The organism is Mycobacteroides franklinii (assembly GCF_001853795.1).
Taxonomy (GTDB): domain Bacteria; phylum Actinomycetota; class Actinomycetes; order Mycobacteriales; family Mycobacteriaceae; genus Mycobacterium; species Mycobacterium franklinii.
In genome coordinates this window covers 227,293-284,539 of the sequence record NZ_MLIK01000019.1, presented here as the reverse complement: position 1 = coordinate 284,539, position 57,247 = coordinate 227,293, and the positions used below count along the sequence as shown (strand labels likewise).

The 57,247-nt window shown below is 64.0% G+C and carries 54 protein-coding genes and 1 tRNA gene (2 of these 55 running past the window's edge); 24 read left to right on the top strand and 31 right to left on the bottom strand.

What is annotated here, in order from left to right; translation table 11 throughout:
• Positions 1–1,436: the 3' portion of a glycerol kinase GlpK gene (gene glpK, locus BKG76_RS09190; protein ID WP_070937383.1), read on the top strand. Its footprint begins 82 nt before the window's first position; the window shows 1,436 of its 1,518 coding nt (coding positions 83–1,518); the start codon falls outside the window, past its left edge; the stop codon is at positions 1,434–1,436.
• Between the two features lie 48 nt (positions 1,437–1,484).
• Here glpK and BKG76_RS09185 read toward each other — a convergent pair whose 3' ends face one another.
• The gene (locus BKG76_RS09185) at positions 1,485–2,222 is read right to left on the bottom strand and encodes a PadR family transcriptional regulator (protein WP_070937382.1); all 738 of its coding nucleotides are present in this window, start codon (positions 2,220–2,222) and stop codon (positions 1,485–1,487) included.
• Between the two features lie 151 nt (positions 2,223–2,373).
• On the opposite strand from BKG76_RS09185, the gene BKG76_RS09180 reads away from it, so the two are divergent.
• Positions 2,374–2,748, top strand: coding sequence for a hypothetical protein (locus BKG76_RS09180; protein ID WP_070939077.1), 375 nt, complete (start codon positions 2,374–2,376; stop codon positions 2,746–2,748).
• 4 nt (positions 2,749–2,752) lie between these two features.
• A complete protein-coding gene (locus tag BKG76_RS09175) occupies positions 2,753–3,988 on the top strand; it encodes a cation:proton antiporter (protein WP_070937381.1) in 1,236 nt (411 codons plus the stop codon).
• Here BKG76_RS09175 and BKG76_RS09170 read toward each other — a convergent pair.
• Positions 3,892–4,668, bottom strand: a complete 777-nt coding sequence (locus tag BKG76_RS09170; RefSeq protein WP_236737552.1) for an RDD family protein — start codon at positions 4,666–4,668, stop codon at positions 3,892–3,894. The two genes, BKG76_RS09175 and BKG76_RS09170, sit on opposite strands and share 97 nt — an antisense overlap.
• Before the next feature lie 86 nt (positions 4,669–4,754).
• On the opposite strand from BKG76_RS09170, the gene BKG76_RS09165 reads away from it, so the two are divergent.
• Positions 4,755–5,747 carry a stage II sporulation protein M gene (locus BKG76_RS09165; RefSeq protein ID WP_070937379.1) on the top strand — a complete coding sequence of 331 codons (993 nt, stop codon included), beginning with the start codon at positions 4,755–4,757 and terminating at the stop codon, positions 5,745–5,747.
• Positions 5,748–5,750: 3 nt separating this feature from the next.
• Here the strand turns inward: BKG76_RS09165 and BKG76_RS09160 are convergent, their stop codons facing one another.
• The 5 genes from BKG76_RS09160 to BKG76_RS09140 are packed head-to-tail and all read right to left on the bottom strand — an operon-like array spanning position 5,751 to position 10,885.
• Positions 5,751–7,100: a DUF58 domain-containing protein gene (locus tag BKG76_RS09160; protein ID WP_070937378.1), complete on the bottom strand. Its 1,350-nt coding sequence runs from the start codon at positions 7,098–7,100 to the stop codon at positions 5,751–5,753.
• Entirely contained in the window at positions 7,100–8,074 is a 975-nt protein-coding gene (locus BKG76_RS09155) for an AAA family ATPase (protein WP_070937377.1), read from the bottom strand. The genes BKG76_RS09160 and BKG76_RS09155 overlap by 1 nt, the downstream gene beginning before the upstream one ends.
• Complete coding sequence (locus BKG76_RS09150) at positions 8,071–9,210, bottom strand: DUF4350 domain-containing protein (RefSeq protein WP_070937376.1); 1,140 nt, start codon at positions 9,208–9,210, stop codon at positions 8,071–8,073. The genes BKG76_RS09155 and BKG76_RS09150 overlap by 4 nt, the downstream gene beginning before the upstream one ends.
• Positions 9,207–9,854: a DUF4129 domain-containing protein gene (locus BKG76_RS09145; RefSeq protein WP_070937375.1), complete on the bottom strand. Its 648-nt coding sequence runs from the start codon at positions 9,852–9,854 to the stop codon at positions 9,207–9,209. The genes BKG76_RS09150 and BKG76_RS09145 overlap by 4 nt, the downstream gene beginning before the upstream one ends.
• On the bottom strand, positions 9,854–10,885 hold the full coding sequence (locus tag BKG76_RS09140) for a glycerophosphoryl diester phosphodiesterase membrane domain-containing protein (protein ID WP_070937374.1): 1,032 nt from the start codon (positions 10,883–10,885) through the stop codon (positions 9,854–9,856). Before BKG76_RS09140 ends, BKG76_RS09145 begins: the two co-directional genes overlap by 1 nt.
• Positions 10,886–11,160: 275 nt before the next feature.
• On the opposite strand from BKG76_RS09140, the gene BKG76_RS09135 reads away from it, so the two are divergent.
• Positions 11,161–11,859 (top strand): class I SAM-dependent methyltransferase, encoded by a 699-nt coding sequence (locus BKG76_RS09135; RefSeq protein ID WP_070937373.1) that lies wholly within the window; start codon positions 11,161–11,163, stop codon positions 11,857–11,859.
• Here BKG76_RS09135 and BKG76_RS09130 read toward each other — a convergent pair.
• The 6 genes from BKG76_RS09130 to BKG76_RS09100 form a co-directional block, all read right to left on the bottom strand.
• Positions 11,856–12,680 (bottom strand): DNA-3-methyladenine glycosylase family protein, encoded by an 825-nt coding sequence (locus BKG76_RS09130; RefSeq protein ID WP_070937372.1) that lies wholly within the window; start codon positions 12,678–12,680, stop codon positions 11,856–11,858. The two genes, BKG76_RS09135 and BKG76_RS09130, sit on opposite strands and share 4 nt — an antisense overlap.
• A 38-nt stretch (positions 12,681–12,718) precedes the next feature.
• On the bottom strand, positions 12,719–13,330 hold the full coding sequence (locus BKG76_RS09125; RefSeq protein ID WP_070937371.1) for a hypothetical protein: 612 nt from the start codon (positions 13,328–13,330) through the stop codon (positions 12,719–12,721).
• A 370-nt stretch (positions 13,331–13,700) separates the two neighbouring features.
• On the bottom strand, positions 13,701–16,652 hold the full coding sequence (locus tag BKG76_RS09120) for a Z1 domain-containing protein (protein ID WP_070937370.1): 2,952 nt from the start codon (positions 16,650–16,652) through the stop codon (positions 13,701–13,703).
• 15 nt (positions 16,653–16,667) lie between these two features.
• A complete protein-coding gene (locus tag BKG76_RS09115) occupies positions 16,668–17,642 on the bottom strand; it encodes a PD-(D/E)XK motif protein (protein ID WP_236737551.1) in 975 nt (324 codons plus the stop codon).
• 12 nt (positions 17,643–17,654) lie between these two features.
• Entirely contained in the window at positions 17,655–19,157 is a 1,503-nt protein-coding gene (locus BKG76_RS09110) for an ATP-binding protein (RefSeq protein WP_070937368.1), read from the bottom strand.
• Positions 19,158–19,566: 409 nt separating this feature from the next.
• Entirely contained in the window at positions 19,567–19,989 is a 423-nt protein-coding gene (locus BKG76_RS09100; RefSeq protein ID WP_269085934.1) for a very short patch repair endonuclease, read from the bottom strand.
• A gap of 526 nt (positions 19,990–20,515) precedes the next feature.
• Here BKG76_RS09100 and BKG76_RS09095 point away from each other — a divergent pair.
• Positions 20,516–21,622, top strand: a complete 1,107-nt coding sequence (locus BKG76_RS09095) for a DNA cytosine methyltransferase (RefSeq protein WP_070937365.1) — start codon at positions 20,516–20,518, stop codon at positions 21,620–21,622.
• A 222-nt stretch (positions 21,623–21,844) separates the two neighbouring features.
• On the opposite strand, the gene recD is transcribed toward BKG76_RS09095, so the two are convergent.
• From recD to recC, 3 genes are read right to left on the bottom strand one after another with little or no spacing between them, the layout of a single operon-like run.
• The gene (recD, locus tag BKG76_RS09090; RefSeq protein WP_070937364.1) at positions 21,845–23,497 is read right to left on the bottom strand and encodes an exodeoxyribonuclease V subunit alpha; all 1,653 of its coding nucleotides are present in this window, start codon (positions 23,495–23,497) and stop codon (positions 21,845–21,847) included.
• Positions 23,494–26,739 (bottom strand): exodeoxyribonuclease V subunit beta, encoded by a 3,246-nt coding sequence (gene recB / locus BKG76_RS09085; protein WP_070939076.1) that lies wholly within the window; start codon positions 26,737–26,739, stop codon positions 23,494–23,496. Before recB ends, recD begins: the two co-directional genes overlap by 4 nt.
• On the bottom strand, positions 26,736–29,969 hold the full coding sequence (recC, locus tag BKG76_RS09080) for an exodeoxyribonuclease V subunit gamma (RefSeq protein ID WP_070937363.1): 3,234 nt from the start codon (positions 29,967–29,969) through the stop codon (positions 26,736–26,738). The genes recB and recC overlap by 4 nt, the downstream gene beginning before the upstream one ends.
• A 159-nt stretch (positions 29,970–30,128) precedes the next feature.
• On the opposite strand from recC, the gene BKG76_RS09075 reads away from it, so the two are divergent.
• Both BKG76_RS09075 and BKG76_RS09070 read left to right on the top strand, forming a co-directional pair.
• Positions 30,129–31,373 carry an acyltransferase family protein gene (locus BKG76_RS09075; RefSeq protein ID WP_070937362.1) on the top strand — a complete coding sequence of 415 codons (1,245 nt, stop codon included), beginning with the start codon at positions 30,129–30,131 and terminating at the stop codon, positions 31,371–31,373.
• Positions 31,374–31,445: 72 nt separating this feature from the next.
• On the top strand, positions 31,446–32,150 hold the full coding sequence (locus tag BKG76_RS09070; RefSeq protein ID WP_070939075.1) for an Rv0518 family GDSL lipase: 705 nt from the start codon (positions 31,446–31,448) through the stop codon (positions 32,148–32,150).
• Here the strand turns inward: BKG76_RS09070 and BKG76_RS09065 are convergent.
• The 3 genes from BKG76_RS09065 to BKG76_RS25125 all read right to left on the bottom strand — a co-directional run bounded on the left by BKG76_RS09065 (position 32,147) and on the right by BKG76_RS25125 (position 33,818).
• Complete coding sequence (locus BKG76_RS09065; RefSeq protein ID WP_070937361.1) at positions 32,147–32,863, bottom strand: GNAT family N-acetyltransferase; 717 nt, start codon at positions 32,861–32,863, stop codon at positions 32,147–32,149. The genes BKG76_RS09070 and BKG76_RS09065 overlap by 4 nt on opposite strands.
• 157 nt (positions 32,864–33,020) lie before the next feature.
• Positions 33,021–33,605: a hypothetical protein gene (locus BKG76_RS09060; protein WP_070937360.1), complete on the bottom strand. Its 585-nt coding sequence runs from the start codon at positions 33,603–33,605 to the stop codon at positions 33,021–33,023.
• 69 nt (positions 33,606–33,674) lie between these two features.
• Positions 33,675–33,818 (bottom strand): hypothetical protein, encoded by a 144-nt coding sequence (locus tag BKG76_RS25125; protein ID WP_164909393.1) that lies wholly within the window; start codon positions 33,816–33,818, stop codon positions 33,675–33,677.
• Between the two features lie 446 nt (positions 33,819–34,264).
• Here BKG76_RS25125 and BKG76_RS25290 point away from each other — a divergent pair, with 446 nt between their 5' ends.
• The 5 genes from BKG76_RS25290 to BKG76_RS09035 all read left to right on the top strand — a co-directional run bounded on the left by BKG76_RS25290 (position 34,265) and on the right by BKG76_RS09035 (position 38,161).
• Positions 34,265–35,458: a hypothetical protein gene (locus BKG76_RS25290; protein ID WP_236737587.1), complete on the top strand. Its 1,194-nt coding sequence runs from the start codon at positions 34,265–34,267 to the stop codon at positions 35,456–35,458.
• On the top strand, positions 35,449–35,907 hold the full coding sequence (locus BKG76_RS25005; RefSeq protein WP_131815807.1) for an Rv0361 family membrane protein: 459 nt from the start codon (positions 35,449–35,451) through the stop codon (positions 35,905–35,907). Before BKG76_RS25290 ends, BKG76_RS25005 begins: the two co-directional genes overlap by 10 nt.
• A gap of 376 nt (positions 35,908–36,283) precedes the next feature.
• Positions 36,284–36,712, top strand: a complete 429-nt coding sequence (locus BKG76_RS25585; protein ID WP_083337984.1) for an LppU/SCO3897 family protein — start codon at positions 36,284–36,286, stop codon at positions 36,710–36,712.
• Between the two features lie 27 nt (positions 36,713–36,739).
• The gene (locus BKG76_RS25285; protein WP_236737550.1) at positions 36,740–37,354 is read left to right on the top strand and encodes an LppU/SCO3897 family protein; all 615 of its coding nucleotides are present in this window, start codon (positions 36,740–36,742) and stop codon (positions 37,352–37,354) included.
• A gap of 282 nt (positions 37,355–37,636) precedes the next feature.
• A complete protein-coding gene (locus BKG76_RS09035; RefSeq protein ID WP_131815806.1) occupies positions 37,637–38,161 on the top strand; it encodes a tyrosine-type recombinase/integrase in 525 nt (174 codons plus the stop codon).
• Between the two features lie 81 nt (positions 38,162–38,242).
• Here BKG76_RS09035 and BKG76_RS09030 read toward each other — a convergent pair.
• From BKG76_RS09030 to ponA2, 7 genes are all read right to left on the bottom strand, one after another.
• Positions 38,243–38,316, bottom strand: a tRNA-Pro gene (locus BKG76_RS09030).
• 86 nt (positions 38,317–38,402) lie between these two features.
• Entirely contained in the window at positions 38,403–38,666 is a 264-nt protein-coding gene (locus BKG76_RS09025; RefSeq protein ID WP_070937355.1) for an SHOCT domain-containing protein, read from the bottom strand.
• Positions 38,667–38,744: 78 nt separating this feature from the next.
• Entirely contained in the window at positions 38,745–39,410 is a 666-nt protein-coding gene (locus BKG76_RS09020) for a response regulator transcription factor (RefSeq protein WP_070937354.1), read from the bottom strand.
• A complete protein-coding gene (locus BKG76_RS09015) occupies positions 39,407–40,558 on the bottom strand; it encodes a sensor histidine kinase (protein ID WP_070937353.1) in 1,152 nt (383 codons plus the stop codon). The genes BKG76_RS09020 and BKG76_RS09015 overlap by 4 nt, the downstream gene beginning before the upstream one ends.
• Positions 40,559–40,630: 72 nt before the next feature.
• Positions 40,631–41,701, bottom strand: coding sequence for an L-cysteine desulfhydrase Cds1 (cds1, locus tag BKG76_RS09010; RefSeq protein ID WP_070937352.1), 1,071 nt, complete (start codon positions 41,699–41,701; stop codon positions 40,631–40,633).
• A gap of 1 nt (position 41,702) precedes the next feature.
• Positions 41,703–42,665, bottom strand: coding sequence for a metallophosphoesterase (locus BKG76_RS09005; RefSeq protein WP_070939073.1), 963 nt, complete (start codon positions 42,663–42,665; stop codon positions 41,703–41,705).
• A gap of 105 nt (positions 42,666–42,770) precedes the next feature.
• The gene (gene ponA2 / locus BKG76_RS09000; protein WP_070937351.1) at positions 42,771–45,206 is read right to left on the bottom strand and encodes a transglycosylase/D,D-transpeptidase PonA2; all 2,436 of its coding nucleotides are present in this window, start codon (positions 45,204–45,206) and stop codon (positions 42,771–42,773) included.
• 259 nt (positions 45,207–45,465) lie between these two features.
• Here ponA2 and BKG76_RS08995 point away from each other — a divergent pair, with 259 nt between their 5' ends.
• Positions 45,466–45,783, top strand: coding sequence for a WhiB family transcriptional regulator (locus tag BKG76_RS08995; protein ID WP_070937350.1), 318 nt, complete (start codon positions 45,466–45,468; stop codon positions 45,781–45,783).
• A gap of 100 nt (positions 45,784–45,883) precedes the next feature.
• Here the strand turns inward: BKG76_RS08995 and BKG76_RS08990 are convergent, their stop codons facing one another.
• Both BKG76_RS08990 and BKG76_RS08985 read right to left on the bottom strand, forming a co-directional pair.
• Positions 45,884–47,005: an ArsA family ATPase gene (locus tag BKG76_RS08990; RefSeq protein ID WP_070937349.1), complete on the bottom strand. Its 1,122-nt coding sequence runs from the start codon at positions 47,003–47,005 to the stop codon at positions 45,884–45,886.
• Positions 47,002–48,045 carry an ArsA family ATPase gene (locus BKG76_RS08985; RefSeq protein WP_109420669.1) on the bottom strand — a complete coding sequence of 348 codons (1,044 nt, stop codon included), beginning with the start codon at positions 48,043–48,045 and terminating at the stop codon, positions 47,002–47,004. Before BKG76_RS08985 ends, BKG76_RS08990 begins: the two co-directional genes overlap by 4 nt.
• A 58-nt stretch (positions 48,046–48,103) precedes the next feature.
• Between BKG76_RS08985 and BKG76_RS24810 the strand changes: the two genes are divergently transcribed.
• The 3 genes from BKG76_RS24810 to BKG76_RS08975 are packed head-to-tail and all read left to right on the top strand — an operon-like array spanning position 48,104 to position 49,529.
• Positions 48,104–48,265: a DUF4177 domain-containing protein gene (locus BKG76_RS24810; RefSeq protein WP_005063257.1), complete on the top strand. Its 162-nt coding sequence runs from the start codon at positions 48,104–48,106 to the stop codon at positions 48,263–48,265.
• On the top strand, positions 48,262–48,735 hold the full coding sequence (locus BKG76_RS08980; RefSeq protein WP_070937348.1) for a RidA family protein: 474 nt from the start codon (positions 48,262–48,264) through the stop codon (positions 48,733–48,735). The genes BKG76_RS24810 and BKG76_RS08980 overlap by 4 nt, the downstream gene beginning before the upstream one ends.
• On the top strand, positions 48,735–49,529 hold the full coding sequence (locus tag BKG76_RS08975) for an MBL fold metallo-hydrolase (protein WP_070937347.1): 795 nt from the start codon (positions 48,735–48,737) through the stop codon (positions 49,527–49,529). The genes BKG76_RS08980 and BKG76_RS08975 overlap by 1 nt, the downstream gene beginning before the upstream one ends.
• Here BKG76_RS08975 and pdxR read toward each other — a convergent pair.
• Positions 49,464–50,897 (bottom strand): MocR-like pyridoxine biosynthesis transcription factor PdxR, encoded by a 1,434-nt coding sequence (pdxR, locus tag BKG76_RS08970; protein WP_070937346.1) that lies wholly within the window; start codon positions 50,895–50,897, stop codon positions 49,464–49,466. The two genes, BKG76_RS08975 and pdxR, sit on opposite strands and share 66 nt — an antisense overlap.
• A 74-nt stretch (positions 50,898–50,971) precedes the next feature.
• On the opposite strand from pdxR, the gene BKG76_RS08965 reads away from it, so the two are divergent.
• From BKG76_RS08965 to BKG76_RS08955, 3 genes are read left to right on the top strand one after another with little or no spacing between them, the layout of a single operon-like run.
• Entirely contained in the window at positions 50,972–51,397 is a 426-nt protein-coding gene (locus BKG76_RS08965; RefSeq protein ID WP_070937345.1) for a cupin domain-containing protein, read from the top strand.
• A complete protein-coding gene (locus tag BKG76_RS08960) occupies positions 51,397–51,822 on the top strand; it encodes a MauE/DoxX family redox-associated membrane protein (protein ID WP_070937344.1) in 426 nt (141 codons plus the stop codon). Before BKG76_RS08965 ends, BKG76_RS08960 begins: the two co-directional genes overlap by 1 nt.
• Positions 51,823–51,846: 24 nt before the next feature.
• Complete coding sequence (locus BKG76_RS08955; protein WP_070937343.1) at positions 51,847–52,692, top strand: DMT family transporter; 846 nt, start codon at positions 51,847–51,849, stop codon at positions 52,690–52,692.
• A gap of 10 nt (positions 52,693–52,702) precedes the next feature.
• Here BKG76_RS08955 and crp read toward each other — a convergent pair whose 3' ends face one another.
• Entirely contained in the window at positions 52,703–53,377 is a 675-nt protein-coding gene (crp, locus tag BKG76_RS08950) for a cAMP-activated global transcriptional regulator CRP (protein ID WP_005063269.1), read from the bottom strand.
• Between the two features lie 96 nt (positions 53,378–53,473).
• Positions 53,474–53,836: a hypothetical protein gene (locus BKG76_RS08945; RefSeq protein ID WP_070937342.1), complete on the bottom strand. Its 363-nt coding sequence runs from the start codon at positions 53,834–53,836 to the stop codon at positions 53,474–53,476.
• A gap of 218 nt (positions 53,837–54,054) precedes the next feature.
• Here BKG76_RS08945 and nth point away from each other — a divergent pair, with 218 nt between their 5' ends.
• The 4 genes in view from nth to marP are tightly spaced (at most 3 nt apart) and all read left to right on the top strand, a layout consistent with a single transcriptional unit that may run on beyond the window.
• Positions 54,055–54,789, top strand: a complete 735-nt coding sequence (nth, locus tag BKG76_RS08940; RefSeq protein ID WP_236737586.1) for an endonuclease III — start codon at positions 54,055–54,057, stop codon at positions 54,787–54,789.
• A 1-nt stretch (position 54,790) separates the two neighbouring features.
• Positions 54,791–55,444 (top strand): TlpA family protein disulfide reductase, encoded by a 654-nt coding sequence (locus tag BKG76_RS08935; protein ID WP_070937340.1) that lies wholly within the window; start codon positions 54,791–54,793, stop codon positions 55,442–55,444.
• Positions 55,445–55,447: 3 nt separating this feature from the next.
• A complete protein-coding gene (locus BKG76_RS08930; RefSeq protein WP_070937339.1) occupies positions 55,448–56,179 on the top strand; it encodes an NUDIX hydrolase in 732 nt (243 codons plus the stop codon).
• Positions 56,176–57,247 carry the 5' portion of an acid resistance serine protease MarP gene (marP, locus tag BKG76_RS08925; RefSeq protein ID WP_070937338.1) on the top strand. The gene runs 194 nt beyond the window's last position, so 1,072 of the gene's 1,266 nt are visible here — the first part of the coding sequence; its start codon is at positions 56,176–56,178; its stop codon lies off the right edge, out of view. Before BKG76_RS08930 ends, marP begins: the two co-directional genes overlap by 4 nt.

Here is a 57,247-nt window from a genome sequence, read left to right as displayed (position 1 = left end):
GACGGCACCAGCTGGAGCATCAGCAGTTGCTGCCACGGGCAGGCTGGGTGGAACACAACCCGGTGGAGATCTGGGAGCGCACCTGGTCGGTGCTGGCCACGTCGCTGAACGTGACGGGGCTGTCGGCCGGGGATCTGGCGGCCGTTGGGGTGACCAATCAACGCGAGACCACACTGGTGTGGAACCGCCACACCGGCAGGCCGTACTGCAATGCCATCGTGTGGCAGGACACCCGCACCGACAAGATCGCGTCGGCGCTGGACCGGGACGGGCGCGGTGACGTCATACGGCAGAAGGCTGGATTGCCGCCTGCCACTTACTTTTCCGGTGGAAAGCTGCAGTGGATTCTGGAGAACATCGAGGGTGTGCGCCGCGACGCGGAGAACGGCGATGCCCTCTTCGGTACCCCTGACAGCTGGGTGATCTGGAATCTCACCGGCGGTATCCGGGGCGGGGTGCATGTCACCGACGTGACCAATGCCAGTCGCACCATGTTGATGAACCTGGAGACCTTGGACTGGGATGACGAGCTGCTGTCGTTCTTTTCCATTCCGCGCCAAATGCTTCCGCCGATCAAGGCGTCGTCACCCGTTGAGCCGTTCGGATTCACGACGCATATGGGGCCGCTCGGTGGCGAGGTACCCATCGCCGGGGACCTCGGTGATCAGCAGGCGGCGATGGTGGGGCAGGTGTGCCTGAGTCCCGGCGAGGCCAAGAACACCTATGGCACCGGAAACTTCTTGCTACTCAACACCGGTGAAGAACTGGTTCACTCGCGCAACGGGCTGTTGACCACCGTCTGCTACCAATTCGGCGACAACAAGCCGGTCTACGCGCTCGAGGGTTCCATCGCGGTGACCGGCTCGGCGGTGCAGTGGCTGCGCGATCAGCTGGGCATTATCAGCGGCGCCGCGCAGAGCGAGGACCTGGCCCGCCAGGTCGAGGACAACGGCGGAGTCTATTTTGTGCCGGCCTTCTCGGGTCTGTTCGCGCCGTACTGGCGCTCGGATGCGCGGGGCGCGATAGTGGGCCTTTCCCGGTTCAACACCAACGCACATTTGGCGCGGGCAACGCTCGAGGCGATCTGCTACCAGAGCCGCGAAGTGGTGGAGGCCATGGAGGCGGACTCGGGTGTGCATCTGGAGGTGCTCAAGGTCGATGGCGGTATCACCGCCAACAAGCTCTGCATGCAGATCCAGGCCGACACGTTGGGTGTGGACGTCGTCAAACCCGTTGTCGCCGAGACGACCGCGCTGGGCGCGGCGTATGCGGCGGGACTGGCCGTCGGATTCTGGAAGGACGTCGAGGACCTGCGGCGGAACTGGCTGGAAGACCAGCGCTGGAGCTCGTCGATCACCGAACAGCAGCGCGCCGAAGGCTTCGCGGGCTGGAAGAAGGCCGTACAGCGCACGCTGGACTGGGTCGACGTGCACTAGACCCCCGCCAGCGCGGCGGGGGCCTAGTGGTGGAACCTATGAACGGTCTCAGTCGGTTTCGCCCAAGATGCCGTAGACCTGCTTGCGGGCGGCGTTAACGATCTCGATGATTCGTTGCTGCTGCTCCGGTGAGGCGGCGTGCGCCGACTGCGCAACAGCGCCCATCAGCTGGCCGAGCGCCGAGCGAAGATCGAGCACCGACGGGTCGGCGTCTTCGTTGATCTTGTCCCAGGGTGGGGTGTCCAGCTTGTCCGCGGCTTCACGGCCCTCGGCCGTGAGCTCGAACTGCTTGCGGCTGCCGCCGTCCCCGGACTGCGCTTGCTCGGCGATGAGTCCCTCATCGACGAGCAGTTGCAGTGTCGGGTAGACCGAGCCGGGGCTGGGCCGCCAGATGTTGTTACTGCGTTCGGCGATCTCGCGGATCATCTCGTAGCCGTGCATCGAGCGTTCGGCGAGCAGCGCCAGGATGGCGGCCCGGACGTCGCCGCGCTGGCCACGTCCCCGTCCGCGTCCGCGCGGCTGGTCACCGAAGCCGAACCCGAATCCGGGGCCGCCGAATCCACGTCCGAACCCGGGCCCGAAGCCACGATCCATGAAGGCGCCGGGGCCGCGACGGCCCGCCCATGCCTGCTCGTGGAATTCACCGCGGGGATCGCATTCCTGCTGACGGCCGCCGTGGCGGCGTCCTCGAAAGCCTGGTCCGCGACGGGTGGGGTCGAAACCGAAGCCGAAACCAAATGGTGTGTCGGGCCGAAACTGGTCGGCCCTTTCTTCGTGGGAAGTCATGTGTCTCTCCTTGAGTATTTAGGGAGGGGCTGTATCGCCTCTCGATAGATAACGATATATCGGAATCGATCGTGATGCAACGAGAACTTTGGGGCGGCGATTCGCGGGCATTCCGGGGCTCCTCCCAGCTAGCCGCCGTAGGGTGACCGCCATGACGGTGAACTGGCTAAATGAGCCCGAAGATCACGACTACGCGGCCGCTGTGGACTACCTGACGCTGGTTGGTGAGGCGGATCTGGTGAAGCGGACCGTGAAGTCACTGCGCAATGCAACGGTGGAGTTCCGCAAGGCCAAGGACATCCTGCGGGCCGCGCACCTGGACATGCTGCCCAAGACCAACGCCCATGTGGCCCGCGACCTGGCGAAGATCGCCAAGGACAAGGCGCTGTCGCCCATCCTGTTGGTGCGCGGCGATGCGCGTAACGGGGCGCGCCTGGAAATCGCGGACGGCTATCACCGGGTGTGTGCGAGCTATCTGACCGACGAGAACACCGATATCCCATGCCATCTGGTCTCCTGGGCATAGCTTCATGAGCGGATTTGGATTCCCGACCCTGGCGATCATCGTCGTCGTCGGACTCATCGGACCGCTGCTGGCGCTCAACACCCGACTACGGATTCCCGTCGTCATCGGTGAACTTCTTGCCGGGATCGTCATCGGGCGCACCGGATTCGGTTGGATCGACGCTTTCGACCCGACATTCAAGATGTTCGCCGATGTGGGCTTCGCGCTGGTCATGTTCGTGGCGGGCACCCATGTTCCGGTGCGTGACAAGACCATGAGGGCGTCGCTCCCCAAGGCGGTGCTGCGCGCCATCGTGGTCGGCGCGGTGGCCGCCGCGCTGGGCGTCCTGTTGGCCAACGTGTTCCACACCGGACACGCACCGCTGTACGCGGTGCTCATTGCCTCTTCGTCTGCGGCGTTGGTGCTGCCGGTCATCGACTCGCTGGGCCTGGCCGGCCCCAAGGTGCTCATCACCACCGCGCAGGTGGCCATCGCCGACACCGCGTCGATTGTCTTGTTGCCCTTGGTTATCGACCTCAAGCACGCACCCCGCGCGGCCGTCGGCGCGGTCGCCGTGGCCGCGTGTGCGGGCATCGTCTTCGTGATCTTGCGTGCACTCGATCAGTCCGGACAGCTAGATCGTTTCCATCACTATTCGAAGCAACGCCGAGTGGCGATGGAACTGCGGATCAGCCTGGCCATCGTTTTCGGGCTCGCCGCGCTGGCGGTGGAAACCCACGTGTCGATCATGCTGGCGGGATTCGCGCTGGGCCTCGTCGTCGCGGGTATCGGGGAGCCACGCCGGCTTGCCAAGCAGCTCTTCGGATTCACCGAAGGCTTCTTCTCGCCGCTGTTCTTCGTGTGGCTGGGGGCCTCACTGCACGTGCGCGAGCTCGGCGAGAATCCCAAGCTCATCCTGCTGGGACTGGGCCTGGGTGCCGCGGCCGTGCTGGCCCATCTGGTTATCCGGATCTTCGGTCAACCGCTGCCACTGGGCGCGTTGGCTGCGGCACAGCTGGGGGTGCCCATCGCGGCGGCGGCGATCGGTGAACAGCAGCAGTCGCTCATTCACGGTGAGGCTTCCGCGCTCATCCTCGGGGCATTGGTCACGATCGCCGCGGCGACAATCGGGGGCTCGCTGTATGCGCGGACGTCCCCCGGGAATCAGCCAGGCGTGGCGAAACCCGAAGTTCCGCTGGGCGACTCAGAAGGCTCCGGCGGCGCGGGTGGACCGGCCGAGGCCACCGGCGCTACCGGGTAGGCCGGTTGCATCTGCTCCAACGCGCGGCGATGACGTTCGGCCAACACCGCGGCGAGCATGAACTGGGGCGGAGTGCCCGGCGGCGGCGGTGGCGCGATGCTGGCGAGCACATCGGTGGAAATCTGGTAGAGCATCTGGTCCCGGGTGTGCGGCGCCAACTGCCCTGCGCGGTTGAGGAACTGGCGCGCCAGATTGGCCTGATCGGTGGTGAGCCCGGACAGCTGCAGCGACTGTGCCCACACGGACAGCTGCGGCGGCATCACCGGTGGCGGCGGGAGCTTGGGTCCGCGCTCACTGATCACCATGGTGCCCGCGAAGATATCGCCGAGGCGTTTGCCTTTCGACGAGACCATGCTGGTGATCACTGCGGGCGCGCCCATGAACATGAAGATCTCCACCACGGCCGCCAACGCACGGATGATGGCCTGCCGCAGCCGTTCCGGGCCGCCATCGTCGGATACCACGCGCAGCCCCATGGCCATCTTGCCCAGGGAGCGCCCACGGGTAGACATCTCCCAGATGACCGGATAGCCCACCAAGGCCAGCACGGAGTAGATGATGCTGAGCGCTCCCACCAGCGCCTCGTCGAACTGCGAGAGCGAGAACGCGACGACGAAGATGCCGGCGTACAGCACGATCACCTGGACGAAGATGTCGATGAATGCGGACACCACCCGCACCGGAAGCTGGGCCACCTTGACGTCCAAGACAACCGCGTCACCCGTCACCAACTCGGACATCACACGAGACTACTAGTATTTGCCAGATGGACGTGGACGCATTCGTCGCCACCCATCGGGGGACATGGGACCGGCTGGAAGCGCTGCTCAAGCGCAGGCAGCGGCTGAACGGGCCCGAGATCGATGAGCTGGTCGAGCTGTACCAGAAGGTGTCTACCCATTTGTCCACCGTGCGCTCGGCCTCGGGCGATCCCGCGTTGGTGGGGCGGCTGTCGACATTGATTGCCCGTGCGCGTTCAGCAGTCACTGGGGAACACGCCCCGCTGTGGCGCCACTTCATCCGTTTCTGGACGGTGTCCTTTCCGGTGGTGGCCTATCGCAGCTGGCGTTGGTGGCTGGGCGCGACGGTCGCATCGATGGTGATAGCGGTCGCCGTCGGCGTGTGGGTGGTGCATTCACCCGAGCTGCAATCGGTGATCGGAACACCCGACGAGATTGCGCATCTGGTCAACGAGGACTTCGAGAACTACTACAGCGAGCATCCGGCCGCAGCCTTCGCGCTACATGTGTGGATCAACAACTCCTGGGTAGCGGCGCAGTGCATCATCTTCGCCGTGCTGCTGGGCCTTCCGATCCCGTACGTGTTGTTCATGAACGCGGCGAATGTCGGCCTGGCAGGCGGCCTGATGTTCGCGGCGGGCCGCGGTGACGTGTTCTTCGGGCTGATCCTTCCGCACGGACTACTGGAGCTGACGGCGGTGTTCCTGGCCGCGGGCGTCGGAATGCGCTTGGGATGGAAGGTGATTGACCCGGGCGACCGGCCACGTGCACAGGTGCTCGCCGAGCAGGGCCGCGCCGTCATGGCGGTGGCCGGTGGGCTGGTGGCGGTGCTGCTGGTGAGCGGTCTCATCGAGGCACTGGTCACGCCGTCGCCGCTACCGACATGGGCCCGCATCGGAATCGGGGTGATCGCGGAGGCGCTGTTCCTGGCGTATGTGGTGGTCCTGGGCCGGCGCGGGGTGGCCGCCAATGAATCCGGTGACATCGAGAACGCCGCGGACTACGCGCCGGCTGCCTGAGCGTCAGAGGCGGCCGGACGCCTTCAGTGACAAGTATCGGTCGGCGAGAGCCGGGGCGATCTCGTCGGGCGGCGCGTCGACCACTTCGACACCCTGGCGCCGCAGCAGCGTGACGATGCGGCGGCGCCCACCGCGGGTTCGTTCGGCTGCGGCGGCGTCATACACCTGCTCGACATCCAGAGACCTGACATTTCCCGGCCCTGTGGAGTTCTGGGGCATCACCATGTCCTCGACGCGTGGATCGCTGACTGCCGCCACCAGCAGGTGGTGATGGGTGGTCAGCTGAGGAAGCAGCGGCAGTAGACCCTCCTCCAACGCCGCTGGGTTCAGATCGGTGAGCAGCACGATAAATGAGCGATGTCGGGATCTGCGACGGATGGTGGCCACCAGATCGCGGGCATCGGACTCGACGAGCGACGGTTCCAAGGGGGCCATCGCGTTGACGACCAAGGACAGTAGTTCGTTGCGCGATGCTCCGGATACCTGGGCGCGGACCGCGCGATCGTGAGCCAAGAAGTCCACCCGGTCACCCGCGCGAGATGCCAAGGCCACCAACAACAATGTGGCATCCATCGCCCAATCAAGCCGGGGCCATCCCGACGGATCACCCGACGTCGGGTCGACGCCGATCCGCCCGGCAGAGGTACGGCCGGTGTCCAGCACCACAAGAATGCGACGGTCGCGTTCCGGGCGCCAGGTACGCACCACCACGTCGTTGCGCCGCGCGGTGGCGCGCCAGTCGATGGACCGGACATCGTCTCCAACCACATACTCACGCAGAGAGTCGAATTCAGTGCCCTGGCCGCGAATCAGGACCGGGATGGCGCCCTCGAGTTCGCGCAGTCTGGCCAGCCGGGACGGCAGATGCTTGCGACTCAGGAACGGCGGCAGCACGCGCAGCTGCCACGGCACATCGTGGCGTCCCTGCCGTCCGGCGAACCCGAGCGGCCCGACCGTGCGCACCGTGACGGTCGCGGGTTTGTGGTCGCCACGGCGCAAGGGCCGCACGGCGGTAACGACTTGGGTGCGTTCGCCGGAGCGCAGACTCACGCGGTGCGCGCGCGGCGTGGCACGCATGCTCGGTGCCCAACTGTCGCGTACCCAACCGTGCACCCGGCGGCCGGGATTCTGGATCAGCAATGCGATATCCGCGGATTCGCCGAGCCGGATGGAGTCGGGGCCCGACCGGGTGAAGGTGAGCCGGCGCGGGCTGGCAGCGGCCACGATGTCGACGACGATCGCGAGCGTAAGAGCCAGGAGCAGCAGCCAGAACAACCTAACCGGCCACGGCGACACCAGGATCAGCAGCGCGCCGAGCAGCGCCGCCAATCCCGCGCGTCCGGTCAGAATCACTAGCGCGGTACCGGAACGGTGACGAGGATGCCGTCCAGAACCCGATCGGAGGTCGCCCCCTCCAACTCGGCCTCGGGGCGCAGGCCGATGCGATGGCGCAAGGTGGGGCGGGCCATGGCCTTGACATCGTCCGGGGTGACGTAGTTGCGGCCGGAAAGCCATGCCCAGGCGCGCGATGTCGCCAGCAGTGCGGTGGCCGCACGCGGGGACGCGCCGAGCTGCAGGGAGGGTGACTGGCGGGTCGCACGGATCACGTCGACCACATAAGCCAGTACCTCCGGAGCCACCAGCACCCGGCCCACCGCGGCCCGACCCGCCTCCAGATCTGCGGCGGAGGCCACCGGAGTCACATGGGAGAGGTTGCGGGGGTCGAAGCCAAGGGCGTGCCGCTCCAGGATGGCGATCTCCTGATCACGTTCGGGTAGAGAGACATTGAGCTTCATCAGGAAGCGGTCCAGCTGGGCCTCTGGCAGCTGGTAGGTGCCCTCGTACTCGATGGGGTTCTGGGTGGCGGCGACGATGAACGGATCCGGGAGCGGGCGCGCAGTGCCGTCGACGGTGACCTGACGCTCCTCCATGGCTTCGAGCAGCGCCGCCTGCGTTTTCGGTGGGGTGCGGTTGATCTCGTCGGCAAGAAGCAGACTGGTGAAGACGGGGCCGGCGCGGAATTCGAAGGCCGCGGTGCGTGCGTCGTAGACCAGGGACCCGGTGACATCACCGGGCATCAGGTCCGGGGTGAACTGCACACGCTTGAATTCCAGGGACAGTGCCGCCGAGAGTGTGCGCACCAAAAGGGTTTTCGCGACACCTGGTACGCCTTCTAGCAGCACGTGTCCGCGGCACAGCAGCGCGACAACCAAGCCGCTGACCACCGAGTCCTGCCCGACGACCACGGTGGCGATTTGTTCACGTAACGCCGCGAGCGCGTTGCGCGCGGCGTCCTCGGAATTCCCGGTGATGGTTGCCTGTGTCACGATTCGCGGACCTGCCTTTCGATGATGTCCAGCTGTTGCGTCAGGTTGGTGAGCTGCTGGTCGTCCGAGGGGACGGGGCCGAACAGCACATGGTGGATATCCGTGGCGTTGCGCCCAATTCGGTGCGCCACGGCGGTGGTGATTACCTGTGACGTCTCGTCGACCGGGAGGCCAAGCCGGCGCACGATTCGGTAGCGGGCGGCTTCCCGCAGCGATTCGGAGGCGAGGTCGCGAGCGCGGCGGGACCGGTAGAGCCGACCGCGTCCCTCGGTGGTTTCCGAGGCGCGCACGACGACCGGAAGCTTCTCGGCGACAATGGGGCCCAGGCGGCGGCCGCGCCACATGGCGAGCAGCAGCACCACGAGGCAGAGCTGCCAGATGGCCATGCTCACCTGATCGGGTATCAGGTCGCTCATCGATTTCGGTTTGGCGCTGGTGCCGACCTTTGGCCGCTCGGGGACGTACCAGACCAGCTGGGAGCTTCGTCCGGCCAGGTTCATGGCGAGCGCCGCATTGCCTTGCTTGGTCAGTTGTTTGTTGGAGAGCAGGGTGTCATCGCCGAGTACGGTGATGGTGCGGTTACCGTCCTGGTAGCGCACCAGCGTGCCGCCGTAGCAGCTGATCTGCCCCGGGGCGGGGTTGTTGAAGGTATAGGTAGGGCCGATATATGTCTGAATCGCGCCGGCCTGCTTGGCTTCCCGCAGATCACAGTCCGGCTCGACAAGCTCATCGCTTTGATACGAGCTGACGCGCGCCTGCGAGGCCAGCCGCTCACGGGTGTCGGAGTACGGCGCCAGCATCAGGCGATCCCCTGGCAGTGTGACCAGGGTATCCAGGATGGCATCGGAGAGGTTCCCGTTATCCAGCACCATGAGCTGGCTGTCGGCGTGCATGGCGTCACGCACTTCGTCGATGGTGGTGGCGCGTGTGACGGTGACGCCGCGGTCACGCAGGAGTTGGGCCAATGCGTGCCCGCCGCGGAGGTTGACGGCCTCCGGGTCTAAATAACCTTCGGGCCGCGGCGATTTGGTCATGAGCAGCCCGGTGGCAACGATGGCGACCGCCGCGGCCAGGACCCACGCCCAGGTACGCCAACGGTCCCGCAGGCGCGGTGATCTCGCGGTGTTGGTCGTCACCGCACGGCCTCCCAACCCGTCGTTGTTCCGGGTTTCGCGGATGACACGAGGACCGGAGCATCGCGGATGTGATCATCCAGATCGGCGATTTTGCGGTACGACTGCTCGGTGCCGGGTCTGTCGCCGTAGCTGACGTCGTTGAAGATTTCCGCGCTGGATCGGAATTCCGGTGCCAGTGAGGGCAGTTCACGTCCCGCATCGGTGGCCAGTTCGTTGGCGGTACGGCCCGGCACGGGGGTGAGGATCATGCGTTCTTCGAGCTGGCGTGCCACGGCACGCAGCCGATGCCGGATCGCCGATGCCCAATCACCGTGGGATGCAGCGAGTTCGGCGGCTGCCCGATGTTCGGCCGCGGTGAGCTCACCGGATTCGAAGAGCCCGAAGTCGGCGCCGCCCTTGGTCCGGACCGCACGGCGGGCGATGCGAACCAGCAGCACCACGGCGGCGATCACGATGAGTGTGGTCACGAGGATGGTGAACCAGCCCCCGGGCAGCTCGCTGGCCCGGAACTCCAGGTAGTGCAGATGCTCGACGAGCCAATTGATCAGACGGTCGGGCGGCGAGGGGTGCTCGTAGATCGGTTTGGCCAGTTCGCGTTGAGCGGCCTCGGCCGCCGAGTCGCGGTCGATGTCGACGGTTGGCATTACACCTGGACCGGGGGACGCGCGGGCAGCCACAGGGAATCGGGGTCGATACCTGGCTGGCCGAGGCGTTCTCGCGTTCTGGTCTCCGTCTGTAGCACCAGGTCCAGTGCCTCGGTGCGCATCCGCTGATCGGTGTACAGCAGCACGTTCACCGCTGCCTTGAACGGCAGGGAGATGATCTGGGCGATAACGGCACCGACTGCGGCCAGCGCGAAGATGATCAGCATCTCGGGGCCAAGGTTGCTTGGGTCGCCGCCGGCGAAGGCCGCGACCTCCCCGACGAGGATGAACGGCATGCCGATGATCATCGACACAAACCCCACGATGACGCCGGTGAGCAGCAGGATGCCCAGTAGCCGCCAAAAGCCCTTGCGTACCAGGGAAACCGAGCGGCCGATCGCGCCGAACACGCTCTGGTGTTCCAGGATCAGAATGGACGGGACGAGACTGAACACAGGCATCAAATACAGATAGAACGCGAGATAGCCGAGGGCCAACAGGAATCCGGCGGGGATGGCTCCCGCGGGGCCGACGGTCAGCGCGAGGCCGACCACCACGGCCACCCCGAACCCGAGAACGACCGCGAAAAGCAGCAGCTCGACAAGGGCCACACCCAGCAGGGCCCAGATACGAGGTTTCGCGCGCTGCCAGGCTTCCTTGATGGTGGTGCGTTCACCGAAGACGGAGCGGCCGATGGTGACGGTCAACATTCCGCTCAGGATGATGGTGACCAGTGAGGTGACCACCGCACCGACCAACTGTCCCCCGACGTAGCCGAGGCCGAAGGCCGCGCCGAATGAGTCCTGGGTGTTCTTGTCGAAGGAGGCCGCACCCGTCAGGATGGCCGTCGTCGGTGCCGCCTGGATTCCGAAGATCAACAATTGACTGACGATGACCACGATGGCCGTGAGGCCGATGGTGGTCTTGGGATTGGCGCGGATTGCTGCGATGGCGCCGTTGTAGAGCGATGAGAGATCGAGCGGCCGCAGTGGGATGACTCCCGGCTTCAGGGCCGGCGCCTCCGGCGTCACCCAATAGGGAACCGCAGGCGGATGCGGGTATCCGGGCGGCGGGGGCTGATATCCGAACCCCGGCGGTGGGTACCCAGCTGCGCCCGCCGGGGGGTAGCCAGGGGCAGGAGGAGGGTAGGCGGGCGCGGGTCCCGGGGGTAGCGGAGCCGGCGTGACGCCCCCCTCGTCGTTGCTCATTTCTCCATTTTGGCGGTTGAGGACGTTTCTGGCAATTGCCTCCCGATTTTAATGTCAACACCCTTGACATATGTCAGGCGAATTGACATTCTGGAGTCATGACTGAGAAGAGCGCTACCGAGGAATTCGATCTTGCGTTTGAGGCCGCGTACCGCGGCGAGACCCCCGAAGGTCTGGGTGTCCGGCCGCCGTGGAGCATTGGTGAACCGCAGCCCGAGATCGCGACACTGATCGCCGAGGGCAAGGTGCACGGTGAAGTGCTCGACGCCGGGTGTGGCGAGGCGGCGACCTCGCTGCATCTGGCCGAGACGGGGCACACCACCGTCGGGCTGGACTCGGCGCCCAAGGCCATCGAGTTGGCGAAAGGTTATGCGGCCGAGCGTGGTTTGACCAATGCCAGTTTCGCGGTAGCCGACATCTCGGCGTTCACCGGGTACGACGGACGCTTCGACACCATCATCGATTCGACGCTGTTCCATTCGATGCCCGTCGAACTGCGTGAGGGCTACCAGCGTTCGATTGTCCGGGCCGCCGCGTCTGGGGCGCGTTACTACGTGCTGGTTTTCGATCGTGCGGCGTTCCCGGCGGAGTCTCCCGTCAACGCCGTCACCGAAAACGAACTGCGGGATGTGGTGTCGAAGTACTGGTCCATTGACGAGATCCGCCCGGCAAAGATCTACGCGAACTTCAACGGATTCGAACGCGGTGTTGCGCAGGGCTTCGCGCGGCATCAGATCGAGCCGGATGGGCGGGCATCTATTGCCGCGTGGCTGCTGTCGGCGCACCTGGCCGGCTAGAAGCCACGGTAGTCGCGCACCGGCATTCGTGATCCGCGCCGGGCGGGTTTCGGAGCGACGAGCTCGATAAGCCTGATAATTCGATAGCGTTGCCCGGCATAGGGTTCCAAGAGATCCAACATGCCGGCATCATCGGTTCTGTGGCCGGTGAGTGCGAAACCCACCTGTGCGGGGATGTGATAGTCGCCGACGGGAACGGCATCGGGGTCGCCGAGAGCGCGTATCCGTATCTCGGCCTCGGTCCATGGTCCGATGCCGTGGATCGAGGTCAGGTGTTCGGGTTTCGTTTCCACGTCAGCGGTGGCGGCGGCGCGGATGGTGCGCATGCGGACCGGTTCCGCACCGGACTTGTGCCACTCCCATGACGGGATGTCGAGCCATTCCCGTTGCGGTGGTGGGATCTTGGCGCCGCCGAGATCGGCGCCGACGTGATTGAGCAGATACCGCCAGGCCCGCCAGGCTTCGGCGCCGGGCACCTTCTGTTCGAGCACGGCGGGTACGAGGGCCTCCCAGACGCGATCGGTGGCGCCGAGGCGGACGCCCTTGGCGCCCTGGATCAATCGGGTGACCGCGTCGTGTTTGGGTGTGAGCGCTTCGGGCTCGTCGTCGGCACCGAGGAGGCGTGGCAGGCGGTCGAGTAGCCATTCGGCACCGTCACCGTATGCGCGGCCGACGACGGTCTTGTCTTTGCGTGAGATCGTCAGCACTCCGGGGCCGTCGGGGGTGTAGGAGCCCCGGGTAATGGATCCGCCCGGAGACACTCGGTACGTCGGGTCGCCCGCGCCGCGGCGGTGGATGCCGAGCGTTCGGGCAATGTCCAACGGCCACGGTGGAATCCACTCGCGGGTGAGCGGGGCTGCTAGGCCTTCGGGCAGAACTTCCAGCCGCCGGTCTCCTTCTTGAACTCGATATCGTGCTTGCCCTTGGCGTCGGTGATGTGGATGACCGCGTTGTCGCCGTTGATATCGAGGCCGGTGATCTTCGACGGACCGTTATCGGACTTGGTCAGGGCATTGAGATCCGGAGCCTGGCCACTGCCCGCGATGTCCTTGAACGCCTCGCGATACTTGGCGCAGAAGAAGGTGAGCATCTTGGTGAAGTCGTTGGCCTTGGCGGCATCGGCCATGCCGGAGATGGTCTGCTTGATCGCCTTGACGTCCTGCTCGTTATTCGAGCCGGAGGAGCGGGGCGAATCGATGATCTGGTCGCTGGCGTGCGTCCGGACACTCTGGGGGGTGGAGTTGGTGGTGAGGCCCAGGACCAGCAGGGCGATCAAAAAGACGCCGAGCGAGCCGCCGACGATGGACAGCGCCTTCTGCTGCGGGGTCAGGGGCGGCCGGGGTGGCTTGGGAGCGGGAGCAGGGGCGTAGCCGGTGGGAGGCGGGCCATAGGGGTTGGGCTGGGAGTATGTCGGGTACTGCTGCGGCTGGGTCTGCTGGAACGGGCCCTGGGGGTACTGCGGTTGCGTCATCTGTGTGTCTGTCCTAGCGCGGCTGCGGTCATGGCTTCTATGCCAGTGTGCCGGATGGGGGAGGATGAGTGGGGTGGGCGTGTGTAGCTTCAATGATTATCTGTTGACTCCCTGCGCGGGCACGCAAGCGTTTGGCACGCTGCCCCAGTGCAGAAGTATCCATCGCTGTGCCGGCTGAAAACCATAATTAAGGGCCACCGGTGAGTCGGAGGCTGGCACATGGACTTGGATTGGGCACCGCAAGCCGTCGGCCGCGTCTGCAATCCATCAGTCTTCCGACGCTGGATACATTGGCGGCCTAGTTGACAGGCATTGCGCGCACGGACTGTGCGGCGAGTCCTGTCCGCTGGCTCTCGCCGCTGTTGGCGAGCTAGTCGGCGAGCCGATCCACCACCACGTCGTCCGGGTTGGTCGAATTTATGACCGTCCACTGAATGAGGTTGCTCTTGGGCACCGACTTCGCGGGAACGGCGATGGAGATTAGGCCGACAAGGTCCTTACGCTCGACTGGTTTTGTTGTATCGTCCGGCTCGCGGTCTGGGGCGACAGAGACGAGAACCACACCGCGCGTTGCTGATTCACCGATCGTCTTGACTGCCTTGCCTAGCACGATCGGCCGCGCCGCGGCACGATGCTTGCGGTCAGAGCCGACGAAGTCAATGCGCCGGTCGCGACGCTTGCGCTTCACGATCGAGATGTCGCCGCCGAGCTCGGGTACGTCGAAGACGCGTCCTCCGGAGTTCGGCCACGCCCATACCACTGCCCAGTCTGTGATCTTTTGGTCGTTCGTCGCTTTCTCGATGAAGCGTTTGAGGCCCTTGATGTTAGTTTCGGATACGGGATGCCAGGTGAGTAGATCGAATAGCTGCAAGAATTCGTCCGCTCCGATCAGCCCAACTCGGGCGCGCTGCATTAATTCTTTCTTGTCATCAAGCTCATAGGCAAGCTCGACGTCAGTCGTTGCGTGCGCGAGTAGTGGGACGACGACTTTATCGAAGTTCTTGCGGTTCTCTTCGCTTCCGCGATCCGGTAGACCGTAAAGATCTTGAATGTCGGTCGGTGCTTTGTTGGCGATGACGGCGTTCCACATCTTGTTGCGTGCCGTCGGCTTTAGCCACGGAAGATGCTGGCTAACGAGTGGAGGAATCTGTCGCGGCTCTAATAACGGCATGTCGTGCTCATCAAAGCCAGCGTACTTGCTGAGTTCGGCACGAAATGCCTCCTCATCCATGAGGAGTGCTTCGAATGCCTCGTACAGGTCGACTTTGGAGTCACGCCGGATGTACAACCGCACGAGATCCTGGTAGCCGGGTCTGAAGCCGAACCAACGGCCTGCCTGCATCAGCGTGTCCGCCTGGCCGGCCTTCCTGCGGAAGTAAGACGTAGTGAGTCCTTCGACAGTGAAGCCGCGGCTAAGCTGAGTGCCACCGACGAGGATGCGCCAGACCTTGTCCGCTTCGAAGTCGAGTTTCTTCTGCTGTGCCTGGATCTCCTTGTCGGAGTTTACGATCAACACAGGGTCCCCGTCGATCGTGATCGCAGCGAGGGCCGTTCCGATAAATGGCTTGAGCTCCCCGAATGTGTTCGGGATCGGCGCGCCTGCGGCGCGCGCGTCCATTACAGGCAGGTAGTCGGTGGTGTACAGCTTCTCCAGCCGGGCGAATCCCTCTGACGAGTTGAACTTGCTTCTACTCCAAATAGTTCGGACGTCGCCAGCCGTAACGGCGTGATCGTCCTTCTTCACCGACTCATGCACCAGCATCGTGTGATGCCGGTACCTGAGGTCAGAATTAGCCTCGCGGTACTTCTTGATCGCGCCTGCCACAACCCATGCGTCGAGCGCTTCTTGAAGCTCCTCGATCCGGCCGTCAGGATTCGTATCCACGTCGCCAACAAGCGATCGGATGTGGGCCAGCTCGTTGGAGTTGGCGACAGTCTTTTCTTCGTCGTCCCAGCGTTTACTGACGTCGTGGAACTCCTGGACGCCCATATAACCAGGCGGACGATGAAGAGAAAGAACAAAATCGGCAGGGAACAGGTCGCGTTCGTCATCGGGATCGACGAACACGTTGGCGAACGGCGTTGCCGTGTACCCGACATACTGGGCTCTAGGGCATATGTCGAGGATTTCTGTGATGAGCCGATTTATCGTCGTCCGTTTGCGGTTTTCGGGAGATCCCTTCTTCCACTTCGCCGGATTGGTGGTGTCGACCGAGGCTTGGTCTGACTCGTCGTCGATAATCAGGACCGGCAACTCGGCGAGTTCGTTTTTGAGCGGCTTCAAATCCTGAATCAGCTTCTTGAGAGATGCAGGGTTCTTTTTGATGACTGCTACATACGCGCCCGAATGAAACAGGTTCTCTTCGTCATTGAGTGGCTTGCGCTTATTTTTGCGCGCGAACTTGAGCTTGGTAATGGCCTGCGGAAGTCGTTTGTAATCGCTACGATGACTGGTCACGCGAGCAATTTCGACGACACCTGGCATAGTCAGTGCATCGCCGTGCTTGACGAAGCGCTCAGCTTTCCATTCCTCATCCTGCTGATAGTCGAGTTCTTTGGCGACAACTGGATCCGTTGGGTCTTGTCCTGCCAAGATGTTCTCGACACCCATGAGTTCCATGTCCATCCGGCGTTGGGTTTGAGCGCGAAGGATTTCGATCGTCCCGGTTAGAACGATGATGAGTCGGTAGCCCGCATCAATTCCCTTGGCAACCACACCGGTGAAGTTCGCGGTTTTTCCGCTCTGGACGTAGCCGACGACCAGCCCCCTGGTCTGCTTGGCCTCGGGCCGAGTAGGCCGACTGAGGCGTTCGATTACCTCCGTAGTGGTTTCGTCCAGAGACGAAATGGATGACGCAGGCCACTTTTTGACCTTACGGAGGTATGTCTCGTAGTCGTCCCAGTACACGCTGGTGCGGAGTTTTCGCTCTGTGGCGTACCAAGGTTCGAAGACTTTGGAGATGACGATCGCGGGAGTCTCGAAAACCTCGACTCTCGCGGTGAAGGCAGCGGCGACATCATCCGAAAGACCAAGACTCGCATAGATCGCTGCACGGCGTTCCCGAGTGCGGGGTGATGTTATGGCGCCATCATGTCCAACGTGCTCGTCCTCACTGTCCCACTTCGCCAGTGCTATTCGGGCTTGGGTAAGTGCTGGCTCGTTCTCATCGGTATTTTGGATGAACGCCAAGAGTTCCGCTTCGCTGACGGAAGTACCCGCAAGTGCAGTCAGCAGCGGCCCAAGAGGGGTGGGCTGCTGGTTCTTGAGCGCAATAAAGACGTTGGTGAGGGCGTCTGCCCAGATTGGTCGTAGTGCGGGCACGTTCGTCAGCTCTCCTTAGGACGCAACGAATCCGCCGATAGGGTCGGACAGTGTGTCATGGGGTAGATCAGTTAGGTCCACTCTGTAGGAGACCTCCGACAGAAGTGCGAAGTTAGGCACTAGTGGCCTGACTAGGTCGGATGTCATAGCAGGAAAGTCGCCCTTGACGTTGTAGGCGCGTGGCTGGGATCGAAGCGCCCAGAATGTCGGGTACAAGTCCGCCTCGTCGTCCTGCCAACCGAAGCTCGCGAGCATCGAATCCACGGAGACCTGGTGTCCGCCCGCGATGTTGCGGGTTTGAGCCACAACCTGCGGGAGGGTGCGCCCGACCTGTGGACCAGTTCTGGTGAGCTGGATGGACAGGAGGCTGAGCGGAATACCGCGTAGTGGCACCAGCTGATCGAGCCCGTTGATAACGTGACGGCGGCGTTCGCCACTAGTCGTTTTCACCTCGACGTGAACTGAATCAAATGTGAAGTCATGCTCTTCGGACAACGGCCCCTGCCAAGCGGCGGTAGCGGGCCCTGCACCAATTTGACGGATCAGAAACTCCAAGAAAAGTAACTCGCCCAGCAAGCCGACCTCCTTTTCGATTGGCATCGCGCCACGACTCGCGAACACGCTCCGGTGACGGGATACACCGGCAGCAACCGCGGCAGCGAGAGGCAACTTCTCGATCTGAAGCTCGTCCGCGATAGTCGCCAGGAGCCCGTAGGCGCCGTGCACGCTGCCTTCGACCCGGACCGTGAGTTCGGCAAGCTCGTCGTCACCGGCGGCCACTGCCTTGAAACCGACGTTCTTGAGCTTGGCAACGTTTGGCTCGGGAATTTCATACGCTGTCACGAGTGTGATCAGGCTGTTCTTAGGGTCGAGTTGGAGACGGCATGCTGGCTCGCCTTTGATAGGTAAAACCATTGGCGCTCCGTTGCACCACAATTCGTCGAGAGTTGTGAACGTCAGGTGACGTGCATCATTGGGCGAAATCGTCATCGGTTCGTATTCCTACTCGCCCCGCATTTGGGCCTCAGAGGTGATAGCCGCGCTGAGGATACTGTTCCAAAGGAGGATCTCGTCCTTGTCCCGCGACCCTAGGTGCTGTCCCTCGAAGACGTGGTGAGTAAGGAGGTAAAGCAGGGCTTTGAGCACAGGAGCGTCGTTCATGCTCCCGCCGTCGGGAGCGAACAATCCGCGGTAGCGATTATTCAGCCAGAGGGTCCTGGCGGGAAAATCTACGTCAAGGAACTCGCCCGCTGACAGTCGTTTCCATTTGACGTCGACGGCTTCTCCGTCGATGAACGACAACTCACGCCCGATCTGTTTGCGAACAGCTGGCGTAATGCCCTTGTCAGGCCTAATGGCTGGCTTGCGCTGACGTATACGTTTGTTCGCGTCGGCGTAGGTCGCCTCTGCGTCGTGGAGGAAGGTCATGAAGGTTGTGCCGTCCACAGCTTCCGCCTTGTTAATTGCGTCGTGGAATACAGGTTCGAACTTCAGCCCGCTCTTCTCAGGGTTCATGGTCACGAACGGCCCGATGGCCCCAGTGTCCTCAAGTACCACCCGCGCGAGTTGACGGGCTGGTCCCCGAGTCGCGGTGTCAGACCAACCGCCGATCTGAAGTAAACGATCGTTGCGGTAGATGTAAAAGCCCTGGAAATGCTCACCACTCCTTGAACCGATCCGAAAACCCGTGATATCGGACTTGGCGGGCCAGATGTGGCAAGTCAGCTTCACCTGTGTTTCGCTGGCAGTCGCTACGAGGTTCTTGGGATATCCGGGATGGCCGGAAGTCACGTAACCGAAGGGATCGATCGGCAGGATCGGAACGCCAGGTTCGGCAATCGCCTGTCCGAGCTCGTCGATCAGTATGTCGATTTGGAGCTGCTGGGTAGCTAGAAGCCGATGAAATGTCACGCCAAGGTGCGATCTGAGCGCCTCATTGCGGGTGGAAAGCCAGCTTCGGGCCTCCTCCTGGTTCCGGCCTCGGTACACATTGCGTATGTCGGTCCAGACGATCGACGTTCCTTCCAACGATCCCAGCACGGCCTGTCGGTCGGCTGCATGAGCGGCCGCGGAATCGGAGGACAAAACCTCGCACGTGAAGTCTTTCGAAAAATCTGCACGGCGAATGCGACGCCCGACCGGGGTTGCGCCGTACCTGGTGGACCAGACTGTCAGAACATCACTGTGGCCAAACGATGCTGCTTTCAGCCCCATCCCGAAATGGCCGAGGTCGCCATCTGCGTACTCGCGTTGGTGGCCGATCGTCATAGCGGAGTTGGCCGCGGACGAGTCCATGCCCCTGCCATTGTCGAGAACCTCCACTTGGATCAGGCGATCGTCGTGCGTCAGAAGGCGGACCGATATGTGTGATGCATCGGCATCGATGCTGTTGTCAACAAGGTCGGCGATTGCCGACTCCAAGGTATGGTTCGCGCCCAGACTCTTGACAAGTCCAGCGTCCGGAGCCAGTTTGATCCGCTCGACCACGTCGTTTGCATCTGTCATTATTTGGCGTCCTCGAAGTCGCTCTCGTCCTGCTGGATCACTGTCTTGCCCGTTCGTATGGCGATGCGCTGGTCTTCGCCGTTGGCACTCACTGCGGGGATAGTGAATGGCTCGGCCTCGCCTCGGCCACGCGGGTACAGGGCCGAAATCCAAATACTCCCAATGCGTTGCGGCGCAACACTTTTAGCCTCATCCGATAACGCGTTCGCGAGCATCGCTCTCGTCCACCGCAGGAACATGGCCGAGGGATATCGGTGGTGGGTCGGCTTCCCGCGAGCTGCCTGCCAAATTTGCCTAGCGGCCACGATGCCTCGACTAGATTGCGCTTCAACCTATTCCCCCGACTAGACCCAGCATGGCGCCAACTGGCCCACAGCAATACCTACCAGAGAAGACCGACATAACCTTCCTATCCCCCAGCGCGCCCCGCTCGCACCGCAGCCTCCACGAGATCTGCCGCGCGCTCCGGATTGTCATGCTCCCAGATCCGAAGCACCCTCCATCCGAGATTGGCAAGATGCGTGTCCGTTTCCCGGTCTCGTTCGATATTGCGGGCGAGCTTGTTGGCCCACCACGCCGCGTTGTTTTTCGGGAAGGTTTTGTGATCTGGGCACCCATGCCAGAAGCAGCCGTCGACGAACACGGCGATCTTCTGACCAGGGAACAGGATGTCGGCGCGCCTGCGAGGCATGCCTGGAAGAACGGCATGGACACGATAGCGAAGACCGCGTGCATGGAGGAGGCTCCGCAGCGACAACTCGCCTTTCGTGTCCCGCGAGCGTTGACGGGACATCCGCAACGACGTGCGAGGGTCGGTGCTCGTTTCCCACACGGCTCAAGTCTCCTCGACGAGGCAGATGTCGGCAGCTCTCTTTCCAAGATCGATCCTCGGGACACCTAACACGGCTTGCGGGGGGAGGGGGGCTGGTCAGACGCATTCCGTCTTGGACAACCAGGCGCCTGTCTGAACAATTGCGTCGGCCACGCGGCTGAATGCATGATCCGAACTACGGCACTCGTCAGGGTGGCAGACTCCAGATGCTCAAAACGGTCGCGAGCGCCCAAAACTGTCTGCCGGAGCTGTCGGCGATGTGTAGGTCTTCGTCGCCCAGAGTTTGGCGCCCCGCTGCTGAAAGTCGATCAGCACGTTCGGATCAAGTATTTAGTGACTAGCGGGCCGTGGTAGCCCGAGGTGGCAGCTCTGGCGAGGCCATGAAAACTAAACCCGACCCCTGTTCACCGTCATCTCACGCACATGCGCGAGCGCATGAGCGCCCGTGGCAGCGACTGCCGGGTAGCGGGCGAGTCGCACAGAAGCGTCAGCGAATTGTCGTGGGAGCCGGCTAGAGTTGTTCACCATGGCGGGGAGTGGGACGTCCTCTTGCGCGGACTTACGCGTACTGGATCTTTTTAGCGGTGCTGGTGGTCTCAGCACTGGCTTCGGTTCAGAGTCAACGCGCTTCAAGACGGTTCGGGCGATCGAGCACGACGTAGCGGCCGCTGCTACGTATGCGGAGAATTACGATGCTGAGGCGGTGTTCGCCGGTGGAATTGAGGAATGGCTCAAGGCTGAGGATCCACCCGAGGCCGATATCGTGATCGGTGGGCCGCCGTGCCAGGGATTTTCAGCGCTGGGTAAGCAAGAGAAGCTCGACGAGCGCAACCAACTGTGGCTCCGCTATGCCGAGGTGATCCGAAGATCGAAGCCGAAGTACTTCGTGCTCGAGAATGTTCCACAGTTCTTGACCTCGGTTCAGTTCAGTCGCTTCAAACGCCAATGCCAACCGAGTGAGCGACTCGGCGAGTACACATTCCAAGCAAAGGTCCTGAACGCAGCTGATTTCGGTGCTGCCCAGGTGCGCAAGCGCGTCATCCTTATCGGCCGTCACCGGGATCTCCCAGTCCCAGGATTTCCAGCAACGACACACGCGAGGGTGGCAGACGACGGACACCAAAAATGGTGCACCCTCCAGGACGTAATCGGCGACCTTCGACGGATTGTGACTGACATCGATCTTCCCTGTCGTGAGGTCGAGGTCGGCGGTACCCTGATTCCAGGCGCTTTCAAGACGAGTGAGCTTCACTTGACGAGACATTACGAGCAGCTGTCGATCAACAGGTTCCACTGCATCCCGGCCGATGGCAATCGATTTGATATCCCGGAAGAGTTGCTATCTGAGTGCTGGAAGAAGCACAAGTCTGGATCCGGTGATGTCATGGGCAGGCTAAATTGGAACAAGCCTTCAGTCACAATACGGACCGAGTTTTTCAAGCCCGAGAAGGGGCGCTACCTGCACCCGACGGAGCATCGTGCAATCACTCATCACGAGGCCGCCCGCATTCAAGGGTTCTCCGATGACTACAAGTGGATCGGGTCTAAGGTAGCAATCGCTCGCCAAATTGGAAATGCAGTCCCAATTCCTCTTGCGCGTGCTATCGCATCGCACTTGATTGGGCTTTTCTGAACTATGGTGAATACCATAAACTATGGGTTCGATCAATGCTTTTGATCGAACCGAAGAACAAATTCGTATTGCGTGAGCTCTGGTTTAGCTTGGACCAGTGCCAATGCCGACCTTGTCGGTGAGTTGAATACTTCTCGCCATCTCCTAACCGGGAGCTCACAGATGATCGAGAACGAGCCAGTCCAAAGTTCGGATAAGGCGCCAGCGGCGGCCCGTCACGGCTTATGTCGATCCCAGTCTCCGTCCCAACCCCGACGCCCGGACCGCCTGCCGCTGAATCGCGGCCCGCACCTCGGCCTCCGATCCGACCACCCGCACGCGCTCCTTCGCACGCGTCACCGCGGTGTAGAACAGCTCGCGCGTCAGTAGTCGGGAATCCTCGGAGGGCAGCAGCACAGTCACTTCATTCGCCTGGCTGCCTTGTGACTTGTGAATCGTCATGGCGTGCATGGTCTCCACCTCGACCAGGCGACTGGTCGCGAACGACACCGTGCCGAACACCGCGCGCAAACCGTCAGCCCCGGCCACCGTGACGCCGGTGTCGCCGTTGTACAGGCGCAGCCCATAGTCATTGGCGGTCACCAGAATCGGGCGCCCCGCGTACCAGGCTGCCCAGTGTGGCTCGCCCGTCTCCTCGGTGATCCACCGCTCCACCTGGCGGTTCCAGTGCGTCACCCCGAACGGCCCGTGCCGATGCGCACACAGCAGCCGGTGCTCGTCGAGCACGGCCAGTGCCGCTGCGGCGTCACCCGCCTGACTCGCCGCGCGCAACGCAAACGCATGGGCGACAAGCACATCGCGCAGCCCGTCCGAATCCTTCGACCACTCGACATGGGGATCTCCAGACACCAGTACTTCCAGCGCACGATCCGCGTCTCCGTCACGCACTGCCGCCGCCAACGCGCCAATCGCCGCACCGAAGCGGTGCGACGTACGCAGCGCCGCCACCCGCTCGGACCCCAGGCCCTCGACCAGATCGGCCAGTACCGCGCCCGCCTCCACCGAGGCCAGCTGATCCGGGTCGCCCACCAGCAATAGCCGTGCCTGCGGGCGCACCGCCTCCAAGAGTCGTGCCATCATGGTCAGCGACACCATCGACGTCTCGTCCACCACAATCACGTCGTGCGGCAAACGGTTTCCGCGATGATGCCGAAACCGGGACGACGTATCGGGCCGTGATCCGAGCAGCCGATGCAGCGTGGTCGCCTGCAGCCCAGCAAGCCGCGATTGGTCGACGGGATCCAGCTTGCCGACCTCCAGCTGCACCGCTTCCTGCAGCCGAGCCGCCGCCTTGCCTGTCGGCGCCGCCAGTGCGATCCGCAGCGGCGGCCCGCTTAACGACGATGCCTGCTCGGTCAACAGCGCCAACAGCCGTGCCACCGTCGTGGTCTTGCCGGTTCCCGGGCCTCCCGTCAACACCGTAAGGCCCTGCGACAGCGCAATATCGGCGGCCGCGCGCTGCTCTTCGAACCCTGGCGGGAAAAGTCGCGCATAGGCGGGCACTTCGGCATGCGGTTGCGCGGCGGCGACCAGGGTCTGCACGTCCTCGCACACCTGCTGTTCCTCGCGCCAGTACCGGTCGAGATACAGCAGCTCGCCGAAAAGCCGCAGCACGGGCGGCTGACCGGTCAACGGGCTCGCCCGCACCGCCGCCAACCACGCATCTGTGGCAGGCCACGGCAGCGACGGCGCCTCCACCTGTGCTGCCACCGCGCGCAGGTCCACACACACCGACCCGCCGCGCAGCGCCCGCACCGCCAGCGCGACCGCCAGTTCGACGGACTCATCAGTCTCGGCAGCCAGTGCCGTCAGTCGCTGTGCCACATGCATGTCCGCCGGTTCGAGAATGTCGCCGAACGCCTCTATCAACCTCATGACAGCAGCTCCGATAGCGCGACCACCAAGGTCGCCGATGGCTGCCAGCTGAACACCCCGGCCGGATGTCCGTCTACCACCGGGGTATCCGCCCCGCACATGCCGCGCACGAAGAGATACACCGTGCCGCCCAGATGCTCCTCCGGTCGATACCCCGGCAGTCGCCAGGACAGGAACCTGTGCAACACAACGCTGTACAGCAACGCCTGCAGCGGGTAGTCCGAATGCAGCATGGCTTCCACCATGCGCGGCCTCGAATAGTCGGCAGCCGTCAACGGCGTGTCACCGGTACCCAGCCAGTTGGTCTTGTAGTCCACCACCACGTACCGTGCGCCGACCCGCAGCACCGCGTCGACGGATCCCGAGAGATACCCACGCAGGCTCTGCCTGCCCAACCCGGGTCCCGTTAGCCGTGACGCGTACACCGCCAGCGGATCATCGGCGGCAAGGTGCTTGCCCAGCAGCACCCCCACGTCGGCCAGCCGCGGGAACGATCTTCTGGCCGCATCACCGCCCGCCAGCGGAAACTCAAAGTCGAGCTCGCATAAGCGATCCCGCAACCCGATCTGGCGTAGTGTCACACCCGGGAGCAGCGGACCTAGCGAAGTGTCATGCATTGGCACCAGGGCCGCGGCCAACTCGGCGGCCGGAACCTCGACGGGCCACCGCTGTGCGTGTTTAACCACCTGCGCATGCAGTTCCCCAACCAGGTCCGGCGAGAACGGATCGGCGGTCTCCAACACCGCGTGCACCAGCGAACCGAAGGCCGCCCCGGCCGGTAGCTGCGCCATCGGGGAGGGCATATCAGCCCCGGTCGGTGTCGACCGCAACGGAATGTCGTCCACCTCGTCGTCCAGCTCGACGGCCTCCGGCTCGCTCGACACCCCCGACTCCTCGACGGCACGCAGCAGCCCCGAATACGAGGTGCGCCGCCATGCGGTATCGATCGGCCGATCAAACACCCGCACCGCGAGATCTTCGGAAATCGACGGCGCCGCGGCCGGAACAAATCCGGCGACCAGTGCCTCCTCGATCACGGGGCCGCCCTCGACTTCCCATGCGCGCAGCCGTTTGAGCGCATCCACATCGGAAACCTTGGCGGGAGCACACTTATCGGGCACCGAAGGATTTCCGGGAGCACGCCCGCGCAACAGCCGAGACAGGCCACCGTTGGGCTCGTCGAAGGACGGCGCCCACCACGCCACCACTTGGGACTGCGCGCGCGTCAAGGCCACATATGTGAGCCGGCTGGCATCGCGGGCCGCTTCGGTGCGGCCCGCCAGATCGGCCATCGAGTAGTCAGGATCGTCTCTGCCGCCGATGTGCAGACAACGCACTCCATCCTCGTGATACAGCACGTAATCACGTTCCGGGGCATACCGATTGAATGAGAACGGCAGATACACGATGGGGAACTGCAGCCCCTTGCTCACCCACACCGTCATGATCTGCACGGCCGCGGCATCACTGTCCAGCCGCCGGTTGCGTTCGGCCTCGGCCCCGCCCTCCGAGCACTGCGTACGCAACCAATCGCGCAGCGCGGCCAACCCGAAGCCATTGCGGTGCGCTGTGTCCTGCAACAGCTCCGTCAGGTGGGAAAGATCGGTCATCATCCGCTCGCCGCCCCGCCAGGACAGCACCCGGCTCCCCATGCCGGCCAGCTGCGCGGCCTCGAGTACCGCCGCGACTCCGCGCTCGCGCGCTCGTCCCGCCCACGCCCGTAGGGTGGCCGCGATCTCATCGGTCAACGATTCACCGCCCGCGGCAAGAGTTTCCGCCGTCTCGCCGAAGAACACCGTCGCCGCGGCCGCGTGCACAAGACCGGGCCGGTGCGGCTGATCGAACGCCTCCAACAGGTACAACCAGTCCTGTGCCGCATCGGAACTGAACACGTCAGTGTCGCCGGTATAGACGGCGGGAATCCCCGCCTCGGCCAATGCCGTGTGACATGCGCGTGCATCCTTGTGCGCCTCCACAATCACCGCGATGTCCCGGGCTTGGACCGGTCGGCCATCGAAGGTGGCCCCGCTGGACAACAGCGCGCCGATATCGGCGGCGAGATCCTTGCCGATGCTGCGCCGCAGCTCGGCAATGGGAATGACCTTGATGCCGTCCCGATTTCGCGACACCACCCGCAGCCGAAACGGGTCGTTGTGCGGGGCACCTACCAGCCGATGCCCCTGGTGGTACGCCTCCACATCATGGACCACGATGTCCGGGCCGCCCAGCTGCGCACTCCGCAGTACCGCCTGCAGCCGGTCGACCAACGCGGCATCGCTGCGCCAGTTGGTGCCCAACGTCTGCTTGTCGCCGGCGGTGGCCGCCGCACGCAGATAGGTGTCGATATCCCCACCACGGAACGCGTAGATGGCCTGCTTGGGGTCGCCGATCAGGACCAGCGTCGAGCGCCCGGAGAAGGCCCGCTCCAGCACCTGCCATTGCACCGGGTCGGTGTCCTGGAACTCGTCCACCATGACGATGGGCCAGCGCTGGTGCATCCGTGCCCGCGCCGGGGAATCCGGGGCATCCAGCGCATCAGCCAGGCGGGTCAGCAGATCATCGAACCCGAGAATGCTGCGGCGGCGCTTACGGATCTCCAACTGCTCCAGTATATCTCGGGCGAAGGTCAGCGCGGCCCGTGCGTACGACTCGGCATCCGGCTCCAGCGGACGCAGCTGGGTTGCTGGATTGCGCACCACCTCCCTGGCCAGGCGCAACGCTGCCGGGTGGCTCAGCGGAGGGTTGTCACGTTCCTTGCCGAAATGCGTCAGATACCGGTCATTGACGATCTCGCAGACCAGGTCGTCAAGGTTCTCGACCAGCGTCACGCCGGAATCGCTATCCCCAGCCACACCCAGGGATTTGAGCACGATATGGCAGAACTGATGCGTGGTGGCAATGGTCGCCGCGTCGAAACCTGCCAGCGCGTCCCGCAGCCGCCGCTGGCGCATCGCATGGTCGGCCGAGATCAGGTACCGCGTCAGATCCGTGCGTGCTGTTGACGGATCCTCGAAGGCCCGCAACGCATCCACGATCTGGCCGCGAACCCGGTCGCGGAGTTCCTGGCTGGCGGCGCGGCCGAACGTGATCAGCAGCATCTGATCCAGCGTCGCGACACCCTCGGCGACGTACCGGGTGACCAAACCCGCCAATGCGAATGTTTTTCCGGTTCCGGCGCTGGCCTCCAGCACCGTGGTGGAGCGCTCATCGGGCAGCGGCCCCAATAGGTCAAAGCGTTTCATGAGCCCCGCTCCGCGCGCAGCAGCGGTGACCACAACCGCGCGGAATACGCACCGAGACGGTTCGTTTCGCCCTCGGTCTCTTCGCCGGGCCGCAACGGCTGCATCAGATGGCGCAGCCAGACACCCTTGCCGAACGCCCGCTCGACGGCCGGGTCCGCATCCTCGCCGGGAAAATTGCCGGAGCGCCAACGATATCCGGCCTGCAGTTCGGGGTCATCGCGTGTTTGACGGGCGTCTGCCCATGCGTAGGAGGTCTTGAGCGGCAACGGCAGCGGCTCGCGGCGTCCTGCGTCGTAGATGGCCACCAAGTCACGTAGTACGCCTACCGGATCGGTGGGTCGCCCGAGCGTCCGCGCCAGTGGTTTCGGGCCACGCCGGGCGCGGCCGATGCACACCGCCGACCAGTCCTGCCGGGGGTCGTGTGCCGTCAAGGCCGCCAACGGAATCCACGATTGCAGCAGATGTTTGGCGTCGAGCCGCGAATAGGTGACCGACACCAGCCGCTCGCCGAACACCGGGGAGACGGTGCCGGTGAGCCGGCGCCCATCGCCGAGATCGATATCGACATCGAAGGCTCGAGTGTCATCGGTTCGGTAGCCCCTGGTCTCCTCGGCGAGAGCGGCGCATCGGTCCCGCAGCTCGGAGACCCGCCGCCAGCCCAGCTGGCCTGGGGGCAACGTGCCGCGCCGCCATTCGGCCTGCTGGGCGTCGGCTGGCGACATACCGCGCAGCATGTCGGCCAGCATGCGGTCACCCACCGTCCACTCTTCGAGAGCGTCGATCTCGACGGGCATGTCATCGGACACCCCGTCCACATCCCACGGCAGGGTGTAGTCCAGGGCGCGGAAGAATCCCTTGATGGGGTGGTTGAAGAACGCGACGAGGTCCGCCAACGCGACATCGGTGTGGGCCGGTGCGGGTAGCGGACCGGAGATGAACGGGGGCCGTTCGGCGCGCGCACCCGCGGCGGCGCGGGCGGCGATCAGGGCGGTGGTGTCGAAGGTGAAGGGGTGCCCGGGGATCACGCCGTCCGGTGTCACGTTGCGAATATCGAACGGCTGCAATGGGTGCACCACGTGCGCCCGCGAACGCACCGGTCGCGCCGTAGTGATGTCCAACGCGTCCAGCAGCTCGGCGAGCGGCACCGCCGGGGGACGGGCCTGCCCCGAGTATTCGTTGGCGCCGGTGTAGGTGAGCACCAGGGTTTCGGTGGCGGCACCGATGGCGTCGAGCAGCAATTGCCTGTCCTCGGAACGGATATCGCGTTCACCCGTCATCGGATCGCGGGCCAGCGCGTCGTCCCCGTCGACGGCGCCGAGCCGCGGGAAGACGCCGTCGTCGAGCCCGACGAGGCAGACCACCCGATGCGGAACCGAACGCATCGGCACCATGGTGCAGACAGTCAAAGTGCCGGTGCGGAAGTTGGCGCGCGTAGGTCGACCGGCCAGATGGCGATCCAGAAGTGCGCGAATATCACTGATTCGCAATAAGACCGGATCGGCGTGCGCCTGGATCTCCGCGAACTCACGCAGCATCTGGGCGCGGGGCCAGTCCTCCGCATCCTCGGACAGGGCATCGATACCCGTCGACAGAGCGGATAGCCATTCATCCAAGGGTCGGGTGCCGGTCAGTGAAGTCACGGTGGTGTGGAGTTGGGCAATGAACTCGGCAAAGCGGCCGGCCAGCTCGACGCGGTTACTGCTCACATCGTCGAGCGGCAGCGTGGCGCCCAGCCAGGAGTGTGAATCCTCAGACATCGCCACCCCGGCCAGTACCCGATCGATACCGAAACGCCAGGTGTTGTGCAGGAAATCGACTCCATAGGGTGCGCGATGCTCGGGGTCGAATCCCCAACGGATGTTCGCCTCCCGCACCCACGCGGTGATCGCGTCCAGATCGTCGTCGGTGAAGCCGAATCGCATGCGCACCGGCGCCGACTCCGCGAGATTCAGGACCTCGCTGGCGGTGGCCCGTCCACTGGCCAGGCCCAGCACCTGTGCCGCCACCGTCAACAGCGGATTGGTTTGCACCAGAGCACGATCGGCAAGTCGAACCCGCAGCTGATGAGCCGGATGGGCACCGGGCACCGACTCGCCGAGACCGAACCTGGCCGATATCAACGGTGCGTACGTCTCTATGTCCGGGCACATGACGAGGATGTCGCGCGGCTCCAGCGTCGGATCGTCGGCGAGTAGTCCCAGCAGGACCTCGCGGAGCACATCGATCTGCCGGGCGGGGCCGTGGCAGGAATGCACCTGCACCGAGCGGTCACCTACCGCGAGTTCCCGCCCGTGCGGACGTGTCTCATCGGCCGCGAGATCGGATTGCAGCCAGCCCAGTAACGTATCGGAAAATGTTGTCCCACTGAGATATTCGTCGGACGCGGGGTCGGGTAACACGCGTTGCAGCTCACGCACATCCCGGCCCAGCGTGGCCAGCAGGGGATGGCGCACGGCGCGATGCCCGGTGTCCGCGCGCCGCGGAGCCGGGCCACGCTCGTCGCGCAGCGTGTGCCAGAGCGTGTCACTGGGGTGCGGCAGCCACAGGTACAGATCGTGGTGCGTTGACAGCGCCTCGAGCAGCTCGACATCGGTGACCGGAAGCCGGGTATGCCCGAACAGGGATATCCGTTCCGGCAGATCCGACGGCGCCTCCCGCAGGCGTGCCAGAACCTGACGGTGCCGAACATACGGGGGGACCGCCTTGACCCGCGAAACCAGCGCCCGCCACAGCGGCGGCTGCCACGCTAGATCCGGCTCGACCGCGTCACCGTCGAGCCAGGAGATCAACAGCTGCGGGCGCTGCCGTGCGTAGGACGCGAACAATCCCGCAAGCCGCCGCGCCACGGCATAACGCCTGCCTTGGCGCAGCTCACGTTCTTCACCGGCTTCGAAGAGCCCGAGATGTGTGGCCAGTGGTGCGGCCCAGGGCCGGTCCAGGTTTTCGTCGATCGCCGAGAGCAGCGGCCAGACCAGCGCATCGGGTGACCAGGGATCGTCGTCGAGCGTGCCGGTGAGCTCGGCGACGAGCGAGCGCGGGCTCCGGAACTGCACCGCCGCGCACACCCCGAGCCGGTCCGATAGCCGTTGGCTCAGCCACCGTTCGACACCCTTGGCCGGCACCAGCACCAGTTCTTGGGCAAAGGGATCCAGGACGGGTTCAGCCAGCAGCCGGGCGAGCCCGTCGGCGAGCGTGTCGGTCCGCTCGGCCCGGCGCAGGTGAAATGCCATCGCCGCAACGATAGAACCCAGGGGTTCGAGATTCAGGCTTTGGCAGGTTGCGCTGTTAGTCTCCGAAGAACGCCGGAATTGGGTCGCGGGGAGGCGTGCTCAACCGGTTGATCGCAAGGAAGCGCGAAAGAGCTGGTAGCGAGCTTGACGGAGAGAGTTGTGCGCGGCGGAGAGATCAAGGCCCTCACGGGACTTAGGATCGTTGCCGCCTTCTGGGTGGTGCTCTTCCACTTCCGGCCGCTGCTGGAACAGGCCGCCCCCGAATTCCGGTCCGCGCTGAACCCCATCCTCAACTGCGGCGCCCAGGGCGTCGATCTGTTTTTCATCCTCAGCGGATTCGTGCTGACGTGGAATTACCTGGACAGGATGGGCCACCGCTGGTCAACCCGGGAGACGCTGCACTTCCTGTGGCTGCGCCTGGCCCGCGTCTGGCCCGTCTACCTGGTCACCATGCACCTGGCTGCGCTGTGGGTCATCTTCACCATGCACGTCGGGCACGTGCCCGAACGTATCGACACCTTCGACGCCACCAACTATGTGCGCCAGCTCTTCATGGTGCAGCTGTGGTTCCGTCCGTACTTCGACCTGTCCAGCTGGAACGGCCCGGCCTGGTCGATCAGCGCCGAATGGCTGGCCTACCTGCTCTTCGGCGGCCTGGTTCTCGTCATCTTCCGGATGGCGCACGCGACGCGTGCCCGCAGCCTCGTGGTACTGGCCGTGCTGGCCTCGCTGCCGCCGGTGATGCTCCTGCTGCTGACCGGGCAGTTCTACACCCCATGGAGCTGGCTGCCGCGCATCGTCATGCAGTTCACCGCCGGCGCGCTCGCCTGCGCGGCCGTGAGCCGGCTCAAGTTGTCGCACCGTTCCCGGCATATCGCCGGCTACGTCGCACTGCTGATCGTCGCGACCATCGTCGGTGCGCTGTACTTCCTGGACGCACACCCGATCTCCGGCGTGGTCGACAGCAGCGGGGTAGTGGACGTGCTGTTTGTGCCGTTGGTGATGGCGCTGGCCGTGGGTATCGGCCCGCTACCGACACTGCTCTCGACACGTGTCATGGTCTACGGCGGCCAGATCTCCTTCGGGTTGTACATGATCCACGAGCTCGTGCACGTGTCGTGGACATGGGCGACCAAGCAGTTCGAACTTTCGCTGCTCGATCCCGGCGGCGGCTGGATTGTGATCGGGTTGCTGGCGCTGGCCGTGGCGTTGTCCATGGCGCTGTACCACTGGGTGGAAGAACCGGGACGACGGTGGATGCGCCGCATGATCGGCGTCACCAAGCCCGCCATCACCGACCACCACGCCACACACAACGGGCACAAACTTCGGGTGTCCGAGGACCTGGCCGAGCCCGAACGGGAGCCGGTCGCTGTTAGTTCCCTGGGAGTAACGACTCGTTAGTTTCAAACGAATAACGCTGTGCCGCAGCCGGGTTTGAGTGCCCCTAAAATGCTGGGGACAGTGGAGGTAGCAGTGGTTCGTCTGGCCGCGTTCATCATCGCATTCGGGTTCCTGATCGGTTTTCCGATCGGTAGGGCTGCGGAGCACCCGCAGCCGGTGCGGCCGTACCGGCTCGCCTACTCCGGATCGGGCCTGAACCATGTCGCGGTGGTCAGCGATTCCTACACCACCGGCACCAGAGAGGGCGGCCTGGGAGCCAAGTCGTGGACGTCGCTGGCCTGGCGGATTCTGGGCCGAGAAGGGGTCTCCGTGAGCGCCGACGTCGCCGCCGAAGGCCGCGCCGGATACGGCGTGCGCGGAGATCACGGCAGCGTGTTCGCCGACCTCACCGGCCGGGTGGTGCATCCCGACGACGAGCTGGTGGTGTTCTTCGGCTCGCGCAACGACCAGGGCGTCGACCCCGATGCGTACGCCGAGGCAACGCGCAGCACGTTGGAGTCGGCGCGGCGCATGGCGCCCGCGGCCAAGCTGCTCGTCATCGGTCCGCCGTGGCCGACGGCCGACGTCCCCGATGTGGTGACCCAGCTGCGGGACATCCTGTACGGCCAGGCCCGCGCGGTCGGGGCAGCCTGGGTGGATCCGCTGGCCGAACGCTGGTTCGTCGGGCGCCCGGAGCTGATCGGCTCGGACGGGGTGCATCCCAACGACGCCGGGCACGCCTACCTGGCCGACAAGATCGCTCCGCTCATCGGCACCCGGCTTACCCGCCGGCTCTAACCGGCGATCACGTCGAAGGTGCCGAACAGGGTGAGCCCCGCGGCGGGAGCCAGCGCGCTGGACGCGGTGTTGGTCACCTGGCAGCGGTATTGCGGCTCGTAGCCCTGCGCGCAGGCGTATCGAAACACCGCACGCACCAACCGCCGGGCATGTCCCTTGCCCCGGAAGATGGGCAGCGTCAGCACCCCCAGATCCATGATCGCCGCGTCCTCCCACGGGTAGATGCTGGAGACGGCGACCAGGCGGCCATTGTCAAAGGAGCCGAACACTGCCCAGTGGTCCAGTTCCACCTGGGCATCGTCCAAATCCTGTTCTGAGGCAGCCGATTCGAAGGCTTTGAAGATGGCTTCATCGTCGGCCGTCAGCTGACGGATGTCCCCGGTCGGGGCCGTGGCGACGAGTGCTTCGCGGGCGTCGTCGGTGAAGTAGAACAGGTTGTCCGCGCCGTGCATCGAAATCCCGGCCGTATCCAGGCCGGCCCAGAAATCTTCTTCCGAGATGGATTGGGCACCATCGAATCCCGCACGCTCGGCGAGTTCGGGCACGAGGGAGACACTGGCCTTACCGTCGACCGTGCGGAGCACCATCAGCTGTCCGTCGTCGTCGAGGTCAGGGTAGGCGGCGAGCTGGAAGTCCGCGCCGTCGTGAAGCACGGTGCCGCGACGGAAGTAGGTGCGCCAGAAATCGGTGACGATCGGGGAAAAGTCGGGCATCGGCTCTATCTGTTCAAGGTAATCGGTTATGGCACAAACGGATCCAGAGTAGAGGCCGGGCCGAAAGGACGCCACCAAATAATCGGGGTGCGCCGTCATGAATCAGGCCGCCTGCATCCCGAAGGACACAGGCGGCCTGATCTACGTTCTAAAAGCGTCAGTTCATCAGCGACGTGAGCAGCGGGTTGCCCGAGGTCTGGGCGCGCTTCTCCGGGTCGGTGCAGTCCTTCCACTTCCCGTTTTCCTGCACGAACTCGCGCTCCTGGTTGGCGGTGACATCGTGGCCCTGTGCGGTGACAGCCGCAGTGGCTGTCGGCGGGGTGACATTGATATCGGAGACGTTGTAGGTCACGCTGGCCAGCACCTCACGGGCCGCGTTGTGGAACGAGGACCGGTAGGCCTTGTCGTCGTTGTTCTGGATCGCGGTGGTCAGTGCCTGGGTGGTCGGAGCGGAGACACCGGCCGCCGACGCCACGGCGTTGATCATCCCGGGCCCGTAGCCGGAAATCTGGCTCAACGGGGGGATCTGGTCATCAGCAGTCTTGGATGCCACCACGCCGCGGAACTTGTCGCAGAAGAACGTCGAGAGCTTGGCGTTGTCGAGCGACTTGATAGCCGTCGCCTCTCCGGCGACGATGTCCCTGATCTGCTGCTCGTCGGCAGGGGCCGCGGCGGCCAGGGCGGGCCCGCTGAGTGCGGCGGCCAGCGCGATCACGCCAGCGCTCACGAGGCGTTTCTTCATGTAGAGCTCCCATTCGTCGGGTTTTGACAAACCTTACCGAAAGAAATGTCGCGTGCCCCCGCTTAGCTGTTACCGATATAGAGCAACCAGCAGCACCAGCGCCGCCAGCACACCGATCAGCATCACGGCCTTGCGCAGCTTCCAGGCGAGAAGCAAACCGATGGCGATGGCCGCAAGGGCGACGGGATGCGACGCGAGCGCAGAGACGTCCATGCCTCCACCATGTCACGGCGCCGGGGCCACGTGCCGATCCGCCATACGGATGAAAAAGGCCCCGACCGAGTCATCTCCGGTCAGGGCCTTACTTCTAGCGGCGGGGTACTCGGCGCTATGCGCCTCCTACCCTCTCCAGGCTGCTGCGGGCCAACCTCTCCACCAAAGAAGGCCGGTCAGCGTCGCCCCACGCAGCGCATCCCAGAACAGTAACTAGGCCAGCTTCCAGACGTAAGCGACCGGTGCAACCGATGACCGATCCTCTGTCTTGCAGGTGGTAGCGGGTTCCCCGCAAGTTCGACCTGACCACTTAAGATCTGTCGATTGTCGTAGCAAACACCTAAAACATGTATTCATGTAGACATACCCGGCCCTGTTCTGCCATGCTGCTGCAATCAGCTACACGTTTTCACGACGTGCGGCACGAGCGGGAGGGTTCGATCCGGGTGGTAATGAAAGATCGCTGGCAGATGTCGCCGGGTATGCGCCGAATATCAGCAGTTGTCGCCATCGCGGCACTTACCATCGGTGGCGCGAAGATCGCCAGCGACCACACCATGCCTGGTAGTGGCTTTTCGACCGTCGCTACCGTAGCAGCAGACCCAACGGGACCTCCGGGACCAACGGGGGGCATGACCGACGGCGGAGGTTCCCAGTTTCAGCCACCACAAATGCCCAGCTCAATGCCCGATTACCAGGGCGGCAACCAGCCACCCCTAGACCAAAACAACGGAATCTCGATCTATAACAGCGGGAATCCGCAAGCACCGCAACAGGTTCCAGGTCAGCAGGGCGCGCAACAACCGCAACAGGCCCAGCAGCCCGCGCACGGCACACAGATACCCGATTATCAGACCGCGACGCCGTACACGCAGGGGCCAGGTAAAGCGAACCCGGACTACCAAGCGCCGCAACAGGGCAACCAGGCCCAGCAGGGTCAGCAACAGCAGCAGCAGCCGAGTCAGGCTCCCACGCAGACTCAGCAGCCTCAGAATCCGCAGGATCAGGACACTCAGCAATTGCAGCAGCGGTGCCAGAATGGGGCGCTGTTGTTGGGTGCGATTACGCCTGTTGGCGGAGGTGGCCGGGTGCTTGGTGGCCACTTTGCGCCTCGCCGGGATCCGACGATTATTCCGCCGTGGCCTGCCCCGCCTCCGGGTAGCGAAGGGCTCCAGCAGCTCATCGATCGGATGCTGGAATGTAACTGCATCGATGACGCCTCCCAAGCAGTCGGGAAGACGGTGAAGGACTTCGATCAGCAGATTCGAAAGTTCCTTAGTGACAACTTGAGAACGCAATGCACTTCGCTTTATCTCACCTGCGTCTCGGTTCTTAGCAAAAAGGCAAGTAAGTGGCTGGATACGTGGGGGACCATACCTGCCGGTGTATTCACGATAGCTTCGGGGCTCTTTTGCGGAGCTGTTGGTAGTGCCGTGCCGGTTGTGGGCACGGTAACCTTAGGTGCGTTGTGCACTGCGGGTGCGGCAGCGTATGCACTTGAGTTCGCTGCGGCTGCGAAGATAGCGGCAAATACAGGGAATTGCGTTGCTCTGCTGACCAGAGTGGCCGACTTCATCACTTCGGGTACTCCGGGTTCGATCCCGTCGTTCATTCCGCTGGGAGGTGGATTGTGCAGCTAGCCAAAACAGCAGGGTTTTGGGCGGTCGCTGCAAGCTTGGTTTTTTGTTCAGCGTGCGACTCGCCTGCCAAACACGATGGCAGTGAGCGCTTGAAGGATGACTATCGATCCGCCATTTCTGCATACAATTCGGGAAATGCGCCGCGATACAAGTCTTATCTTTGCGAGGCATTTGTTAATGTTGCATCTAAGATAACACCGCTTGATGATAGTGAGAAGCTGCTTGAAACTCTCGAGATTACGGGCAAAAGAGTAATAAATGGCATAGATTCCGTGAAGATAGACGGCGATCAGGCGACTGCCGTCATCGAATTCTATGATGAAAAAGTAAATAAGGATAAGCCGACCACGCAGACTTTGAACTTCTTGCGTGAAGGTGATGGCTGGAAGCTATGTGTGGCACCTGTCGTTTCGTCGCCCATTACGAGCATCCCTCCTTTCCCGCAGTGACGCGAGGAGTCAAAGAGTATGGTTGATTTCAAAGAAACCAGGCAGCAGCGACGGCTGCTCGTAGCGTTGTACAGCGTGTGCTTTCCAGTCATGCTGTTTCTGATATTTACCTATGGCAATTCTATGGGATCGTTGATTGCCTTCATTATCGGATGGATTGCGGTGACAATCGTGGCGTTGTACATTTACAACAGGTTGGGCAATAAAGGTGTATAAATTACTAGCGATTCTTGCCATCTTTCTCGCATGTACTGCCTGCGTTGCGGATAACCAGACCGGCTCCACGGAACATTCAACTCATGCGGCTGTATCGTCAAGTTCAAGTTTTCCAGCCAATCCGGGACTGGCCAATCAGTTGAACAGTATTCCTGGCAGAATGCCTGGCGGTGCCGAAAATCCAGTTGGTCGTGATGCCGCGCCAGTTGGTGCCTGCGTGAACCTGTCCGGCGAAAAGATTAACGCCAGCATCAGGACGGTCCCTTGCGGAAGCAGCGACAATAACTACATTGTTATTCAACGGGTGAATTTTCCAACGGACTGCGTTGCGGACGCCGACAGACGCTACTATCACAATAGCAAGCAAGGAGAATTTACCGCGTGCCTCGATTTAGCATGGTCACCGGCGTCATGCATAAGCATCGATAGCCCCAAAGTTGTTCGGACGGCTTGTGACGACGCGCAAGCGCCCAATCGATACAGGCCGATTAAAGTAGTGCTGAACACGGAAAACGTCGACAGTTGCCCAGATAAAGGGTTCCCACATGCCGTACGTAAATTCACAGTCTGTACGGAGACTCAGAAGTAGATGTCAGAGCCGTGGGCTCAGCCGCACATGCCGACGCCTGTTCGTCGTCGGTGGCCGAAGATTGTGGGTTGGATCACTGTCGGTGTGGTCGCTGTCGTGGCGTGGTGTGTGATGGCTGGTTTCGGTGTGATGTGGGTCCTGAAAATGCAGCATGCCCGCAGGATCGTGCCCGCCGCAGAGACCGCCCACACCGATTTTTCCACGATCAAGGGCCAATTCCCGGCCAATACCGTCACCATGAACCCGGATTTCCCCGCCCACTCGTGTGCGCATTTGTATGCGTCCGAGAAGAATTGGAGCTTGTCGAAGGCTGAATGCGGCGCTCCCGACGACAACTACATTGTGGTGCAGCAGACGCGGAATCGGGACGAATGTGTCGCTGATGTTGATTACAAGTTCTGGAGTACAACCGCTGACGGCCACGAATACGCCGTATGCATGGACTATCACTGGATACGGGATACATGCTTGAGCATCACGAAGCGCGATTCACATCGTGTCAGCTGCGACGACGCCTCCCAACCAGGTAGAGAGAAACCGGTCAGGCTGGTCGTGGACACCACGTCTCTTAGCCGCTGCCCTGACGGCGGGTTCGCTCACCCTGTCCGCAAGTTCTCCGTGTGCACCCAGACGCAGAAGTAGCTCGTCTCCGTTGCCGGTTTGGGTTTATCCCGGAGAGAAAGCAGGCGCTGGCCGAGTGAGGCGCGCGACAGATGCGTTAAGGGGTCACCCCCCAGGGGAGTTGGTAGGTGCCATTCAGAACTTGCTCTATCTGCTCCGATGATGCACCGCTAATCCTTAATCGTGCGCGCACACGGACCTGCTGGGCGACACTTTGCAATGCCTTCTGAAATTGGTAGCCATGTTCATTGAGAGCATTCGCAAGCGCAACACTTGTGGGACACTGGACTCAGGTACGGCGAGATGGCGGCGTTGAAGTTATCTAGTTTCGACATGCTGCGTCGGCGGGTGAACATCTGTCAGTCAGTGACCGAGGTGTCCGGCAGCTCGTCTGGTCGACCCCGCAGAACCATGCATGCCGGTCGGTACCGTTTCCCCAAGTTCCTGACGGCTGACCTGGCCGCTCGGATGGAAGGCAAGGGCCGCGACGATCCAGTGTTCGCCGCGCCAGCGGGCGGGGTGCTGCGCATAGCGACCTTCCGAACTCGGGTATTCAACAAAGCCGTGGACAAGTTGCGAGGTCTGAACGACGACGGCACTCCCACGACCGACTGGCCCCTCCCCACGATGCAGGACCTACGGCACACAGCGGCGTCTCTGGCCATTTCGGCCGGCGCGAACGTAAAGGCTGTGCAGACGATGCTCGGCCATAAATCTGCGGCGCTCACGCTCGACACCTACGCCGGTCTTTTTCCCGATGGTCTAGATGCCGTCGCGGACGCTCTGGACGCCGCTGTACGGGCTATCCGTGAATCTGCTGCGGGCTAACTGCGGGCCACGGGCGGCGCGAGTCCCGGAAATGAAAAGGTCCTGACCAAGTGATTCCTGGTCAGGGCCTTACTTCTAGCGTCGGGGTGGCGGGATTCGAACCCACGACCTCTTCGTCCCGAACGAAGCGCGCTACCAAGCTGCGCCACACCCCGCTTTGAAGCCAGGCAAGGGTATCGCATCGAGGCCGTTGGTCGCGAATGCGTTGATCCGCGGGCCGCAAAGCGGGTGTGACGTGCCGCTATCGACGGGTGCTGCGCAGCACCGTCAGCCGATCCCGATATTCGGCCTCGGTGATCTCTCCCCGCGCGTACACGTCACGCAAGGTGCCCTCGCCCTGACGTCCGATCCAGCGGCGCCGCGCGGAGACGATCGCGACGATCACCAGGGTCCAGAACAGGATCGGGAACCCTACGAACCAGGGATGCCAGGTGGGATCGCCCCAGCGGTCCGTGTGGTCGGCAAGGAATGTCGTTGTGGTGGTGGCAATCTCGTTGATGTTCATGCCCTCAGCGTGCCAGGGTATGTGCCGGGAAACATCGGCCTCGCGGCGGTAGTTCGGGTACGCGCCTGGGCGTAGGTTTCAGTCCTGCCAGCGGGGGCGCACCAGCCCCGACTCGTAGGCGATGACCACCAACTGGGTGCGATCACGTGCGCTCAGTTTGGTCAGGATGCGGCTCACATGGGTGCGTGCCGTCGCCGGGCTCATGAACAGCCGCGCCCCGATCTCGGCGTTGGTGAGCCCCTCGGCCACCAGCGCCATCACCTCTCGCTCACGATCGGTGAGATCGTCCAGCCCGGACTCGGCGGGTTGCTTGGCATGGGTGGAGTACTCCGCCAGCAGCCTGCGGGTCACCGACGGCGAGAGCAGCGCATCTCCCTCCGCGACCACACGCACCGCTCTGACCAGCTCCGATGGTTCGGAATGCTTGACAAGAAACCCGCTGGCACCGGCCCGCATCGCCTCGAAGACATACTCGTCGAGCTCGAAAGTCGTGAGCACCACCACCCGAACATCTGCCAGGCCGGGATCCGCGGCGATCTGCCGTGTCGCGGCCAAACCATCCAACTCGGGCATGCGGATATCCATCAGCACCACGTCGGGACGGTGCTCCCGTGCCGCCGCCAGCGCCTGCGCACCGGTAGCGGCCTCGGCCACCACCTCGATGCCGTCCTGCGCGTCGAGCAGTGCGACGAAACCCGCCCGGATCAGGGCCTGATCGTCGGCCACGACCACCCGGATACTCATTGGGGCGCCAGTGGCAGCTGTGCGCTCACCACGAACCCTCCGTCGGCCGCGGTCTGTGCCGTCAATGATCCGTTCAGCGCGCGCACTCGCTCCCGCATTCCCGCGATCCCGGTCCCTCCCGACATCGCGGCTCGTAGCCGGGCAGGCCCGGGATCTTCCACAGTGACGTCGATCGTGTCCGCGTGATAGCCGACCGTCACGACCGCCTCGATGGCCGACGAGTGCCGTGCCACATTGGTCAGCGCCTCCTGCACAATCCGCCCGGCCGCGACATCCACCACGGCGGGCAGCGGCACCACGGACCCGTGCACCCAGGTGTTGACCGCGAGCCCGGCGGCGCGCGCGGTGGCCACCAGGGCATCTAGATCCGTCACCCCCGGCGTCGGCGCGACGGGAACCCCCGCCTCCGTCCGCAGCGCCGCGACCAACGAATGCACGTCCGAAATTGCTTGCCTGCTGGCCTCTTTGATCGCGGCGAGCGCGGGCCTGGCGCCCTCAGGCTGATCATCGAGGAGCTCCAGCGCCACCGAGGACTGCACATTGATCATCGACAGGCTGTGCGCCAACACATCGTGCAGCTCCCGGGCCAATGCCAGCCGTGCCTCGGTCTCCCGGCGCTCGCGGTCGGTCTGCGCCTCCCGCGCGATCGAGGCACGGCGCTGTCTGCGGGCCTCCAGCGCCACCCGCCGTTGACGGATCGCCTCGGCGACACCGACCAGCACCAGCAGCCAGGCCGCGGTCGCCGTCACCGCGATGGATGGCGGCGGGTTCTCGCCGCGAAGCCACGGCACACCCCACATCACGGCCGCCCAGCCAAGGAAGGGCAGAGGATAGGTCAGCCAGCGTGAGCCCTGTGTCGCCGCGGCCAGAAACGCCACTACCAGGGAAAGGAAGATGGGCCCGAAGCCGAATCCCGCCAGCGGATAGACGATCGTCACCGCAAGCACGATGAGCAGCACGGCGTACGGATGCAGGCGACGGGCCAGCAGCGCCACCGGGCCGGCCACCAACAGCAGATAGGCGAACCAGTCCAGCTCACGCCATCCCACGTCGGGGTGCTGATAGCGCGCGCCGGTGCTGCCGACCACCTGGATCACCGCGATGACGAGCGGCACCAGCCACGTGCGCGGCGAGCGCATCGCATCCATGTACCGAACCTAGTGGCGGGTGGTCTCGACGGGCGTCAGCTTGATGACGTAGCGGCCATTACGTCGGGGGGATTAGTCCCAGTGGCCGGTGTCCTCGAACTGCGCAAGGCGCACCGACGGCCCCAACAGATCGAATTCCTGCTCGGCGACCCAGTGATCGTCGAAGTAGGTGTCGGCGTACCGGTCGCCGCTATCGGCCAGCAAGGTGACAACGGAGCCACCAACGCCGCTGCTGGCCATTTCCGAGATCAGCCGGAATGCGCCGCACAGGTTGGTTCCCGTCGACGCGCCCACCCGTCGGCCCAGCACCGTGCTGGCATGGCGGGTGAGGGCCACCGAGAACTCGTCGGGAATCTGCTCCATGCGGTCCACCACCGTCGGCAGAAACGACGGCTCCACACGTGGGCGCCCGATGCCTTCGATGCGCGACGAAATCCCGGTCACCACATCACGTTCCGAGAGATATGACGGGTAGAACGCGGAGTTGTCGGGGTCCACCACGCACAGTTTGGTGGGATAGCGCCGATACCGGATGTAGCGACCGATGGTGGCGCTGGTGCCGCCCGTGCCCGCGCCGACCACGATCCACGTTGGTAGCGGATGCTTTTCGTGATGCATCTGGTTGAAGATCGATTCGGCGATGTTGTTGTTTCCGCGCCAGTCGGTGGCCCGTTCGGCATTGGTGAACTGATCCAGGTAATGCCCACCGGTCTCGCGGGCAAGCCGCTGCGCCTCGGCGTACACCTGCTGCGCCTCGTCAACGAAATGGCAACGGCCACCCTGGGATTCAATCAAGGCAATCTTGCTGGGGCTGGTCGACGCCGGCATCACCGCAATGAACGGCAACCCCAACAGCTGCGCGAAATAGGCCTCGGAGACCGCCGTGGAACCCGATGACGCCTCCACGATCGTGGCGTTCTCACGAATGAACCCGTTGCACAGTCCGTACAGGAAAAGCGAACGCGCCAAACGATGTTTGAGGCTGCCGGTGATGTGAGTGGACTCGTCCTTGAGGTACAGCTGCACATCCACGGTGTCGGCCCACGCCGCCGGTAACGGATACCGCAGCAGGTGAGTGTCGGCGCTACGACGGGCATCGGCCTCGATCAACCGGACCGCGTTATCGGCCCACGCGCGGCTCACGTCACTGCACGGTAGCGCTGGGCGACCGGTCACCGGATTCGGCATCGGCCCCTTGGCTGCCGACGCGCGCCGGCACCAAGGTCAGTAGCGTCGCCTCCGGACGGCAGAAGAACCGCATCGGTGCGAACGGTGACGTCCCGATACCCGCCGACACGTGCAGCTGCATGTGTGAACCCCACTGCGATGGGCCCTTCACCCGGGAACGGTCCAGCTCGCAGTTGGTGACGATCGCCCCGTAAAACGGCAGGCACAGCTGCCCGCCATGGGTGTGACCTGCCATCACCAGCTGGTAGCCGTCCTCGGCGAAACGGTCCAGCACCCGCGGTTCGGGTGAGTGGGTCAGCCCCAGCCGCAGTGTCGCCAGCGGATTGGGCATCCCGGCAATGGTGTCGTAGCGGTCGCGGTGCAGATGCGGATCGTCCACCCCGGCGGCCGCGATCCGCACTCCGGCGACCTCCAGCTCGTGTCGGGTGTGGGTCATATCGTGCCAACCGCGCTCGGTGAACGCGGCGCGCAGATCCTGCCACGGCAGTGGTTCGCCGTGCTTGCGCTCATCGCTCTTGTACAGGTACTTGGCCGGATTCTTGAGCCGCGGTCCGAAGTAGTCGTTGCTTCCGAAGACGAAAAGTCCTGGGACCGAAAGCAAGTCACCCAACGCCTGCACTACCGAGGACACCGCCCTCGGGTGCGCCAGATTGTCGCCGGTGTTGATCACCAGGTCCGGCTGCCACTGTGCCAATTCACGCAACCAGGCCTGCTTGAGGCGCTGGCCGGGCCGCATGTGGATGTCGCTGATGTGCAGCACGCGCAACGGAGAAGCACCGGGATCGAGTACATCCATCGTCGCTTCGCGCACGGTGAACGCGTTGCGTTCGATGATCGACGCGTACCCGATGCCAAGCGCGGCCGAACCTGCCGAGTAGGCCGCCGCCCGCTTGATGACCGTGTTCAACGACGTACTCATCATCCGAGAGTAACTCCGAAAGCTGAGGTACCCCTGATCACCACCGCAAAACGTGGCGAATTTCTCCTCGCGGATGAACCGCCTGCGTGAAGACCGAGGGCTAGATCACGGAGGCGGCGCCAGCACCGGCACCGTGATGGGCGGCAGGCCGGGGATGTTCACGATGGTGGTGGTCATCTCGCCAGGCGGCATACCGGGCATGCCGGGAAAGACAATGGGCGGCGGTGCCGGCGGGATGCCGTTACTGAGCATGATGGTGATGACGGAACCGGGAATGGTGGTTCCGGATGGGCTGGTACCCACAACCTCGTTGAACGGCGCCGTGCTGTTCACCGAGCTGGCTTGGTCGGCCACCCTGAAACCGGCCTTCTTGAGGACATCCCGGGCCTCGGACTCGCGCAGACCGTTGATGCTGGGCACCTTGGACCCCGGACCACCTTCCACGTACCGCGGCTCGGTGGGCGGCAGCACGGTCGGACCGTAGTTGTCGGCGATCGGTTTCATCGCCTCGAACCAGGCGCGCGCGGGCTCGTTGCCGCCGTAGAGGTTTCCGTCTCCGCACTTGCGCAGCGGGAAGGAGCACAGGTCGCCGGGCGTAGTCGAGTCGTCGTAGATGTAGCTCGCTCCGGCCAAGTTGTTGGTGTACCCCAGGAATGCCGACGACCGGTGCGCCTCGGTGGTCCCGGTCTTGCTGGACAGCGGCAGGTTCCATCCCACCGATCCGGCGGAACCGGCGGCCGTACCGCCGGGCTGGTCGTCCTTGCTCATCGCGTTGGCCAGGGTGTTGGCCAGTCCCGTGGGCACCACCTGTTCGCAGGCCTCGACCGTCGTGGGTACTTCCTTGCCGTGGCGGTCGAAGACCTTGTCGATGGGGTTGGGTGGGCACCATTTGCCACCCGAAGCCAGAGTGGCTGCCACATTGGACAATTCGAGTGGATTGATCTGAATCGGGCCGAGAGTGAACGAGCCCAGGTTGTATTTCTTGATGTAGTCCGCCAGGCTCTCGTCGCCCTCGGGGTCGTATGGCTTGGCGGTGCCTGGTTCGGCGTAGGAACGCATACCCAGCTTGACGGCCATATCCACTGCCTTGGACACGCCAATCGACTGAATGAGCTTGGCGAACGCCGTGTTCGGGGAGGTCGCGAGGGCGTCGGTGATGCTCATCGGGGAACGGTAATTGCCGACGTTCTTGACGCACCAGTTGTCCTTGGGACATCCCTTGGAGCCGTCACTGCTGCCCAGGCCCTTGGCCGCGAAGGTGGGCGGCACATCCAGCACGGTGTTGATGCCCATGCCCATATCCATGGCCGCAGCGACCGTGAAGATCTTGAAGATCGAGCCGGCGCCGTCGCCGACGAGGGAGAAGGGTTGGGGCTGCATGGTCTGGTAGGTGTTGGCGTCCAGGCCGTACGTACGACTGGAGGCCATCGCCAAGATGGGGTGGATGGTCTGCCCCGGCTTGATGATGCTCATGACGTTGGCGATGCCGTTGAGACCCGGATCGGCGATGTGGGATACCGCCTGCTTCACGGAGTTCTGCACATCCGGGTCCAACGTGGTGCGGATGAGGTATCCGCCCTTCATCACCTGGTCCTTGCTGATACCGGACTTGGCCAGATAGTCGAGCACGTAATCGCAGAAGAACGCGCGGTCACCTGCGGCGATGCACCCGCGGGGCAGTTCATTGGGCTGAGGCAGCACGCCCAGGGGCTGTGCCCTGGCGGCCAGCAGCTCGTCCTTCTTCTCCGGGGCGTTGGCAATCATGGTGTCGAGCACCAGGTTCCGGCGTGCCAGTGCGCCTTCGGGGTTGACGTAGGGATTGAGTCCGGAGGTGGACTGCACCATGCCGGCCAACATGGCGGCTTGCTGCCAGTTCAGATCTTTGGCATCGACACCGAAGTAGGTCTGTGCGGCATCCTGCACACCGAAGGAGTTGTTGCCGAATGACACCAGGTTCAGGTACCGGGTCAGGATCTCCTGCTTGGTGAAGGTCTGATCCAGCCGCAGCGCCATCCGGATCTCGCGGAGCTTGCGGGCGGGGGTGGTCTCGATGGCGGCCTTGCGCTCCGCGTCGGTCTTGGCCACCACCAGCAGCTGGTAGTTCTTCACATACTGCTGTTCGATCGTCGAACCACCGCGCGTGCCCTCGTCGCCGGAGGCGTATCCGGCCAAGCCGCCCAGCGTGCCCTTCCAGTCGACACCGTTATGCGAGGTGAAGCGCTTGTCCTCGATGGACAGTAGGGCCAGCTTCATGGTGTCGGCGATTTGGTCGGCGGGCACCTCGAAACGTCGCTGTGTGTAGAGGTACGCGATCTTGTTGCCCTTGGCGTCTTCCACCGTGGTGACGGCGGGCACCTCGCCCTGAAGCAACTGGGTGGAGCCGTTGGCTACCACGTCGGACGCACGATTGGATGCCAGCCCGAATCCACCCGCGAAGGGGAACATCAGCCCGGCCAGGACCACCGCGGCGACAAGTCCGCAGCCCGCAAGCTTCGCGAGAGTCGTGGCGGGGGGTTCAGGGGGGGACAGCCGTTCTGGCATACGCACAGGGTACGTGGCGTCCTCAGAGGTGTCTGCGGGGTAGTTGGTTGGTAACGCAGGGCCTCCGCGGGGCGATGAAAAGACGTTGTCGGCACAACCGTCCCAAAAAATTCGATTCAGATGTTGCGTTGAAGATCTCTGACCACTAACTTGATCTCACGGTGTGATTCAAGTTACACACCAAGCGGACTGTGGCCCACGCCTCTCGAGGGGCCGCTCGTGATAGAAGGGATTGCCTGTGTCAGCTTCACGGCCAGCCATGAGTGCTTTGCAGACGGCGGTATCGATCGATGGTGGAGAAGCGCGCATTGCCTGGGTTTCTCAGGCCAGATGCAGACAGGGCGACCCTGACGAGTTGTTCGTACGCGGAGCGGCGCAGCGCAAGGCTGCGGTCATCTGCCGGCACTGCCCCGTGATGATGGAATGCGGCGCCGACGCGCTGGATAACCGTGTGGAGTTCGGGGTCTGGGGCGGACTGACCGAACGGCAGCGTCGCGCGATGCTGAAGGCTCATCCCGAGGTGGAATCCTGGGCTGACTTCTTCGCCGCGCAGCGCAAGCACAAGAGCGCCGTTTAGACGCTCAAACACTTAAGACGCCGAGCGCGCACATGGGGCACCGAATCCGCGAAGATTCGAGCATCCAAGTGCGCGCTCGCTGCGTTTTAGGGGTAGCTCGTTAGGAAGCGACGCCGGTGATCTGGTCGGCGATGGCGCGCAGTGCATCCACGTCAGAGACATCGAACGGCAACGAGGGCACCCCGACGATGGGGACCGACGGGTTGGCGCTCGTGAACCGCGACAACAGCCGGATCTCCCGCTTCGCGGTCGCCGCGCGCTCGGCGTGAACCCGCAACACCGCCGCGGGCAGGCTGTACTCGCCCGATTCTTCGATGTTGTCGGCGACGTCGACAGCACGCTCGACGGTCAGGCTTGAGAGCGTGGGATGGGTGCGGTTGAGGATGAGCCCCGCCAGCGGCATGCCCTCCTGAGTCAGCCGCTCGACGAAGAAAGTGGCCTCACGCAGCGCGTCGGGCTCGGCGGCCGACACCACGATGAATTGGGTGCTGCGCCGCCGCAGCAGCTCGTAGGTGCGATCGGCCTTCTCGCGGAATCCGCCGAATGTGGAGTCCAGCGACTGCACGAACATCGAAGCATCGGAAAGCAATTGCGAGCCGAGCACCGTCGACAACGCCTTCATGGCCAAGCCGACGGCTCCGGTGACGATGCGCCCCAGGCCGCGGCTGGAGCCCAGCAGCATCTTCCAGAGTCGGCCATCCATGAAGCTGCCCAAACGCTTTGGCGCGTCCAGGAAGTCCAGAGCATTGCGAGACGGCGGCGTGTCCACCACGATCAGGTCCCACTTGTCTTCGTGCAGAAGCTGGCCCAGCTTCTCCATGGCCATGTACTCCTGCGTGCCCGACATGGAGGTGGCGACGGTCTGATAGAACTTGTTGTCCAGAATCGATTGTGCGCGATCGGATCCCGCGTGCTGGACCACCAACTCGTCGAAGGTGCGACGCATGTCCAGCATCATTGCGTACAGCTCACCCTTGAGACCCTCGATGTTCACCTGCTGTGGGGTATTGCCCAGATCCTCGATGCCCAGCGACTGCGCCAGCCGGCGCGCCGGGTCGATGGTCAGCACCACCACGGTGCGGCCGTACTCCGCGGCGCGTAGCGCCACAGATGCCGCGGTGGTCGTCTTGCCGACACCGCCTGCGCCACAACACACCACGACGCGGTTCTTGCGGTCTTCGAGGATGGCCGCCATGTCCAAGACGGCAGGTGTGGTGCTCATCGGACTCCCTGTTCGGCCAGGCTCTCGGCCAGTTCGTAGAGGCTGCCCAGGTCGACACCGTCGGCCAGGGTGGGCAATTCCAGCCGAGGTATCTGCAGTTCGCCGAGCAGTTCCTCGCTCTCGGCGCGCGCCCGCATCCGCGTCGCGTGCTCGATGGTCTCGGTAAGCAGACCGGCGAAGTCGACGTCAGAGAGGGTTACGTTGTTATCGGTCAACGCCTTACGCACCGCGTCGGCATCGATCACGCCCTCGGCCGCCTTGTCCAGATCGGTGGGTGACAGGTGCGGAACCACAGTTCGGTTGACGATGACACTGCCCACCGGCATCCCCATTGCGCTGAGTTCGGCGATGGCCTCGGCGGTTTCCTGCATGGGCAGCGCTTCAAGCAGGGTCACCAAGTGGATGGCCGTCTGGTCCGAGTGCAGCAGCCTGCGCACCCCCTCGGACTGCGAATGAATCGGGCCGCCCTTGGCGATATCGGACAGCGCGGACGTCACATCCAGGAAGCGGGCGATCCGGCCGGTGGGTGGTGCGTCGACCACGACGGCGTCGTACACGTGTCGCCCCGATTTATCGGTGCGGACGATGCATTCCTTGATCTTGCCGGTCAAGATCACGTCACGCAGACCCGGCGCAATGGTGGTGGCGAACTCGATGGCACCGATGCGCTTCATCGCGCGCCCGGCCAGGCCCAGGTTGTAGAACATCTCGAGATATTCCATGAACGCCGTCTCGATCTCGATGGCGAGCGCGTTCACGACTCCGCCGCCCTCGGCGGTGGCGATCTTGAGTTCCTTGGGCGCCAGCGGCGGCACGTCGAAAAGCTGGGCGATGCCCTGCCGGTTTTCGACCTCGACCAGCAGCACCTTGCGGCCGCCCGCGGCCAGCGCGAGGGCCAGCGCCGCGGCGATGGTCGACTTTCCCGTCCCGCCCTTGCCGGTCACAAAGTGCAGCCGTGCATTCGCGACTCGCGCAGGCCACGCAGTTAAGGGGTGCCCCGCAGCCGCGTCGCTGGGGGAGTCAGGGGAAGTGTTCACCACGCGAGCATGCTAACTGTCCGGCATCGACTGGCAATCCCGAACGCCCTAGGGTGCGTATATGACCGAACGCACCGCGTGGGAGTACGCGACCGTCCCGCTGTTGACACACGCCACCAAGCAGATCCTGGATCAATGGGGAAGCGACGGATGGGAGCTGGTGAGCGTGCTGCCAGGACCCACCGGTGAACAGCATGTCGCCTACCTGAAGCGGTCGAAGTGAGCACGCACAGCGCGCGACTGGCGGAGCTGGGAATCGAACTGCCCGCCGTCGCTGCGCCGTTGGCGGCGTATCAGCCCGCGGTACGCAGCGGTAACCACGTCTACACCTCGGGGCAGCTGCCCATGGTGAACGGCAGCCTGGTCACCGCGGGCAAGGTCGGCGCAGAGGTATCCCCGGAAGATGCCAAGGCGCTCGCCCGTACCTGCGCCCTCAACGCGGTGGCCGCGGTGGATGCCCTGGTCGGGATCAACAATGTCGTGAAGGTGGTCAAGGTCGTCGGATTCGTCGCGTCGGCACCGGGATTCACCGGTCAGCCCGGCGTGGTGAACGGAGCCTCGGAGTTGCTCGGTGAGGTGTTCGGGGATGCCGGGGTGCATGCGCGCTCGGCCGTGGGTGTCGCCGAGCTGCCGATCAACGCGCCGGTCGAGGTCGAGATCATCGTGGAGGTCCGCGCGGAAGTCTCCGCCTGATGACCCATCCCGCCTATGGGCAGCTGCGTCCGGTCACCGAGACCGCCTCGGTGCTGCTGGCCAACAACCCAGGGATGATGACACTCGAAGGCACCAACACCTGGGTGCTGCGGGCTCCGGGCAGCGACGAGATCGTCATCGTCGACCCGGGCCCGGGCGTCGCCGCCGGTGACCCCGATGTGCACGTCGAGGAGCTCGCGAAGATCGGCAAGGTGGCCCTGGTATTGGTGAGCCATCGACATTTCGATCACACCGGTGGTGTCGATCGGCTGGTAGAGCTGACCGGTGCCCCGGTACGCGCCGCGGATCCGGCCTGGCTGCGCGGCGATTCGGTGGCGCTGGCCGACGGTGAACGCATCGATGTCGCGGGATTGTCGATCTCGGTGCTGGCGACGCCGGGGCACAGCGATGATTCGGTCTCTTTCGTGCTCGATGACGCGGTGCTGACCGCGGACACCATCCTCGGGCGGGGCACCACGGTCATCGCGCAAGATGGCGGCGGTCTGGGCGATTACCTGGAGTCGCTGAAACGCCTTGAGGGCCTGGGTAAGCGCACGGTGCTGCCCGGACACGGCCCGGAGCGAAGCGACCTCTCGGCGGTCTCGGCCGAATATCTGGCGCACCGCGAGCAGCGGCTGGACCAGGTCCGCGCGGCGCTGGCGGCATTGGGTGACGAGGCCTCGGCGCGGCAGGTCGTCGAATTCGTGTATACCGATGTGGATCCGTCGCTATGGGGCGCCGCCGAGTGGTCCGTGCAGGCTCAGCTCGATTACCTGCGCCAGGTCTCCAGCTAGCTTCGCAACGGCCTCGGCTGGCGTATTGGCTACGCCAAATACTAAGCCGCGCTGGCAATTCCGCTCGTCGTGGAACCAGGGTGAGTAGGGTGCGACACCAAAGCCCGATGCCCAGGCGCGGCTGGCGACCTCGACATCGTCGACGCCGGCCGGCAGCTGTAACAGCATCATCGGCCCAGCTAGCCGCGTGAGCGGAAACCGTTGTCCCAGGGTGGATTCAACGGCTTCTCTGCGGCGTAGGTATAGACGTTTCATGCGTCGCAGGTGGCGCAGGAAATGCCCGTCACGCATGAACTCGGCGACCGCGATTTGGGTGTTGGTGCCCGAGGCGGGGGATAGCGATGTGATGGCGTCGAATCGATCGATGAGTGCGGTGGGCACCACGATGAATCCAAGGCGCAGAGCGGGATTAATGGTCTTACTGAACGAGCCAACATGAATGACCCGGCCGTGCTGGTCGAGTGAGGCCAGCGCTGGTGCGGCGCGCCCGGCCAGCTGTAGCTCGCTGAGGTAGTCGTCGTCGATGACCCAGCCATCAGCCGACTCGGCCCAGGACAGCAACTCGCGGCGCCGCGCCAACGACAGCGACATACCCAGTGGTGACTGCTGTGCGGCCGTGACCACTGCCAGCGAGGCCGTCGGCGCGGTGGCCAGGGCTTCGTCGACAACCATCCCTTCCTCGTCGACTCGCACCGGCACCGGCGAAAGTCCGGCGACCCTCAATCCCTCACGGGTAAAGGGGTATCCGGGGTCCTCTGTCCACACTGTGGGGGTGCGCAACTGGAGCGCCCGCAGTGCCATGCCGAGTCCGCCCGCGTAGCCGCTGGTGATGAAGATCTGCTCGGCGGTGCAGCGCAGTCCACGTGCGATGGAAAGATGTGCGGCGATCTCGCGCCGTAGTGCGGGTTCGCCCCGGGGGTCGGCGTTGAAAATCCCACGCTCGGCAACCGCGCGGGTCGCTCGCGCGGCGATGCGCGACCATTGCGCCACCGGAAAGGCATCGTGTGCGGGCACGGCTACCTGAAATGGCCGTGGCGGCGTGTCGAATTCGATGGGTATTCGCGGCGCCAACATGCGGACGGATGGAGTCGCCGGGACGACAGCAGGCTGCGTGGGCAACCGGTCTTCGACAAAGGTGCCTGCCGGACCGAGGGCGACGATCAGCTGTTCGTCGACCAGACGCTCATAGGCGACGCGGACGGTACCTCGCGCTACTCCCAGCTGTACGGCGAGATCGCGCCACGACGGTAGCCGTGCCCCGGGCGCCAGACGGCCCTCCCGGATTGCGGCGCCGATACCCAACCGAATCTGTTCGGACAGCGACCTTGGAGAGTTGCGCGTTACGTCTAGCTCCAATGCGGGATCCACGCCGGCTGACGGTACAAGATTTTACGTAAGTCTTGAACCTTTTCCTGCACCATTGAGCGGGACAGGATTGCGTCATGTTCATTCGCATTGCGTTGTCGCTGCTGCTGGCGGCGTTGGCGCCGATACCGATCGCCAGCGCGCAGCCCGAGAAGAGAACGCCGACGGTAACCGTGGTCTCTTCCCGGGAGATTTCAAACATCCCGGGAAAATCGTTGGTGATCGTTCGCGTCGACTTCCCGCCAGGAGCGGTGAGCCCCCCGCATCGGCACGCAGGCTCGGCCTTCATTCAGGCATTTGTGGAGTCCGGCACGCTCCGTAATGAAGTGGAGGGAGACGGTGTTCGCGACTACTCGGCGGGGCAGTACTGGTACGAGGAGCCGGGCGCGCACCACTTACGAACGGAGAATTTGAGCAGCTCGGCGCCTGCGGTGTTGTTCGCGGACATCATCATGGACACCGGCGATGAGCCATTGACCATCTATGACCGGCCGGACCAGTGATGTTGATTCTTGGCCTGCGCCTCGCCCTGGCGGCGTCGTTCTTGAGCGCTGTGGCCGACCGGCTCGGATGGCTTGGGCCCAACGGTAAAAGTTGGGTCAGCTGGGGCGATATGCAACATTTCCGGGAGTACACGCACCAATTGGTGCCATTCGTCGACGGGGAGTTGTTGACCATCCTGGCGTGGGTGGCCACCGCTGCGGAGCTGACTATCGCCGTCGCGCTGCTGGTGGGGATCTTCGTGCCCTGGACCGGGTTGGTCGCGGGTGCCCTGCTCGCGACCTTCGCACTTGCTATGACGGTGTCGCTGGGACCCTCGGTGATGCTGGCCTATTCGGTGACGTCGGCGATGATGGCGGCCTTCGCGCTCGCTCATCTCTCGCGCGGTGGGCCTGTGCCCTTCAGTCTCGATTCGCTGCTGCGATAAGCCCGCGGGTAGCGTCGGGGAACCGTGAACTCGATTCCCCTCGCCCTCGCGGGCTCGCTCAGCTGGGGCATCAGCGACTTCATCGGTGGCCACGCGAGCAAGCGGCGATCGACGCTCGCGGTACTGACGTTGAGCCGCCCCGTCGGGCTGGCGGTGGTGAGCCTGGTCGCGCTGATCACCTCGTCATCGCATTTCGACGGTCGCACGCTGCTTGGAATGCTCGCCGGCCCAGCAGCTTTCACTGCTCTCTACGCGCTGTATCGCGCTCTTGCCATCGGCCCGATGGGCGTGGTCTCGCCGATTGCCGCGGTCGGTGCGGTGGTCCCGGTGCTGTGGGGCGCCATGATCGGGCAGTCGCTTTCGGGCCTGACCTACCTGGGGCTGGCCGGCACTCTCGTCGGCGTCATGTTGGCGTCGGCCTCGGAAGGGCTGGACGGGCAGCGACCGGGACGACGAGTGCTCGCATGGTCGTTTTTCTGCATGGTGATGTTCGGGGTCTGCATGATCCTGCTCGCCGAGGCAGGCAGGTATCACCCCGTCGAGGCGGTGGTGATCTCCCGCGCCACCGAGGTCATCCTGATCCTGATACTCGGAGCGTTCAGCTGGAAGAGCCTGCGTGAGAACCTGCGCCCACCGTTCGGGGTGGTGCCCTTCGCGGGTGTCCTCGACACGTCGGCGATGCTGCTGTTCACCTACGCCTCCGCGCACGGAAGCTTGGGCGTCGCGGCCGTCCTGTCGTCGCTGTACCCGGTGGTGACGGTTCTCATCGCCCGGGTGGTGCTGCATGAGCGGCTCGGCCGGGTGCAACAAGCCGGTGCGGTGCTGACGCTTGTGTGCGTAGCGGCGGTGGCCTTCAGCGCATCACGCTGATGCGCGGGAGCTAGCGCGCGCGACGGGCCAGACGCTCGGAGTCCGAGATCAGGACGCTCTTGCCCTCCAGCCGGATCCAGCCGCGGTGCGCGAAATCGGCCAGTGCCTTGTTCACGGTCTCGCGGGATGCACCCACCAGCTGAGCGATCTCTTCCTGGGTCAGGTCGTGCGTCACCCGCAGGGCGCCGCCCTCCTGGGTGCCGAATCGCTGGGCGAGCTGCAGGAGCTGCTTGGCCACGCGGCCGGGCACGTCCGTGAAGATCAAATCGGCGAGATTGTTGTTGGTGCGACGCAGGCGGCGGGCCAACACGCGCAGTAGCTGCTCGGCGATCTCCGGGCGGTCGGCGATCCAGGCGCGCAACGCGTCCCGGTCCATCGACACCGCGCGTACCTCGGTGATGGTGGTGGCGCTCGACGTCCGGGGACCCGGGTCGAAGATCGACAGCTCACCGAACATGTCCGACGGTCCCATGATGGTCAGCAGGTTCTCGCGGCCATCAGGAGACCGGCGACCGATCTTCACCTTGCCGGTGATGATGATGTACAGACGGTCGCCAGGCTCGCCTTCGGCGAACACCGTGTGCCCGCGCGGAAAGTCAACCGGCTGCAGCTGCTTGGTGAGCGCCGAGACGGCGCTCGGTTCGACACCCTGGAAGATTCCGGCCCTTGCCAGGATCTCGTCCACGTTTGCCCCTTACCCAAATTCGTTAGTCATGCTTACGCTGGCCTGCTCACGTCGCTATGAGTCTAGAGGCCAGGTCGCGAAAGAACGTGATCCAAGCTACACCGCTGCGCCACCGGCACGCAGTGAATCCACCACCGAATGCCGCGAACGCATGGACGGTACGGCCTCTTCGCGCAGGCTGGGGGTACCGAGCGCGCGCGCAGGTCTCATGGACGGACCGTTGATTCGTGGCTGGTTGTGGCTGTTCGTGGTGGCCTGATAAACCGCTTCCAAAGACGGCTCGATGCGTTGCAGTTGACGCCGGTGCAAACCCTCGATGGCCGACGGCATGCCGTCGCGGGCGAGGCGATTCATATCCGACGGACTTGCCTGGTCCAGAAAATCGGCGACCTCACTTGGTTGCAAGGTATGCCGCATCAACCCGGCTTCCAGCTTTCCCAGCCCAAGGCTGGCAAGCATGAGAAGTCCGGGTACCAACAAACCGAATAGGCCCGACACGGGTTGAAGTAAACACGTTCAAGATCTCGGCGAGGTCACGAAAAACAACCGGTTTGTCCTGCGCAAGGGTGTAATCGGTGCCCTGGGCCGCGGCGGCCTCCGGTTACGCTGGGATTGTGTCAACGACCGGATCCACCTCTAAGTCCAGAGCGAAATCGTCGGCGAAGACCCCAACCCCGATCCGCGCCTGGAAGCCCGAGACGCACACCGGGCTGGTCCGTCGCGCACGACGGATGAATCGCACTCTGGCGCAAGCATTTCCGCACGTCTACTGCGAACTCGACTTCACCAACCCGCTGGAATTGGCGGTCGCCACCATCCTGTCGGCCCAATGCACCGATGTCCGGGTCAACATGGTGACGCCCGCGTTGTTCGCCAAGTACCGCACCGCCGAGGACTATGCGGGGGCCAATCGGGCAGAGCTCGAAGAGATGATTCGCACCACGGGCTTCTATCGGAACAAGGCGAACTCGATCATGGGTCTGGGTGCGCAGTTGGTGGAGCGCTACGGCGGCGAAGTACCGCCGCGGCTCAAGGATCTGGTGACCCTCCCCGGCATCGGCCGCAAGACCGCAAATGTTGTTCTGGGCAACGCCTTTGACATACCAGGCATCACCGTTGACACACATTTTGGCCGACTGGTGCGTCGCTGGCGGTGGACCGAGGAAGAAGATCCGGTCAAGGTTGAGCACATTGTCGGGGAGCTCATCGAGCGCAAGGACTGGACCCTGCTCAGCCATCGGGTGATCTTCCACGGCAGGCGCGTGTGCCACGCCCGCAAGCCCGCCTGTGGTGTCTGTGTGCTGGCCAAGGACTGTCCGTCCTACGGGCTGGGCCCGACCGATCCGGAGCTGGCCGCACCACTGGTGAAGGGTCCGGAGACCGAGCACCTGCTGGCGTTGGCCGGGTTGTGACGTGGCTCGACTCAACACCGGGGCCCGGTGGACGATCGTCGGGGTGGTGCTGGTCGCGGCGCTGATCACCGTCATGTTGTCGCAGCAACACGATCAGCAGCGGCGTGGATCGCCGGGCCAAGAGCCCGTCGCCTCGCGAGAACACCGAGACGCCGATACCCCGGAAGCTCTCGCGGAGCTGCGCCGTCAGGCGCAGTTGCCGCCGTGCCCGCCCGCGAGCACCAACCCGGGCATGCCCGAGCTTGCCGGGATAACGCTGGACTGCAGTGGGGTTCGGGTGCCGGTCGGTTCGGTACTCGCCGGGCATCAGGTGGTGCTGAATCTGTGGGCCTACTGGTGCGGTCCCTGTGCCGATGAACTGCCCGCGATGGCCGAACTGCAGCGGCGTGCGGGGGACAAGCTCACCGTGATCACCGTGCACCAAGACGAGAACGAGGCGGCCGGGCTGAACAGGCTTGCCGAATTACACGTCCGCCTGCCGATGATCCAGGATGGAGCCCGGCGGATCGCGGCCGCGCTGAAGTCGCCGAATGTGATGCCCACGACCATTTTGATCCGCCCGGACGGTAGCGTTGCCCGAGTGCTACCGCGTTCGTTCACTTCGGCGGATGAGATCGGTGCCGAAGTGGAGCAAGCGTTGGGAGTGAGGTTCTAGTCGATGACCGTCGCCCCCTTGGCTCCTGATGCCGCCCCAGACTGGATGCGACCGCTGGTGGACAACGCCGCCAGCGTCAAGGACATCTATGGCCGCGGTGTGCACCCGGCGGTCAAGGCGATACTGCAGGCACGCAAGCTGCCTTCTTCCGGCCGGCCAGCTGCCGTACTGGTGTTGGTATCTGCCGACGGTGCGGTGACCGACCCGACCGAGGCGGACCTGTTGCTCACGGTGCGCGCATCGACGTTGCGCCAGCACAGCGGACAGGTGTCGTTTCCGGGCGGCGCCACCGACCCGGGCGACGGAGGACCGGTGGGTACCGCCCTGCGCGAGGCGCAGGAGGAGACGGGACTGGACCCCGTTCGCGTACAGCCGCTGACGGTGATGGACTCGCTGTTCATCCCGCCGTCCGGTTTCCACGTCTCACCGGTGCTTGCGTACTCGCCCGATCCCGGCCCGGTGCTGGCCGTCGATCCTGGCGAGACCGCGGAGGTATCGCGAGTGAAGATCGGTGACCTTGTCGATCCGGCGAATCGGATCATGGTGACCAAGAAGACATTTGGCATTCGGTACAGCGGTCCGGCGTTCCTGCTGCCGGGGATGCTGGTGTGGGGCTTCACCGGACAGATCATCTCGGCGATGCTGGAGGTGTCCGGCTGGGCGCAGCCGTGGGACACTCGTAACCTTCGTGATCTTGATGAGCTGCTGGCCGAGCACCTGGGAGGGTCGGTATGAATCTGAATCCGTCGCAGTGGCTCGATATCGGCGTCATCGCCGTCGCGTTCATCGCGGCCGTATCAGGCTGGCGTTCCGGCGCACTGGGCTCTCTCATGTCCTTCGTCGGGGTGATCCTGGGTGCGGTGGCCGGCATCATGCTGGCTCCGCACGTGGTGGCCAACATCGAAGGGTCGCGCACCAAGTTGTTCGCCTCCCTGCTCCTCATCCTGGTGCTGGTGGTCATCGGCGAGGTCGCCGGCGTGGTGCTGGGCCGGGCCATGCGTGGCGCCATCAAGAACCGCGCACTGCGTGCCGGGGACTCCGTGGTGGGGGTGGTGCTCCAGGTGGCCGCCGTGCTGGTCGCCGCGTGGTTGCTCTCCATCCCGATGCAGAGCTCCAATCAGCCGAACATCTCTGCGGCAGCGCGTGATTCAAAGGTATTGAGCCAGGTCGACAAGTACGCGCCAGACCAGTTGCGCAAGGTTCCCAACGACCTGTCGAAACTGTTGGACACCTCGGGGCTGCCCAGTGTGTTGCAGCCGTTCGGCAAGACGCCGATCGCCGCGGTGGACGCACCCGACGTGACGCTCGCCGACGGCCCGGTGGTGCGCGGCTCCGAGCCGAGTGTCGTCAAGATCAAGGGCATCGCCCGCAGCTGCCAAAAATCGCTCGAGGGAACCGGATTCGTCATCGCGCCGCATCGGGTGATGTCGAACGCTCACGTCGTGGCCGGCACCAACAGCGTCACCGTCGAGTCGGCGGGACAGACCTTCGACGCCACTGTGGTGTCCTACGACCCGGGTGCCGACATCTCCATCCTCGCGGTTCCTGATATGCCCGCGACGCCGCTGGTTTTCGCGCCCAAGCCGGCCAAGACCGGTGACGATGCGATCGTGCTCGGCTACCCGGGCGGCGGGAACTACAAGGCGTCACCGGCGCGGGTGCGGGAGATCATCGAACTGAATGGTCCGGACATCTATCGATCCACCACCGTGACCCGTGAGGTGTACACCGTGAGGGGTTCGGTGCTGCAAGGCAATTCGGGTGGCCCGTTGATCGATACCGAAGGCCGCGTGCTCGGTGTGG

Coding starts and splice junctions, on each gene's coding strand:
- BKG76_RS09110 (WP_070937368.1), bottom strand. CDS start 19,157: ATGACAGATGCAAACGACGTGGTCGAGCGGATCAAACTGGCTCCGGAC.
- BKG76_RS09065 (WP_070937361.1), bottom strand. CDS start 32,863: ATGCCCGACTTTTCCCCGATCGTCACCGATTTCTGGCGCACCTACTTC.
- BKG76_RS09095 (WP_070937365.1), top strand. CDS start 20,516: ATGGCGGGGAGTGGGACGTCCTCTTGCGCGGACTTACGCGTACTGGAT.
- BKG76_RS09025 (WP_070937355.1), bottom strand. CDS start 38,666: ATGAACATCAACGAGATTGCCACCACCACAACGACATTCCTTGCCGAC.
- BKG76_RS08990 (WP_070937349.1), bottom strand. CDS start 47,005: ATGAGCACCACACCTGCCGTCTTGGACATGGCGGCCATCCTCGAAGAC.
- BKG76_RS09165 (WP_070937379.1), top strand. CDS start 4,755: ATGGACGTGGACGCATTCGTCGCCACCCATCGGGGGACATGGGACCGG.
- BKG76_RS09020 (WP_070937354.1), bottom strand. CDS start 39,410: ATGAGTATCCGGGTGGTCGTGGCCGACGATCAGGCCCTGATCCGGGCG.
- BKG76_RS09005 (WP_070939073.1), bottom strand. CDS start 42,665: ATGAGTACGTCGTTGAACACGGTCATCAAGCGGGCGGCGGCCTACTCG.
- BKG76_RS09175 (WP_070937381.1), top strand. CDS start 2,753: ATGAGCGGATTTGGATTCCCGACCCTGGCGATCATCGTCGTCGTCGGA.
- ponA2 (WP_070937351.1), bottom strand. CDS start 45,206: ATGCCAGAACGGCTGTCCCCCCCTGAACCCCCCGCCACGACTCTCGCG.
- BKG76_RS08945 (WP_070937342.1), bottom strand. CDS start 53,836: ATGCTTGCCAGCCTTGGGCTGGGAAAGCTGGAAGCCGGGTTGATGCGG.
- BKG76_RS09135 (WP_070937373.1), top strand. CDS start 11,161: ATGACTGAGAAGAGCGCTACCGAGGAATTCGATCTTGCGTTTGAGGCC.
- recB (WP_070939076.1), bottom strand. CDS start 26,739: ATGAAACGCTTTGACCTATTGGGGCCGCTGCCCGATGAGCGCTCCACC.
- BKG76_RS25125 (WP_164909393.1), bottom strand. CDS start 33,818: ATGGACGTCTCTGCGCTCGCGTCGCATCCCGTCGCCCTTGCGGCCATC.
- recD (WP_070937364.1), bottom strand. CDS start 23,497: ATGAGGTTGATAGAGGCGTTCGGCGACATTCTCGAACCGGCGGACATG.
- BKG76_RS25585 (WP_083337984.1), top strand. CDS start 36,284: ATGCCTGGCGGTGCCGAAAATCCAGTTGGTCGTGATGCCGCGCCAGTT.
- BKG76_RS09060 (WP_070937360.1), bottom strand. CDS start 33,605: ATGAAGAAACGCCTCGTGAGCGCTGGCGTGATCGCGCTGGCCGCCGCA.
- BKG76_RS09185 (WP_070937382.1), bottom strand. CDS start 2,222: ATGACTTCCCACGAAGAAAGGGCCGACCAGTTTCGGCCCGACACACCA.
- BKG76_RS09125 (WP_070937371.1), bottom strand. CDS start 13,330: ATGACGCAACCGCAGTACCCCCAGGGCCCGTTCCAGCAGACCCAGCCG.
- BKG76_RS09035 (WP_131815806.1), top strand. CDS start 37,637: ATGGCGGCGTTGAAGTTATCTAGTTTCGACATGCTGCGTCGGCGGGTG.
- BKG76_RS08930 (WP_070937339.1), top strand. CDS start 55,448: ATGACCGTCGCCCCCTTGGCTCCTGATGCCGCCCCAGACTGGATGCGA.
- BKG76_RS08965 (WP_070937345.1), top strand. CDS start 50,972: ATGTTCATTCGCATTGCGTTGTCGCTGCTGCTGGCGGCGTTGGCGCCG.
- BKG76_RS08975 (WP_070937347.1), top strand. CDS start 48,735: ATGACCCATCCCGCCTATGGGCAGCTGCGTCCGGTCACCGAGACCGCC.
- BKG76_RS09180 (WP_070939077.1), top strand. CDS start 2,374: ATGACGGTGAACTGGCTAAATGAGCCCGAAGATCACGACTACGCGGCC.
- BKG76_RS09115 (WP_236737551.1), bottom strand. CDS start 17,642: ATGACGATTTCGCCCAATGATGCACGTCACCTGACGTTCACAACTCTC.
- recC (WP_070937363.1), bottom strand. CDS start 29,969: ATGGCATTTCACCTGCGCCGGGCCGAGCGGACCGACACGCTCGCCGAC.
- BKG76_RS08960 (WP_070937344.1), top strand. CDS start 51,397: ATGTTGATTCTTGGCCTGCGCCTCGCCCTGGCGGCGTCGTTCTTGAGC.
- BKG76_RS09015 (WP_070937353.1), bottom strand. CDS start 40,558: ATGGATGCGATGCGCTCGCCGCGCACGTGGCTGGTGCCGCTCGTCATC.
- BKG76_RS25285 (WP_236737550.1), top strand. CDS start 36,740: ATGCCGACGCCTGTTCGTCGTCGGTGGCCGAAGATTGTGGGTTGGATC.
- BKG76_RS08995 (WP_070937350.1), top strand. CDS start 45,466: ATGAGTGCTTTGCAGACGGCGGTATCGATCGATGGTGGAGAAGCGCGC.
- BKG76_RS09145 (WP_070937375.1), bottom strand. CDS start 9,854: ATGCCAACCGTCGACATCGACCGCGACTCGGCGGCCGAGGCCGCTCAA.
- BKG76_RS24810 (WP_005063257.1), top strand. CDS start 48,104: ATGACCGAACGCACCGCGTGGGAGTACGCGACCGTCCCGCTGTTGACA.